General features: G+C 63.5%; 44 protein-coding genes (2 of these 44 cut by a window edge). 14 read left to right on the top strand and 30 right to left on the bottom strand.

Annotated elements, in window-relative coordinates:
* The 5 genes in view from GOEFS_RS17300 to GOEFS_RS17280 are tightly spaced (at most 13 nt apart) and all read right to left on the bottom strand, a layout consistent with a single transcriptional unit that may run on beyond the window.
* Window positions 1–992, bottom strand: partial view of a SaeA-related protein gene (locus tag GOEFS_RS17300; RefSeq protein ID WP_007319237.1) — the beginning only. 1,414 nt of this gene lie to the left of the window's left edge; 992 of the gene's 2,406 nt are visible here — the first part of the coding sequence; the start codon lies at window positions 990–992; the stop codon falls past the left edge of the window.
* Window positions 993–995: 3 nt separating this feature from the next.
* Window positions 996–3,707 carry a hypothetical protein gene (locus tag GOEFS_RS17295; protein ID WP_007319236.1) on the bottom strand — a complete coding sequence of 904 codons (2,712 nt, stop codon included), beginning with the start codon at window positions 3,705–3,707 and terminating at the stop codon, window positions 996–998.
* On the bottom strand, window positions 3,707–7,387 hold the full coding sequence (locus tag GOEFS_RS17290) for a tubulin-like doman-containing protein (protein ID WP_007319235.1): 3,681 nt from the start codon (window positions 7,385–7,387) through the stop codon (window positions 3,707–3,709). Before GOEFS_RS17290 ends, GOEFS_RS17295 begins: the two co-directional genes overlap by 1 nt.
* 13 nt (window positions 7,388–7,400) lie before the next feature.
* Window positions 7,401–10,163, bottom strand: a complete 2,763-nt coding sequence (locus GOEFS_RS17285; protein WP_007319234.1) for a vWA domain-containing protein — start codon at window positions 10,161–10,163, stop codon at window positions 7,401–7,403.
* Window positions 10,160–10,561: a hypothetical protein gene (locus GOEFS_RS17280; protein ID WP_007319233.1), complete on the bottom strand. Its 402-nt coding sequence runs from the start codon at window positions 10,559–10,561 to the stop codon at window positions 10,160–10,162. Before GOEFS_RS17280 ends, GOEFS_RS17285 begins: the two co-directional genes overlap by 4 nt.
* 181 nt (window positions 10,562–10,742) lie before the next feature.
* Between GOEFS_RS17280 and GOEFS_RS17275 the strand changes: the two genes are divergently transcribed.
* The 3 genes from GOEFS_RS17275 to GOEFS_RS17265 all read left to right on the top strand — a co-directional run bounded on the left by GOEFS_RS17275 (window position 10,743) and on the right by GOEFS_RS17265 (window position 12,872).
* The gene (locus GOEFS_RS17275) at window positions 10,743–11,126 is read left to right on the top strand and encodes a phage holin family protein (protein ID WP_007319232.1); all 384 of its coding nucleotides are present in this window, start codon (window positions 10,743–10,745) and stop codon (window positions 11,124–11,126) included.
* Between the two features lie 52 nt (window positions 11,127–11,178).
* Complete coding sequence (locus GOEFS_RS17270; protein ID WP_007319231.1) at window positions 11,179–11,940, top strand: SIMPL domain-containing protein; 762 nt, start codon at window positions 11,179–11,181, stop codon at window positions 11,938–11,940.
* A 134-nt stretch (window positions 11,941–12,074) separates the two neighbouring features.
* A complete protein-coding gene (locus tag GOEFS_RS17265; RefSeq protein WP_007319230.1) occupies window positions 12,075–12,872 on the top strand; it encodes an ArsR/SmtB family transcription factor in 798 nt (265 codons plus the stop codon).
* A gap of 2 nt (window positions 12,873–12,874) precedes the next feature.
* On the opposite strand, the gene GOEFS_RS17260 is transcribed toward GOEFS_RS17265, so the two are convergent.
* Window positions 12,875–13,723: an LLM class F420-dependent oxidoreductase gene (locus GOEFS_RS17260; RefSeq protein WP_040525368.1), complete on the bottom strand. Its 849-nt coding sequence runs from the start codon at window positions 13,721–13,723 to the stop codon at window positions 12,875–12,877.
* Between the two features lie 56 nt (window positions 13,724–13,779).
* Here GOEFS_RS17260 and dtd point away from each other — a divergent pair, with 56 nt between their 5' ends.
* Window positions 13,780–14,238, top strand: a complete 459-nt coding sequence (dtd, locus tag GOEFS_RS17255; RefSeq protein ID WP_007319228.1) for a D-aminoacyl-tRNA deacylase — start codon at window positions 13,780–13,782, stop codon at window positions 14,236–14,238.
* Here the strand turns inward: dtd and GOEFS_RS17250 are convergent, their stop codons facing one another.
* From GOEFS_RS17250 to rpsH, 10 genes are all read right to left on the bottom strand, one after another.
* Window positions 14,239–15,030 (bottom strand): TetR/AcrR family transcriptional regulator, encoded by a 792-nt coding sequence (locus GOEFS_RS17250; protein WP_007319227.1) that lies wholly within the window; start codon window positions 15,028–15,030, stop codon window positions 14,239–14,241.
* A complete protein-coding gene (map, locus tag GOEFS_RS17245) occupies window positions 15,027–15,821 on the bottom strand; it encodes a type I methionyl aminopeptidase (RefSeq protein ID WP_007319226.1) in 795 nt (264 codons plus the stop codon). The genes GOEFS_RS17250 and map overlap by 4 nt, the downstream gene beginning before the upstream one ends.
* A gap of 14 nt (window positions 15,822–15,835) precedes the next feature.
* Complete coding sequence (locus GOEFS_RS17240; RefSeq protein ID WP_007319225.1) at window positions 15,836–16,387, bottom strand: adenylate kinase; 552 nt, start codon at window positions 16,385–16,387, stop codon at window positions 15,836–15,838.
* Window positions 16,384–17,718: a preprotein translocase subunit SecY gene (gene secY / locus GOEFS_RS17235; protein ID WP_007319224.1), complete on the bottom strand. Its 1,335-nt coding sequence runs from the start codon at window positions 17,716–17,718 to the stop codon at window positions 16,384–16,386. Before secY ends, GOEFS_RS17240 begins: the two co-directional genes overlap by 4 nt.
* 249 nt (window positions 17,719–17,967) lie before the next feature.
* Window positions 17,968–18,408 (bottom strand): 50S ribosomal protein L15, encoded by a 441-nt coding sequence (gene rplO, locus GOEFS_RS17230; protein ID WP_007319223.1) that lies wholly within the window; start codon window positions 18,406–18,408, stop codon window positions 17,968–17,970.
* 3 nt (window positions 18,409–18,411) lie between these two features.
* Window positions 18,412–18,591 (bottom strand): 50S ribosomal protein L30, encoded by a 180-nt coding sequence (rpmD, locus tag GOEFS_RS17225; protein ID WP_007319222.1) that lies wholly within the window; start codon window positions 18,589–18,591, stop codon window positions 18,412–18,414.
* Window positions 18,591–19,247, bottom strand: a complete 657-nt coding sequence (gene rpsE / locus GOEFS_RS17220; protein WP_007319221.1) for a 30S ribosomal protein S5 — start codon at window positions 19,245–19,247, stop codon at window positions 18,591–18,593. Before rpsE ends, rpmD begins: the two co-directional genes overlap by 1 nt.
* 46 nt (window positions 19,248–19,293) lie before the next feature.
* On the bottom strand, window positions 19,294–19,695 hold the full coding sequence (gene rplR / locus GOEFS_RS17215; RefSeq protein WP_007319220.1) for a 50S ribosomal protein L18: 402 nt from the start codon (window positions 19,693–19,695) through the stop codon (window positions 19,294–19,296).
* Between the two features lie 3 nt (window positions 19,696–19,698).
* Window positions 19,699–20,235 carry a 50S ribosomal protein L6 gene (gene rplF / locus GOEFS_RS17210; RefSeq protein ID WP_007319219.1) on the bottom strand — a complete coding sequence of 179 codons (537 nt, stop codon included), beginning with the start codon at window positions 20,233–20,235 and terminating at the stop codon, window positions 19,699–19,701.
* A gap of 13 nt (window positions 20,236–20,248) precedes the next feature.
* The gene (gene rpsH / locus GOEFS_RS17205) at window positions 20,249–20,647 is read right to left on the bottom strand and encodes a 30S ribosomal protein S8 (protein WP_007319218.1); all 399 of its coding nucleotides are present in this window, start codon (window positions 20,645–20,647) and stop codon (window positions 20,249–20,251) included.
* 543 nt (window positions 20,648–21,190) lie between these two features.
* On the opposite strand from rpsH, the gene GOEFS_RS17195 reads away from it, so the two are divergent.
* Complete coding sequence (locus GOEFS_RS17195) at window positions 21,191–22,033, top strand: mycofactocin-coupled SDR family oxidoreductase (RefSeq protein ID WP_007319217.1); 843 nt, start codon at window positions 21,191–21,193, stop codon at window positions 22,031–22,033.
* 9 nt (window positions 22,034–22,042) lie between these two features.
* On the opposite strand, the gene GOEFS_RS17190 is transcribed toward GOEFS_RS17195, so the two are convergent.
* Window positions 22,043–22,726, bottom strand: coding sequence for a trimeric intracellular cation channel family protein (locus GOEFS_RS17190; RefSeq protein WP_007319216.1), 684 nt, complete (start codon window positions 22,724–22,726; stop codon window positions 22,043–22,045).
* Window positions 22,726–23,394 (bottom strand): EthD domain-containing protein, encoded by a 669-nt coding sequence (locus tag GOEFS_RS17185; RefSeq protein WP_007319215.1) that lies wholly within the window; start codon window positions 23,392–23,394, stop codon window positions 22,726–22,728. Before GOEFS_RS17185 ends, GOEFS_RS17190 begins: the two co-directional genes overlap by 1 nt.
* A 42-nt stretch (window positions 23,395–23,436) precedes the next feature.
* On the opposite strand from GOEFS_RS17185, the gene GOEFS_RS17180 reads away from it, so the two are divergent.
* Complete coding sequence (locus GOEFS_RS17180; protein ID WP_040525364.1) at window positions 23,437–24,207, top strand: DUF2127 domain-containing protein; 771 nt, start codon at window positions 23,437–23,439, stop codon at window positions 24,205–24,207.
* Window positions 24,208–24,257: 50 nt separating this feature from the next.
* On the opposite strand, the gene GOEFS_RS17175 is transcribed toward GOEFS_RS17180, so the two are convergent.
* The 3 genes from GOEFS_RS17175 to GOEFS_RS17165 form a co-directional block, all read right to left on the bottom strand.
* Window positions 24,258–26,135, bottom strand: a complete 1,878-nt coding sequence (locus GOEFS_RS17175) for an ATP-binding cassette domain-containing protein (RefSeq protein ID WP_007319213.1) — start codon at window positions 26,133–26,135, stop codon at window positions 24,258–24,260.
* A 21-nt stretch (window positions 26,136–26,156) separates the two neighbouring features.
* Entirely contained in the window at window positions 26,157–27,416 is a 1,260-nt protein-coding gene (locus GOEFS_RS17170) for a type III polyketide synthase (protein WP_007319212.1), read from the bottom strand.
* 121 nt (window positions 27,417–27,537) lie between these two features.
* Window positions 27,538–29,115 carry a fatty acid desaturase gene (locus GOEFS_RS17165; protein WP_007319211.1) on the bottom strand — a complete coding sequence of 526 codons (1,578 nt, stop codon included), beginning with the start codon at window positions 29,113–29,115 and terminating at the stop codon, window positions 27,538–27,540.
* A 231-nt stretch (window positions 29,116–29,346) separates the two neighbouring features.
* Between GOEFS_RS17165 and GOEFS_RS17160 the strand changes: the two genes are divergently transcribed.
* From GOEFS_RS17160 to GOEFS_RS17130, 7 genes are all read left to right on the top strand, one after another.
* Window positions 29,347–30,111, top strand: coding sequence for an LppX_LprAFG lipoprotein (locus tag GOEFS_RS17160; RefSeq protein WP_007319210.1), 765 nt, complete (start codon window positions 29,347–29,349; stop codon window positions 30,109–30,111).
* A 383-nt stretch (window positions 30,112–30,494) separates the two neighbouring features.
* Complete coding sequence (locus tag GOEFS_RS17155; protein WP_007319209.1) at window positions 30,495–44,015, top strand: non-ribosomal peptide synthetase; 13,521 nt, start codon at window positions 30,495–30,497, stop codon at window positions 44,013–44,015.
* A 1-nt stretch (window position 44,016) separates the two neighbouring features.
* Window positions 44,017–44,292 carry an MbtH family protein gene (locus GOEFS_RS17150; protein WP_007319208.1) on the top strand — a complete coding sequence of 92 codons (276 nt, stop codon included), beginning with the start codon at window positions 44,017–44,019 and terminating at the stop codon, window positions 44,290–44,292.
* The gene (locus GOEFS_RS17145) at window positions 44,270–45,283 is read left to right on the top strand and encodes an ATP-binding cassette domain-containing protein (protein ID WP_007319207.1); all 1,014 of its coding nucleotides are present in this window, start codon (window positions 44,270–44,272) and stop codon (window positions 45,281–45,283) included. The genes GOEFS_RS17150 and GOEFS_RS17145 overlap by 23 nt, the downstream gene beginning before the upstream one ends.
* Window positions 45,273–46,055, top strand: a complete 783-nt coding sequence (locus GOEFS_RS17140) for an ABC transporter permease (protein ID WP_007319206.1) — start codon at window positions 45,273–45,275, stop codon at window positions 46,053–46,055. The genes GOEFS_RS17145 and GOEFS_RS17140 overlap by 11 nt, the downstream gene beginning before the upstream one ends.
* Before the next feature lie 107 nt (window positions 46,056–46,162).
* Complete coding sequence (locus tag GOEFS_RS17135) at window positions 46,163–46,729, top strand: sigma-70 family RNA polymerase sigma factor (protein ID WP_007319205.1); 567 nt, start codon at window positions 46,163–46,165, stop codon at window positions 46,727–46,729.
* Complete coding sequence (locus GOEFS_RS17130; RefSeq protein WP_007319204.1) at window positions 46,726–47,484, top strand: anti-sigma factor; 759 nt, start codon at window positions 46,726–46,728, stop codon at window positions 47,482–47,484. The genes GOEFS_RS17135 and GOEFS_RS17130 overlap by 4 nt, the downstream gene beginning before the upstream one ends.
* Here the strand turns inward: GOEFS_RS17130 and GOEFS_RS17125 are convergent.
* The 5 genes from GOEFS_RS17125 to GOEFS_RS17105 all read right to left on the bottom strand — a co-directional run bounded on the left by GOEFS_RS17125 (window position 47,465) and on the right by GOEFS_RS17105 (window position 54,354).
* Entirely contained in the window at window positions 47,465–49,450 is a 1,986-nt protein-coding gene (locus tag GOEFS_RS17125; protein ID WP_007319203.1) for an ATP-binding protein, read from the bottom strand. The two genes, GOEFS_RS17130 and GOEFS_RS17125, sit on opposite strands and share 20 nt — an antisense overlap.
* Window positions 49,450–49,764, bottom strand: coding sequence for a hypothetical protein (locus GOEFS_RS17120; protein WP_050949947.1), 315 nt, complete (start codon window positions 49,762–49,764; stop codon window positions 49,450–49,452). Before GOEFS_RS17120 ends, GOEFS_RS17125 begins: the two co-directional genes overlap by 1 nt.
* Before the next feature lie 62 nt (window positions 49,765–49,826).
* The gene (locus GOEFS_RS17115) at window positions 49,827–50,816 is read right to left on the bottom strand and encodes an XdhC family protein (protein WP_007319201.1); all 990 of its coding nucleotides are present in this window, start codon (window positions 50,814–50,816) and stop codon (window positions 49,827–49,829) included.
* Entirely contained in the window at window positions 50,813–53,557 is a 2,745-nt protein-coding gene (locus GOEFS_RS17110; protein ID WP_007319200.1) for a molybdopterin-dependent oxidoreductase, read from the bottom strand. Before GOEFS_RS17110 ends, GOEFS_RS17115 begins: the two co-directional genes overlap by 4 nt.
* A complete protein-coding gene (locus tag GOEFS_RS17105; protein ID WP_007319199.1) occupies window positions 53,554–54,354 on the bottom strand; it encodes an FAD binding domain-containing protein in 801 nt (266 codons plus the stop codon). The genes GOEFS_RS17110 and GOEFS_RS17105 overlap by 4 nt, the downstream gene beginning before the upstream one ends.
* A gap of 59 nt (window positions 54,355–54,413) precedes the next feature.
* Between GOEFS_RS17105 and GOEFS_RS17100 the strand changes: the two genes are divergently transcribed.
* Window positions 54,414–55,811 carry a guanine deaminase gene (locus tag GOEFS_RS17100; RefSeq protein WP_007319198.1) on the top strand — a complete coding sequence of 466 codons (1,398 nt, stop codon included), beginning with the start codon at window positions 54,414–54,416 and terminating at the stop codon, window positions 55,809–55,811.
* Here GOEFS_RS17100 and pucL read toward each other — a convergent pair.
* The 4 genes in view from pucL to uraD (GOEFS_RS17080) are tightly spaced (at most 50 nt apart) and all read right to left on the bottom strand, a layout consistent with a single transcriptional unit that may run on beyond the window.
* Window positions 55,808–56,716: a factor-independent urate hydroxylase gene (gene pucL / locus GOEFS_RS17095; RefSeq protein WP_007319197.1), complete on the bottom strand. Its 909-nt coding sequence runs from the start codon at window positions 56,714–56,716 to the stop codon at window positions 55,808–55,810. The two genes, GOEFS_RS17100 and pucL, sit on opposite strands and share 4 nt — an antisense overlap.
* Window positions 56,717–56,728: 12 nt before the next feature.
* Window positions 56,729–57,052: a hydroxyisourate hydrolase gene (uraH, locus tag GOEFS_RS17090; RefSeq protein WP_007319196.1), complete on the bottom strand. Its 324-nt coding sequence runs from the start codon at window positions 57,050–57,052 to the stop codon at window positions 56,729–56,731.
* Complete coding sequence (gene uraD / locus GOEFS_RS17085) at window positions 57,049–57,579, bottom strand: 2-oxo-4-hydroxy-4-carboxy-5-ureidoimidazoline decarboxylase (protein ID WP_007319195.1); 531 nt, start codon at window positions 57,577–57,579, stop codon at window positions 57,049–57,051. Before uraD (GOEFS_RS17085) ends, uraH begins: the two co-directional genes overlap by 4 nt.
* A 50-nt stretch (window positions 57,580–57,629) precedes the next feature.
* A protein-coding gene (uraD, locus tag GOEFS_RS17080) for a 2-oxo-4-hydroxy-4-carboxy-5-ureidoimidazoline decarboxylase (RefSeq protein ID WP_007319194.1) crosses the window boundary here: on the bottom strand, window positions 57,630–57,671 show its final stretch. It continues 1,935 nt past the right edge of the window; only the last 42 of its 1,977 coding nucleotides appear in the window; its start codon lies off the right edge, out of view; it ends in the stop codon at window positions 57,630–57,632.

Genomic DNA, 57,671 nt, shown 5'->3' with positions numbered 1-57,671 from the left:
ACTTGATAGGCACGTACCGCCGACACCATGAATCGCTGATCCGCGCAGGCATGCGCGGTCGTCACCGTGACCAGGTCGCCGGCCTCCGGTTTGTACGGCGGCTGATCGTCGGCCGAGACGACGCGGTAGATCACCGTCTGTCCCGGAGAAACCGGCCACGGGTCCCAACTAAGGGATACGCCGCCGGTCGTGGCGGCTATGCCGATGCCACCGGGGGTCACCTCGGCGGGCGAGAAGTCGTAGGCGACGAAGTCGGCGTGTGTCAGGTCGAGCCGATCGGCGTCGACGGTGCTAGTCGGCGACGAGGGCGTGGTGCCGCTGAGTACCACCGGCTGCGGCGATCCGGATTTCGGTGGATCTGGTTGCGGCGGTTGGGCTTCCGACGGTTGGGCTTCCGGGGATTGCTGCGTCACCACGCCAAGGTCGGCGAAGACACGGGCCAAATCCGCGGCCAGCCCGGCGGCCGAACCGGGGAGTTTCATCCGAATCTGGTCTTCGGTGGTCTGGCGGTATTTCACCAGATTGCGCAGTGTGACGTCTTTGATCGCGTCCGCGCCTTCGGCACCCTCGGCGATCAACCGGCCACGCCACTCGATCAATGCGGCGACCACGGCCGCTCGGTCGTCCGGGGCAGCCACACTGGGCTTCGTGGTCGGTTGCGCTTCATCGGGCTGCTTTTGCGGTGTGGTCACGGCTGTGGTCGCCGCATGGCGTGCGGGCGGCGGGATTCGGATTGGCGTATGCAGCGCATCGGGCAGTTGGGCGGCGGCCACCGCTGGGCGGACGCCGAGTCTGACCTGCCGCAGTAGGTGATCGATTGTCGGTGCCCATACCTCGGCCACCTCGGAAATCGGCCCGGATGCCCAGGTGTCGGGCGCGCGGGAAATAGTCACCAACTGGTCGGCAGCCGGCACTGGTCGATCAGACTGCGCCTGCTCCCGCTGCGCCCAGAGTGTCAGCGCGGCGAGTAGATCCTCGGCGGTTGCGGCCATCGATCAGAACCCAAACCCGTTGCCCAGATCGGGAGCCCGGAACGGATCGACATCGCCGCGATCTGAGGTCACGCCGCCCGGGCCCGCGGCATTCGGGGCACTGGCTTCGCTGGTCCAGGTCGGCGTGGTCTCGTTCCAACCGATGTCGGTACGGGTATCGGCGTTGGCCAACGCGTCGAGTGGCATCGCGTCGCTGAGTTGAGTGGCAACACAAACACGGCCGAGCCCGGTGAGTGCGCGACTGCGCACGTCGACGGCAACGTTGGCAGCCGAGTTAGTCACCGCGAAGTCGGTGAGCATCGTCCGGTCGAACGTGCCCGACGGTTGCACGTCGCGGTCGAGGTTGACCAGGAATTCCGGCAACGGCACCACCGGTCCGCCGGCCACTTTCACCGACCCGACCAGTCTGGGCACCAACTCCGACATCGACCCGCCAAGGCTCGCGACGGCACGTTGCCAGACCAGTTCAGCTCCGGTGGAGGTGACCGCTCCGCGGAAGAGATCAGTCGACCAACGATCCAGCGACGAGCCGGTCCCCCGGCCCCGGTCTGCCCACACCGGCGACATTTCCGCACCGCCGCCGGCAGCACGACTTCCCGGGATCGGCGGAATCGATGACAGCACCAAGTTGTCCCAGGACGAACTCAGCCAGCCGAGGTGAAACAGTTCGCGCCGCAGATAGCCGGCCGCATTGGTGACGTCGTCGGGCGACGGCTGCGCCGAACCCACGCCGGTCGACATCGGCAGCCCCCAATCGATCTGCAACGACTGCGTCTGCTGGAAATGATCCGGGCCGAGCGGCGCGGACAGGAAACTGCCCAACACCCGACTCCAGGAGAGGAACTGTCCATACGCCTGCGACAGGCGGCGCAGGTCACGTAGCGCGGATCGGAGATTCTGTTTGTCGACCTCGAATTCGCCTATTACCGAACGCCGTTGATGGAGCATGGCAAACATATGGCGTTGAGTTCGGATGAACATCACTGCGCACGAGCCGAACCAGACCGCGAACAGCAGGACGATGACAATGAGCGCGACCCACCAGGTCACGACATTCTCCACCACCAAGTAGACCGATAGCGCGGTGACAAGCAGCAACGCCACCAAGGTCGCCTGGATGATGCGGGCCAATTTCATATTCGAGTCGCGTGGCTCGGGTGGCTGCTGTGCGTTGCGCAGTCGTTCCAGAAGTTGCTGTACCTCGCCATAGCAATTGCCGAAGGCACCGGCCAATCGGCTGCCGACCGCGACACCGAAACTGCGCGAGGTCCGTCGCTCCCACTCGTTGAGGTCGGTTAGCACCGCCCGCGCCGAAAGTCCTTGATCGGAGGTGCGTTCGTGGTCGGACAATCGTTGGCGCAAGTCACGGATGCCCAGCGGATCGGTGGCATCGACGCCGTCGCTTTGCACCGCCGCCGCGATAACACCGGGAATCGCGGTGAATCGGCTTGCCGGGCCCGGAACTAGGTCGTCGGCGGTGCCGATGATCGCACGGGCTGGCCCCACTTGGATCGGCGGCAGATCCGACGTACGCGTACCCGCGTCGGCGAGGGTTAGCGCGGCGCGCGTGTAGTCCTGCCAGAGACCCGACAGGTCGGCGCCGCCGTCGTGGATATTCTCCGTTTGGTCCAGGGCGCCCGACAGTTGGCCCGACGCCGCGCCGATGTCGGCCCAACCGGCGTATTCGCCGTTGGCGGTACGACCACGCACCACCACTTCGTATGCGGCTGGTGCGCCTTCGAACACCGCCCGCTGGACCCCCAGCGCGATACTGTCCGAAACTCCCTCGGCCACCGTCCGGTACCAGGCACCCGGTGCGTTCTTGATCGACGCCCAGAGGAAACCGAAGAACATCTTCAACACTTGCCACGCGCCCACTCGCTCCGGCGGGGCGGCGTCGTAGGGCAAGCGCGGTCCGCGTAACACCCCGGAATGCTTGCGCCACAACGAATCCGCCATCGTGGCGGTGGCCAGGCCGACGTCGTTGACATAAATGACCTGCGAGCGTTGATCGCTGGGTAACGGAAGGGTGCCGTCCTGGGTCAACACCTCGGCGCGGAGTGCGCCCTCGACCGCGCCGGTCTCCAGCTTGCGGTAGAACGACCGGGCCAGCCGGACGACCTGACCGGGCAACACCGGCGCGGCGTCAAGTGGTGTATGCGCGACGTCATTCCACAGACCGGTGAGTCCGGCGATGACCGGCGCCGCGTAGCGACCGGCGTCAGCATCGGACGGGTTGGGCGGCAGTTGCACCCTGCCGAAGTCGGGACTGCGGGCATCCTCGGGTGAGAGCACGATATTGTGCCAGCCGTCGATCGCGAGAGACGTTGTGTCACCGGCGATTCCGCCGGACCGTGCCAGCAGAATACGGACCCGCACCACCTGCCGGGCGCCGGTGGTAGAGGCGAGGACTTCGGCCGCGCGAGTGGTCGCCGCGATCGACAGTTGACCGACTCCCCGGTCCGACACAGACGGCACCGGCACCAGGGTGCAGACCCGAAGCACCGTCGTCACCCGCGAGGACACCAGTGCGGCCAGCGCGACATCCGTCGCCCGCCCGCCCTCAACCAGCACGACCGACTCGACCGACTTCTCCGCTTCGGGCCCGATCCAGGCGAACGGACCGACCAATCCGGCTGCCGACAGGTCCGACAGTGCGGCGTACACCCCGTCAGCGACACCGGACGGCGCGAGGAATACGGTCAGCGACGTCATCAGAAGTTCCCGCCCTTCGGCGCTTCGAAAGTCGAATCCATTTGCGGCACTTCGTAACTCGGACCAGAATTGTCTATCGGCGCTTGCGGCCCGTTCGCCGAAACGGTCGGCGGTCGATGCGCCGCCGCGCGAGCGGCATCGATCATCTCAATCAATTGTGTTGCGGCCCAATACACGTCTGGGGCCAAGTCACGGAACAGCGGTGTCTTGGAAGCCTGTTGGCGCACCGACACGACGGAGAAGATGCCGCCGCCGACGGCTCCCGCACTACCCGGGCCGGCACCCTCGCCCGGCTTCATGTAGTGATGGCCGACAAAGCCCCGGTACTCCTCCAGATAGCCGCGTAACCGCTCCGCTCGATGGTCAATGGTGACCTCGGGGCCGGTTTCGGTGATCACCGATGCCACACCGGTCCGGGTCTCTCCGTCACGCAACCAGTTAGCCATGACGAGTGACGCGGCGATCAGATCGAGTCCGGATGCCTCGTTTTCCTTACCGGTGTCATAGATTCGGCGTAACGCCCGATAGGGCTTCATCGACGCCATCGCCGGTGGTTGGTGCGATTGCGCCATTGCCAGCAAGACCGACTCCAGCACAGCTGGCAACCAGTCGTAATCGGCGAGAAATTCCGACGGCGGCGTGAGCAGTGGATTGGGGAACGCGATCCATTGCCGCGCTTCGTCATCCCAGACATGCGCGGCTTGTGTGAAGGGCGCTTCGGGCACCTGGATTCGGCCGACCGCACGACCGAGAACCCAGCCGGCCACCATCGCCCGACGTTCGGTCTGGTGCATCGGCAGGCTCGCTTCCAGCGGACGTGAGCGGCGCATCGTCCAGAACGCCTTACGCTGGCCTGCCGACGCCGCGAGCCATTGCCGCGACGCGGGTTCGACCACCGAATCGTAAGCGAGCGGGGAATAGTTGGGGTATGACCCAAAAATATCGATCCGCTTGATCTTCGCCTCGTCGGTCAGTGCATTGCGCAATGCGTCCGCACTCTTGCGGTCCACCCGAGACTGTTGTGCCAGTGCGGCTTCCATCTCCGGCGCGACGCTCAGACCTTGGAAGGGCACCGCGGAGAACTTGTATCGGTACACCATTTCCGAAACGCCGTGGATGGCTTGCATCGCGTTCTCGTTGACACTGGCCAACGGGCGGGCCAGGTTGATCGCCTCTCGGAATCGCAACGCGATGTCGGTACGACGCTGCGCCAGTTCGGATTCGGGGACATCGGTGCCGCCGGCATAGGCTCCGCCTCCCCCACTTCCCGCGCCGATCACGTACTCCCGCAACGACACCGAGCAGAACCGATCGAAGGACTCACCGGGCCGCGCGATGAATCTCCGTGCGCGGTCGAGCAATTCGGCCGGGCGGACGTGGACGTCGTAGGTCGCGCGTGTGGTGATCAGGCCATCACCGGTATCCGGATGACGCGGGAACCCACGCGAGAGCCACGTGGTGGTGCGTTCGACGACCGCACGTTCCTCGGCGGGGGCACGCAGACCGGCGACCGTCGACCATTCGCCGGTGATGACATGTGCCGACGCCCGCGCCACTCCCTCACCGAAATAGCGCGGGTCAGGGTTGACCGCGCCAACCGACATGGGTAGGTCTAGTTCGTAACGCTGTTTGAAATCCGCTGAGCGAGTGAGCATTACCTCGTTATCGGCCTCGGCGAACCGCTCGGCGACCAAATCGTCACGATCGGCGGGCCAGGCCGCGTATTCGGTTGTCTGCAGCAGGGCCAACCCAACTTCGCGCCGGGTCGACGACGCCGCCTGGCGCAGGATGGTTTGCGACTCGTTGAGCGCATCGACCAATGGTTCGAAGATCTCGTTGATCATCGCACCGACCGCGATGGAAACGTGGTGCGATAACGCCGCGTAGATCTGACGTTCAACGGTTTCGCGCGCACCGTCGAGGACCGTCTCGGCGGGCTGCGCCGGATTCGCGAGGGTGCCCTTGAGTGACGACAGCGCCATCTGCACATGTCCGGGAAGTTCGGCGATATCACGCGGGCCGAAGTTGGAAAGGTCTTGGGTCGCAGGCAGAATCACGTCCTGCAAGGTCCGCGCGACGCGTTTGACCAGACCGGTGGCGTAGGGCAGTCCCTGTGTCGCGATGGCCCGAGACGTCGCCAATTCGAGAGCTTCGGCGAAGTTCAGATGCCAGTGATAGGCCACCCCGTAGGCAGCGTTATTCGCACCCTCGATCAGCGTCTGCCGCCGCTCGCCCAGCACCTGGTGAACGCGGGCAACCCACTGCTCACCGTTGACTCCCGGCGTCTGATCCAAATAGGGACGCACCGCGGAGTTAAGGATAGTCACCGCGTGGTTGGCAACCAGATTGCCCGGCAATACCGTCGACGCCAGCCACGGGCCGATACCCGCCGAGACTCCCACCGGCCCACCCTGCGGATCGGGCCGGGCCGAAAGGTCGTTTACCACCGGAAGTCCCAGTGCCCCACAGATATTGGCCCATTGGTTATCGAGGATGGCGTTAACCTGCTCCTCGTCTGATGCCTCATTACCGCGCTGCAGGTGCCCGTGTAAGAGCTTATCCACCGACGAGCGCGCCAGGCGTTGGGCGGCGTATTCGGCATAGCGATCGCGGCCCATCGACAGGCTCGCGAAACCGAAAGTACCCCAAGGGATGTTGTTCCATTGCTGGTTACCCCAACCGAGATATTCCAGTGAGCCCTGGTCGCCGACCGCGTTGGTCAGATCCCATTCTACGAACTGCTGGGTCGCCGGTCCCGACAGCACCAAGCCGGACAGACCACGACCCAGCCCGCGGTAGACAGCGCCGGGAGTACCGTCGCCGAACACCGTGCGTTGAGCGCCGACGTACCGTCCGACCGGAAATACGCGCGCGAACGGAATACGTTCGCCCTGACCATTTTCGTGGCCGAGGGCACGCAGCAGGGCAACATCGGTCGCGCGCGCCGAGCCGGTTTGACTGGCAACGATCTCACCGAGCATCGCGAGCGCGTTGGCGCGGGTGCCGGTCACCGCGGAATCGGGCAACGACTCGAAGATATCCGGCGTCACCATGAACACACCCATCAATTTGGGGTCGACGCCCGACACCAGCGTGAGTATGCGGCACACATCGAGTGCCATCGATGCGCCCGCACCACCTGCCATCGACGACACCACCAGCACGATCGGCTGATCCTCGGCGTTGTACGAGCCGGCACCGGGGATCGACAACGACCGCATCTCGGTATCGGTGGAGTTGAGATACAGCTCGTCCCACGCCTGTTGCAGAGCTTTGCGCACCGTCGTGAGCCGACTCAAGGTGATCATCCGGCCGAGGGCGCGATACTGCCCCGCGCCGGTGGACAGCGGCGTGTAGACAGTCTCCGGCTCGCGTGGCGCCCAGGTCGCGATGGTGTCGAGCGCGGAATTGGCGGCGAGCCGTTGGCTGAGCGCGTTGTCGAGCACCTTGTAGCTATCGCTCTCCGGACCGGTACCCACGTAGACGCCACCCTGATCGCGGACACTGCCGACGCCTTCGACCGGTGAAGGCGACGTCGGGACGTCGAGGTGCACGAACTGCCAGCCAGCCGGCAAACGATTGATCCCATGCGCGGCGAGGTCGGATCGGAGTTGATCCATCATGTAGGCGAGCGTGGCACCACCGGAACCACCGCAACCGACAATCAGAAATCGTTTCATAGATGCTGTGTCCTCACTGATATGGGTTTCGTGGGTACTGACCGCCCTGGGGTGGCCCCTGATACGGCCCGTGCGGCGGACGCTGCGGCGGGCCGAATGGGTTACCCGTGGTCGGCGGTCCGGCAAATGGGTTGGTCAGCGGCGGCGGGGGTTGCCCACCCCCGAACGGATTGGACTGCCCACCATCGGGCCCGGACGTTCCTGGCGGATTCGGCTGTGCGCCAGCAGCTTTCGTTCGAAGTTCACCGAGGATACGCGGTAGCGTCGAGGCTATTTCGGCATCGATTCGGTTGCGAACCGCTGGCGTCGCATCGGCTCCGGCAAGCACCACAACGGTGGCCGCGTTGGCCGGACCGTTGGGATCATGCAGGACAAACCACGAATTATGCACCGCGAGAGGCAGTTTCGCGTCGGGCGTCTTGCCGTGTGTAGCGCCGGTCTTGCCGGCCGCACCGGCCGAGCCCGGTGCCGTGGCGACGACGAAGCCGGTGCCGAACGGCGCCAACCCGATCCGCGCACGCAGTCGCACGCCACCACCGAGGTCGAGGTCGCGGGCCGGTTTGTCCAGACCCGGCACCATGCGGACCAGATCGGTGTCCCGCAGGGCGAACGGCGCACCGTCGCGTAGGACAGCATTGCCGTTCACCTGGACCCGAATCTGTTCCGAGCGCAACGCTTTTGCCGGAATCCGGGCCGTGAACCACTTGACCAGATAGAGCAACAGCAGCGGAATCAGGGGACCAAGGATGAGCGCGGCGATAAAGACGCCGACGGTGAGCGGGACGTCGAGATTCTTTTGCAGCGACGCGGTGAACGGCACGCGCACCTCAACCGGCGGTGCCGATCCGTCGGTGGGCGCCACCATGATCGACACCGTGCCGTTCAGTGTGCCGTTGGCGTCGTTGGGCACCGTCAGCGTCAACGGCAATTCACCGCTGCGCCCCTCGGCGACGGTGACACAGTTGGCCTTCGCGTTGGCGCTGGCATCGACGGTCGGTGTTCCGGCACCGTCGGGCGAGCCGAGGATCGTCGGCGACGACGACGCGTTGCGCCACACGCAGCCGGGGCCGGTGATCTTCACCGCCGCGGTTTTGCTGCCGGCCGCTTCGACCGTTCCGAAGTCGATCGACGATGACAACTGCGGGTAACCGACCGGCGCCGCTATGGTCACCGGAAGATCGACATTCTGCGGCGACAACACGGTGCCGGGCACCAACGTGCCGTTGGATTCCCGTGCCGGCGCGGTAGTGACTTTCAGGGTCATCCGCAAAGTGGCGTTGCCCGGCGCCACCCCGGCGAGGCTGAAGGTCTGCTTGTCGGTGATATGTGCCTTATCCAGGTCGGATGTGGTGATCGAGATGGTCTTGCCCGCCGCGGTGACCAATTGGGCCGACAGCGCCGCTTTCCCGGGGATATCGGCAGCATCGATGGTTGTCCCGTTGGTCTGCTTCACCGCGAAAGTCATATCGACCGAGGTGTCGCCGCTGTGCAGCTTGGTCGTGTTCTGAGCAGGCCAGGCAGGCAATAGGTCGCCGGTGATATGGATACTCGACCGGGTCTTAGCCGCAGCGTCGCCGTCGGGTGCGATGTAGACCAGCGCCCACACACCCCGCCAGCCGGCCGCGTCGCGGTTGGTCATGCGGACCGAGACGGTCTTGCTGGACGGATCACGATAGGTGATCTTCACGCCGTTGACGTCGGCGCTGCCGGGCGAACCGGACACCATCCGAGTCTGACTTCCGTTGGGCGCGACCAAAACTGGCACCAGACCGGTCCGATCGGCCGAGGCCAAAATGGCCACGCTGCCAACCGAACGGTCGAGGACGAACTTGTGCTTACCCTTTTCGCAGACGGTTCGCGCGCATGCACCGGCCGTCTTAGGGATCGGCGGTTGACCTGGAGTGCTCAACCTGTCGAACGCGAAGAGCAGGTCGTCGATATCCGAGACCGGATAGAACCCGCCGGGCACGGGCGACGTAATGTCACCGCATTTGCCGGTGGAGGTGGTCTGGCCGGTAGCGATCGACTTCATCAGGTCGAAGGTGCTGGCGCTGGCGCCCGCGCTGTCGAGCCCGATGCCAATGGTGATAACCCCCGACGATCGCAATTGATCGGCAACACCACCGGATCGGCAGATGCTTTCCTTGGCGGCGGCGGAGACCTTAGCGGCGTCGTCGGGTCCGTTGAGTTCGACTCCCGGCGCGTATTCCTTGGTCTTATCCTCGGTTCGGTTGTGCACGTTGAAATCCAGCGCACCGTCGGTGAACCAGGCGACCATCTGACACCCCGAAGCTCCGTTGGCGGGTTTGCGCTTCGCCAGTGTCTTCTGAGCACCGGTCAACGCGGCCCAGTAGTCGGTGTCCTGCCCCGAGTTCTGGTTTTGCAGGCTGCCCAGAGTGTCGGTGATAGAAGTGACCGTCGACGAGCTGAGCTGCTGCCAGTCGTTGAGTTCTCGATAGTTCGCGGCGAACGAGGACACCGCGACATCGAGTTTGGCTCCGGTGTCAGCGGCGAAAGTCTGCAATTGTTCGGCAAGATACTTCGAGGCGGTGACCCGCGCGGCCTGTGGGTCGGACTCACGCAAACTGAACGACTCGTCCATCAAGAACAACACCTGACCGGATTTATTCGCGGCCAAACAGGCGCCGAACCGGTCGACGCCCTCATCGCCGGTAGCGGCGTTCGCGGTGGGTAGCAGTGGCATCGAAGCCAATGCGACCACCGCGAGAACTGCGAGCAGTGCGGAGACCCTGCGTGCGACGTGCGTGATTGTCATAGACGTCCGATCCACAGGGCGACGCCGACCGACGCCACGACGATGCCGGCCACGATCAACACCGCCGCGATCGCGTACACAAGTCCGACCCAGCCCGGACGCGTATAGACCGGCTCGGCTTGCCGCCTGGTATCAGCGGCCACGAAGAATCCCAACAGGATGATCGCCAGTGGCCCCGCCAGTGCCCATCCGACCAGCGCTACCGCGTCTTCTCTGAATACTCCGACGATCGCGATCACCAATCCGACCAGCGCGACACCGGCCGCGGCGATCAGTAATCCACTGGGTGGTCGGGCAACCGCGAATGGTTGCCCCGGCGCGCCGGACGATGGCCCGAGTGGCGAACCAAACGGCGGACCGGAACTGCTTGACTGTCCAAAGGGATTGCCCGATGACATAGCCGACATGCTGTCATGCACCCCTGACATCTGTGTTGTGGTACTGCTCGATTCATCCAACCGCACGACCGCCCGGCACGCCAGTACCATTTGCCCCCAAATACACCCTCGGAACGACCCCTACCGCACCCTGGTTCGCGACTGCGCCGTCCACACGTCCGTTCATGGCAGTATCTCCGATATGGGTCCCTTTCTGATTCGCACTATCTTCACCGGGTTCGCCCTGTGGATCACGTCGCTCATCGTTCCCGGAATCGACTTCGTCGGCGCGGACAATAATTGGCAGCAGGCCGGCATCATCTTCTTCGTCGCGCTGATCTTCGGCCTGGTCAACGCGGTAATCAAACCGGTAGTGCAGATCATCGCGATACCGCTGTACGTGTTGACCGTCGGCCTCATTCACATCGTCATCAATGCGTTCATGCTGGAAATCACCGCGTGGATCACCGACAACACCACCCATTGGGGACTGCACGTCGACGACTTCTTCTGGTCGGCGATCTTCGGTGCGCTCGTCATCTCCATCGTCAGCTGGACGTTGTCCATCCTGACGTCCAAGGAATAGCCATTTGCATATAGTGAACTCCTCTGCTCACTGAACTCCGAAAGGTTCACCGATGACCGCTTTTGTCGCTTCGACCGCCCGCACACGCTGGACCCGACGATTGACCGCGACAGTCGGCGCACTGGTACTCGTCGGAGGAATTGCCGCCTGCGGCAGTGACACTGAGGTCGACCAGGCCCGCAGCATCACCGTTGTCGGCAACGGCAAAGTGACCGGAACCCCCGATACCCTCAAAGCCGACGTCGGGATTGAGGCAGACGGCAACGATGTGTCGTCGGCTCTGAATGAAGCGAGTGAGAAGGTCCGCAAAGTCACCGACGCCGTCGTCGCCGCTGGCGTCGAGCGTAAAGATGTGTCGACGCAGAATGTGTCGTTAAGCCCGCAATACGCGGCGCCGGTTCCCGGCGGTACATCGCAAATCTCTGGCTATCAGGCGTCGAATTCGCTGCGTATCACCATCCGCGACCTGAAGAAGGCGTCGGCCATCCTTGCCGCCGCTGCCAATGCGGGCGGCGACAACACCCGCATTTCGAATGTTTCCTTCTCCATCGACGACGATTCCGACCTCATGCGTCAGGCCCGCGAAGCCGCTTTCAAAGATGCGCGATCACGCGCTGGGCAATATGCCGAACTCGCCGACGATTCGCTCGGTAAGGTCCTAACGATTTCCGAGGCAACGTCGGGGCAGGACCAGTCGGCCAAGAATCTGGACACGTCCTACCGCTCCGAAGGCTTGGCCGCGGCGCCGGTGCCGGTTGAACCCGGACAGCAGACGCTGACCTTCACCGTCACGGTCAAATACCAGCTGGACTAACACTCGGTCCCACTGGAAATGTCCCCGTAGTGCGAGCGGGCGCTATATCGCCGTCTGCTCGCCTCACGGGGACATTTCCAGTTGGCTCACTCATCCGGTTGCAATAGGCAGGTAAATGCCTGCATAATTGCCAGGTGCATTCCGATCCAGACTCAGCCACACAGGCCGTCTTCCGGGCGCTCGCCGACCCGACCCGACGGCTACTGCTTGATCGGTTGCGCCAACGCAACGGCCAGACGCTGACCGAGTTGTCCACCGGCCTCGGCGGCGACCGAGGGATGACGCGGCAAACCGCGACCCAGCATCTGGGTGTACTCGAAGCTGCCAACTTGATCAGCACGGTGCGGCATGGCCGGGAGAAATTGCACTACCTCAATCCCGTTCCGCTACACGAAATTCAGGAACGGTGGATCGACAAATTCGAACACCCGCGACTGCGGGCGCTAGCTGCCATCAAACAACGAGCCGAGGAGAACGGTATGTCCCAACCGACTTTCGTCTACACCACCTACATCAACAGCACTCCGGAGAAGGTCTGGCAGGCCATCACCGACCCCGAACTCAGCGCTCAATACTGGGGGCATTCGAATGTGTCTGACTGGCAACCGAATTCACGTTGGGAACATCAACGGGCCGACGGTTCCGGTATCGCCGACGTTGTCGGCACCGTGCTCGAATCCGATCCGCCGCGCAAGCTGGTAACCACCTGGACCGAGCCCAGCGCCGACGCCGACACGCCATCGTCGACGGTCACATTCCTCATTCAGCCCTACCAAGACATCGTCCGACTCACCGTCACACATGCCGACCTGGCGACTCCCGCCGAGTACGCCCAGACGAGCGGCGGGTGGTCGGCCGTGCTGTCAAACCTCAAGTCCTTCTTGGAGACTGGCGCCCCGCTACCGACCGCGCCGTGGACCCAGCCCGAGTAATCTCAGTCGGCGAGAATCGCCGCCAACTCGACGGTCGGATCCTTCGATCCCAACACCTGAATGGCGACGTGGTCGGCGCCAGCTACCAGGTGATCTTCAATCTGTCGGTGAACCGACGCCGCGTCACCATGTGCGACGAGGGCGTCGATCAGCCGGTCGCTTCCGCCATCGGCGATGTCGGCGTCGGTGAAGCCCAGCCGCTTGAGATTACTGACGTAGTTGCGCAGGTGAAGATAGGGCTGATCGACCGGCGGCCGGCCGATCGCACGAGCAGCGACTGGGTCGGCGTCAACCACGACCTTGTGCTCGGGGGCCAACAACACTCCGTTACCGACCGTCTCGCGTGCGATCTTCGTATGCGACGACGGCGTCAGATACGGATGCGCGCCCAGCGAACGGTCGGCCGACAGCCGCAACATCCGCGGGCCGAGTGCGGCCAGCAGCCGACGATGCGCCGGTACCCCGACTTTGTCGAGTACATCGAGATAACGACTGACCGAGTCATAGGGAGACGAGTAGTCGGCATTGGCCTCCGGATGCCCGGCCCCGATGCCGAGGAAGAAGCGGCCCGGGAAGTCCGCTTCCAACTCAATCCACTCTTCGCCGATGGCCTGCGCGTCGGTGTTCCAGATGTTGACGATGCCGGTCGCGACGGTGATCGTCGACGTCGCGGCGAGAACATCGCGGATGGGCTTGAGGTGTTTGGGCGATCCACCGAGCCAAATGGTGCCCAGCCCCTGTTCCTCCATCCGGGCCACCTGGTCGGCGGGGAACTGCTTGAACCACCCCCAGGCGCCGTAGGTGCCGAATCGTTTGATCGCTTCCACGCGGAGTTCTGCATCTGGGCTCATAGTCGTAGCCAACCGCGCTGGCTGCGCGACTATTCCGCTCTGGCATCGTTGGTTCCATGCGCGCAGTTCTCCAGCGAGTCAGTCAGGCATCGGTCAGCGTCGACGGCGACGTCGTCGGAAGACTCGAATTGCCCCCTCCCGCACAGGGTTTGGTCGCCCTCGTCGGCGTAACCCACGACGACACCGTTGACGACGCCACCTGGCTCGCCGACAAGATCTGGCAGCTACGCATCCTCGACGGCCCCGACGGCGGCCAGGCGTCCGCGGCAGATCTCGGTGCACCCATCCTCGTCATCAGCCAGTTCACGCTCTACGCCAACACCGCGAAGGGACGTCGGCCATCGTGGAACGCCGCGGCACCGGGGCCGATAGCACAGCCGCTTGTCGACGCCGTCGTCGCTGGACTGCGCGAATCGGGCGCAACCGTGGCGACCGGCACCTTCGGTGCACATATGGAGGTGGAACTCGTCAACGACGGTCCGGTGACGATCGTGCTCGATACGCCGTCGCGCTAACTACTCCGGCGTCCACCCCGGAATGGGCTCGACCATGAATTCGATGACGCCCAACAAAGTTAGGGCCGCGAGATGCCAGTCAACCGGCTCGCCGTCGATGCCCGGGTAGCTGACCGGCGTTGCCACTACATCGGGTGTGGTGAAACCGCGGCGCGTCATTCCTTCGACAACTGACGCGGATGCGATCGCGAGTTGCAGTTCGGAAATTCCTTCGCGCACGCGAAAACCCATAACGGGCAAGAACATTCGATAGAACTGCGCGACTCTCTCGGGGTAGTAGACCTCCGAGTCGACGAGCGCCTTAGCGATCTTCTCGCGCTGCGCGTCCTCGAATGTTGGCAGTGCCGCGACCAGCGCGGTAACCGTCCGATACGTCGGAGATTCGTTGAGCGCCTGGAAGTTTCGCTCCCCCGCGATTCGAATCGCCTCGGCGAGAACCGCGTGACGGCCGCCCCGGGTAGTGAGTCGTTCAACGTTGTCGTCGACAACCTTGATCGCCAGCTGCAAGGTCTCGACGTCGAAGGCCAGGGCCTGCGCGGGGCCCGGCTCGACTAACGCGATCAGCAGTTCGACGTAGAAGTCTTCCTTGGTGTCCCACTCGCGATACACCGAACTGCGCGGTACACCCGCGAGCCGGATAATTTCTTCCATGTTCAGATGAGACACACCGACGGTGAGCCCGTCGTCGCCGAGCATCTCCAGGGCGGCGTCCAACATACGCCGACGCAGCTCGTCGACGGTAATCTGTCGCCGTTTGACCGACGCTTCGCGTACGTCGGAGTCGTCGGTCAAGGTCGTGGGGTCAGAATTCGGGGCCCGTCGGCGGTCACCGCGACCGTGTGCTCCCAGTGCGCCGCACGGGAGCCGTCGTCGGTGACGACGGTCCAGTTGTCGTCGAGTTCGGATGTCTCAGTGGTACCGAGCGTGAGCATTGGCTCGATGGCCAGCGTCGAGCCGATTACCAATCGCGGGCCGCGGTTGGGCTCGCCCTCATTCGGCAGGAACGGCTCCATGTGCATTTCCCGGCCGATGCCATGCCCGCCGTATCCGGCGACGATTCCGAATGGCCGACCGAACTTCTTTTCCGCGTCGCGGGTGGCGACTTCTATCGCGTGTGAGACGTCGGTGAGCCGCCCGCCGTCGACCATGGCGGCGATGCCTGCCTCCATGGCCAGCCGCGTGGCCTCATTCAGGTCAGTGTCGGCCACCGACAATTCGCCGACGCCGAAACTCCATGCCGAGTCACCGTGCCAGCCGTCGAGGATCGCACCGCAGTCGATGGACACCAGATCACCGGTCGCCAGCTTTACGTCGGATCGCGGAATACCATGCACCACAACGTCGTTCACCGACGAACAGATCGAACCGGGAAAGCCGTGATAGCCCTTGAACGACGGGACGGCGCCCGCCGAGCGGATCACTTCTTCGGCGATCGCATCGAGATCGAGTGTGCTCACGCCGGGCTTCGCGGCATCGCGCACCGCGACCAACGCGGTCCCGACGATGGCTCCCGCGGCAGCCATCGCATCGACCTCACCGGCTGAGCGGAACGGCACTCGCTTGTTGCGGCCCAAGAAGCCCATCGAATCCCCGCCGGCTACTTGCTGACGCCGAGCGAACCTAGCACGCGCTGATGGACCTCGTCGACGGCTCCAATGGCATCGATGGTGGTCACTTCGTCGCCGTAATACTCCAGCAGCGGAGCGGTTTCGGTCGCGTAGACCGACAGGCGGTTGCGGATTACTTCTTCGCTGTCGTCGGCGCGACCGCGGGCCAGCATGCGCTCCACCACGACGTCGGAGTCGACGACGAAGGACAACACGGCGTCGAGCGCGGTGTCGAGGTCGGCGAGGATTTCCTTGAGCGCGTCGGCCTGTTCGGTCGAGCGCGGGAATCCGTCGAGGATGAATCCCTTACCGGCATCGGGCTCGGCGAGCCGGGCGCGCACCATGTCGACGGTGATCTGCGAGGGCACCAGGTTTCCGGCGTCGAGGTAGCGTTTCGCTTCCACGCCGACCGGCGTGCCCTGTGAGATGTTGGCGCGAAACAAATCTCCGGTGGAGATATGCGGGATACCGAGGGACTCCGACAGCAGCTCTGCTTGAGTGCCTTTGCCGGCCCCGGGGGGACCCAGGATAACGAGTCTCACTTAAGAAATCCTTCGTACTTACGCTGCATCAACTGGCTATTGACTTGCTTAACGGAATCGAGTGCGACGACCACCATAATCAGCACGGCGGTACCGCCGAACGGCATGTTCTGGACATTTCCGCTGCCGATTTCCAGGAATAGGTTAGGCAGCACAGCGATAATACCGAGGTAGATCGAGCCCGGAAGCGTGATACGCGAAAGTACGTAGCCAAGGTAGTCGGCGGTCGGCTGGCCAGGGCGGATGCCCGGGATGAAGCCGCCATATTTCTTCATGTCGTCGGCGCGTTCCTCGGGGTTGAAGGTAACCGCGACATAGAAGTAGGTGAAGAAGATAATCATCGCGAAGTACACGACGATATAGACCCAGTTACCCGGATCGGTGAGGTAATTGCTGATGAACTTCTGCCAACCCGACTGCTCACCGTCGGAGGAATTGGAAGTCAGTTGCAGGATCAATTGCGGCAGGTACAACAGCGACGACGCGAAGATCACCGGGATCACGCCGGCTTGGTTAACCTTCAGCGGCAGATAGGTCGACGAGCCGCCGTACATCTTGCGGCCTACCATCCGCTTGGCGTATTGCACCGGAATTCGACGCTGCCCCTGCTCGATGAAGACAACGCCGGCAAGGATGACAAGAGCAGCGACCAGCACCAGGACGAACCGCAAGGTACCCGACTGCAGAATGGTGTGGCCTTCGGCCGGCAGACGAGCCGCGATGCCGGCGAAGATGAGCAGCGACATGCCGTTGCCGATGCCACGTTCGGTGATCAGCTCACCGAACCACATAACCAGGCAGGCACCCGCAACCATCACCACGACGATGATCGCCAACGAGGTGATCGAATGGTCGGAGACGATCTCGGTCGGGTTGCAGTTCTCGCCCTCGCCGCCTCGCAGAAGCTGGCCCTGCGCGGCAAGTGCCACGATTCCGGTGGCCTGCAGAATCGCGAGACCAACCGTCAGATACCGCGTGTACTGCGTCATCTTGGCCTGACCGGACTGGCCTTCCTTACGCAGCTGCTCGAAGCGCGGGATGACCACGGTCAGCAACTGCACGATGATGCTGGCGGTGATGTAGGGCATGATGCCGATCGCGAACACCGACAGCTGCAATAGCGCGCCACCGGAGAACATATTGATCAGCGAGTAGATGTCAGCCGAGCTGCCCTTGCTGGCCTCGGCCAGACATGCGTCCACGACGCGATAGTCAACGCCAGGAGACGGCAAAGTCGCGCCAAGGCGATACAGCACCAAGATGCCGATGACGAAGAGGATCTTCTTCCTCAGATCGGGCGTGCGAAAGGCCGCGATGAGGGGCGAGAGCACTAATTCCTCCTAGGCTGCGTCGGCGTCGCGTCTGGGATTGACGCTTCACCGCCGACGGCTGACAACAAGTTCTTCTCGAGACGAGACTGCTCACCGACTAACTAGCGGGCAGTACCCCGTCCCCCGCTAGGTCTAGCGGCAACGCTTGAAACTCTAACAGCAGACGAAAAAGCAAACCGTCGGGCGACTGACATACGACCCTGACCTGCGACGCAGGCCGTGTCCGCGCAGTCGCCCGACGGCGCCCAACTACAGTTCGGTGACGCTGCCGCCGGCTGCGGAGATTTTCTCCTTGGCCGAACCGGTGAACTTGTTGGCGGTGATATTCAGTGCCACCGACAGTTCTCCGTCGCCCAGAACCTTGACGAGACGGTTCTTGCGGACAGCACCCTTGGCGACGAGGTCGTCGACGCCGATGGTGCCGCCAGCCGGGAACAGCTCGGCGAGATCGCCGACGTTGACGACCTGGTACTCGACCCGGTTGCGGTTGGTGAAGCCCTTCAGCTTCGGCAGGCGCATGTGAATCGGCATCTGCCCGCCCTCGAAGCGAGCAGGCACATTCTTACGCGCCTTGGTGCCCTTGGTGCCGCGACCGGCGGTCTTACCCTTGGAACCCTCACCGCGACCCACTCGGGTCTTCTCGGTCTTCGACCCCGGAGCGGGGCGAAGGTGGTGAAGTTTGATGGTCATTGCTTAAACCTCTTCGACTGTCACGAGGTGGCGCACCACGTTGATGAGGCCGCGGTTGGCCGGGGTGTCCTCGCGGGTGACCGACTTGCGGATGCCCTTGAGGCCAAGGGTCCGCAGGCTGTCACGCTGGTTGCTCTTGGTACCGATGGTGCCCTTGATCTGGGTGATCTTCAGCTCTGCCATCATTTAGCTCCCTGACTCAGCGCGCGTGCGCGCAACATGCCCGCAGGTGCGACATCTTCGATCGGCAGCCCGCGACGTGCGGCGACCTCTTCGGGGCGCTGCAACTGCTTGAGTGCTGCCACGGTGGCGTGGACGACGTTGATCGCGTTATCCGAACCGAGGCTCTTGGCGAGGACGTCGTGGACACCCGCGCACTCCAGCACGGCACGCACCGCGCCACCGGCGATCACACCGGTACCGGGGCTGGCCGGACGCAGCATCACGACGCCGGCCGCTGCCTCACCCTGAACCGGGTGGGTCACGGTGCCGCCGATGAGCGGAACGCGGAAGAAGTTCTTGCGAGCCTCTTCGACGCCCTTCTGGATCGCCGCGGGAACTTCCTTGGCCTTGCCGTATCCGACGCCGACCAAGCCCTGGCCGTCGCCGACGACCACGAGGGCGGTGAAGGAGAACCGACGTCCACCCTTGACGACCTTCGACACGCGGTTGATCGCTACGACGCGCTCAAGCTGGTTGCGATCCTGATCGCGACCATTGTTGCGGTCATCGCGACGACCGCGACCGCCGCCGCGACGGTCATTGCCGCCGCCGGCATTGCTGTTGTTGTTGTTATCTCCGGCGGGTCCGTTCCCGCCGTCACGCTGACGTCCGGGCATCAGAGGACTCCTCCGGTCTTGGTGGTGAAAATTGCGAACATGCTCATTAGAAGTCGAGCCCTCCCTCGCGGGCGGCATCGGCCAGCGCCGCGATACGACCGTGGTAGTCGTGACCGCCGCGGTCGAAGACCACGGTGGTGACGCCTGCGGCCTTGGCGCGGGCTGCGATCAGCTCGCCGACCTTCTTCGACTGTTCGGTCTTGTCACCACCGGCTGCGCGGACATCGGCCTCGATGGACGACGCGGCGGCCAGTGTCTTGCCGACCAGGTCATCGACGAGCTGCACGTGGATGTGACGGCTGCTGCGATTGACGACCAGACGCGGACGCTCGGCAGTGCCGGCGACCTTCTTGCGAAGGCGGAAGTGACGACGGCTGTTGGAGACACGACGTCGGGTCGAGGCATCCTTACCGACGGGCTTACGTCGAGTTGTTGTTGTTTCAGACATGTTTTACTTACCCGTCTTTCCGACCTTGCGACGGATCTGCTCACCTTCGTAGCGAATGCCCTTGCCCTTGTACGGGTCAGGACGACGCAGGCGGCGGATATTCGCCGAGATCTGGCCGACTTGCTGCTTGTCAATACCCGACACCGAGAACTTGGTAGGCGACTCGACGGCAAAGCTGATGCCTTCGGGGGCCTCGATCGGCACGGGGTGGCTGTAACCGAGGGCGAACTCCAGGTTGTTGCCCTTGGCCTGCACGCGGTAACCGACACCGAAGATTTCCATCTTGGTGGTGTAACCCTGGGTGACGCCGACAACGAGGTTGTTGATCAGCGAGCGGTTGAGCCCGTGCAGGGCGCGGTTACGACGCTCGTCGTTGGGACGAGTGACGACGATGCTTTTCTCTTCCACGGCAACGGCGATGGGCTCGCTGACGGTCAGGCTCAGTTCCCCCTTGGGGCCCTTCACCTTGACGTCCTGGCCGTCGACGGCAACGTCGACGCCGGCCGGGATTTCGATGGGATTCTTACCAATACGCGACATATCTACGCTTCCCCTACCAGACGTAAGCGAGGACTTCGCCGCCCACGCCCTGGTTGGCTGCCTGACGGTCGGTGAGCAGGCCGGAGGACGTGGAGATGATCGCCACGCCCAGGCCACCCAGCACCTTGGGCAGGTTGGTGGACTTTGCATATACCCGCAGGCCGGGCTTGGACACGCGACGCAGACCAGCGATGCTGCGCTCACGGCTCGGGCCGTACTTGAGGGAGACGACGAGGTTCTTGCCGACTTCGGCATCCTCGGTCCGGTAATCGGTGATGTAGCCCTCGCGCTTGAGGATCTCGGCGATGTTGGCCTTGATCTTCGACGCGGGGAGTTTCACCTCGTCGTGATACGCCGAGTTGGCGTTGCGCAGACGTGTCAAGAAGTCTGCGATCGGATCAGTCATGGTCATGGTTGACCGTCAACCTTTCTCGTGGCGGTTCCCATACAGCGGTGTCCTCGGAACTCTCGTCCCGATTCTCCGGTGGGCCTTCTACGAAGTGGATAGTTGTTCATAAGGTTCTCGCCGCCGATGCCGTTGGCTTTTCGCCGGCACCGGAGACTATTCAGTTGTGAGCAGCCGGAGCCATGAGGGCACAGGCAACCGCTCTAGTGTAGAGAACTTGCTGTTAGATCCCAAATCGTCGGCCGCCGACTCCGATCGGTCGCCCTTCCGATCGTCGAGTGACGGAACGCCCCCCGATCGCCGAGTGACGGAACGCCCCGTCCGATCGTCGAGTGACGAAACGCCCCGTCCGATCGTCGAGTGACGAAATGCCCCGTCCGATCGTCGAGTGACGGAACGCCCCGTCCGATCGTCGAGTGACGAAACGAGCTTGCGAGTTTCGTTGTATCGAGACGCCCGCCGGCCGAAATGCCAACCGGCTTGGACACCCCGTGCCAGACTGAACACGTTCTAGTTTTTCTGAACGACCGCTCGACGACAGGGAGAATAATGGGCAAGCTCACCGGCCAGGTCGCCTTCATCACCGGAGCGGCGCGCGGACAAGGGCGTGCACATGCGGTCAAACTCGCATCCGAGGGCGCCGACATCATCGCTGTCGACCGCTGTGCCGACGTCGCCACCGCCGGTTACGACATGGCGACCGAAGCGGACCTCGCGCAGACCGTCGCACTCGTCGAAGCCACCGGCCGGGAAATCTCCGCATCGGTAGCCGATGTCCGCGACCTCACCGCGCTGAAAGCATCCGTCGACGCCGGCGTCGAACGGTTCGGCCGCCTGGACATCGCGGTCGCCAACGCCGGTATCGCCGCCGCACCCACACTCTCCTGGGATCTCAGCCCGGAGGCATTCCGCGAGATGATGGATATCAATGTCACCGGCGTGTGGCAGACCACCAAGGTCGCGATCCCACACATCATGGCTGGCAACCGCGGCGGCTCAGTGATCTTGGTGTCATCGATGGCGGGGTTACGCGGCATCCCCGGCATCGTGCACTACTCCAGCGCCAAACACGCTGTCGCCGGCATGGCGAAATCCATCGCAAATGAGTTGGGCTGGGCCAATATTCGCGTCAATTCGATCCATCCCGGCAACGTCCGCACGACGATGATCGACAACGAACCGATGGTCCGCGGCTTTCGCCCCGATCTGGAGAACCCTGTCCTCGAGGACACCGCCGATGTCATGGGCAAACTCAACCTGCTCCCGACGCCGTGGGTTGAGGCCGAGGTGATCGCCGACGCCGTCCTGTACCTCGTCGCCGATACCGGTCGCGGCATTACCGGCGCGGCCCTGCCGATAGACCTCGGCGCCAGCGCCAAATTCGGCGGCTGAACCCGCGAATCACTCCGTTTCGTCATGCCGCGCGTAGTGCGGCCGGGGACCGTTCCAGCCGTACCGCAAAGCGAGCAGCCGGAACGCGATTGTTACTGCGGCACAAAGCAATCCAGCCCATGCGTTATACACGCCGAAGTACAGCAGGACGGCCGTCACTACCGCACCCACCATCGCCGGGATCGCGTACAACGACTCGTCGGGACGCAGCACTCCAGGCACCTGGCCGCTGAGCACGTCGCGGATCACGCCGCCGCCGATCGCGGTCGTCACACCAAGCAGCGCCGACGTCGGCGCTCCCAGCCCGGCGTCGTAAGCCACGACAGTGCCTGTGACGCAAAACAATCCGAGCCCCACCGCATCGGTCAGCAACAACGGCCAGCGCGTGAGCCGATTGCCGGGATGCCGCACGAAGATAACCAACGCCGTCACCGTCGCCGCGATTAGGAAGATCAAGTCGGTGAATGCCGTTGGCGGCGTATGCCCGATGAGGACGTCGCGCATGATTCCGCCACCCAGCGCCGTGGCACTCGCCAGCACGACGATGCCCACTATGTCGAGATTGCGGCGTACCGCGGCCAACGCACCCGATGCCGCGAACGCGACGGTACCGATCAACTCACCGTAGTGGTGCACCCAGGTCGCCGCCGACTCGAAGTCCGCAGCGATGACCAAATCCGTTGTGCCGCTCATTATCCGAGCACAAAGTCATACCGCGAGGTCGGCACCAGATCCAAGTTTCGATCAGCACCGATCCGCGCGACGCTCGCCATCATCGCGGTCACTCGCGCGTTCAATTCGCGCTTGTCGCCCCCGCTCCCGTAGAACGCGTGAATATCGTCAACCGCCGCGCTCGGAAACAGCTCCTCGACAATAGCGTCGACTCCGAAAGCATTGTCCGTCAACGGTTTCGACACCACATTCTGGTAGTAGCCGAAGGTTGCCTGCGTGTCGATGGCGACCTGGGTGTGGTCATCGAGCCACCGCTGACGCCACTGGTCGTAGGTGAGTTCAACCGGATGACGCAAGAAGGCGATATTCGCCAGGGCGTCGATGCGGACATCGGTCGGCAACGTGGGATCAAGCGGCGCGCGGCGCGTCACTTCCCACGCCGCGACCGTTCCCGCGACTGTGCCAAGGGCATCGACGATGTCACGCGCCTCTCCACCCGCGACTGACACAACCGCCTCGATCGGCCGCTCGTAATGAGTGATCCGCATAGCGTTCGCGACCGCTTCGTCGGAGATGTTGACCTGCAGTCGCGTCGCGCCGAGCCGCGTCAACGAGTCACGAAGTTCACGTCCCAATACGGCGTCGACATCCCAGAGTGCCGCGATCACATGTGTCGCCTGTTCGTTCACGATTTCATGGTATGACCTCGGCGCTCGGTTACTGTGATCGACATGGATTGGTCCCTGCGCGCATGCGCCTGGCATGGTCACGAGACTTATGCCCCAACAGAAGACGACCTCCGCGCGCGGCTCACCACCGACACGCCGGTAGGCCCCGCATGGCGCTGTTTGCGCTGCGGCACATTTGTACTCGGCGACCCGGCGGGCAGCGGCCCTGCGGAAGACGCGCCCGAAGTGCCCCGCGGAGCCATGTTGCGCGATCGGGTGATCATGCGACTGCTCGCGGCGGAGCGAGCGGTTCGTGGGCTATTTCTGCTCGCAGCAGCGTTCGTCGTCTTCAAGTTCCGCACCAGTCAGGGGTCGGTACGCGAGAAATTCGACGCCGAACTTCCTCTGCTTCGCCCCCTAGCCGACCAAATCGGTTGGAACATAGATGATTCCAAGCTGGTCACGTATATCGAGAAGTCTTTCACGCTGTCGACCACAACCCTCACGGTGGTCGCGGCGCTCATCCTCGCCTATGCGGTCTCGCAGTTCATCGAGGCGACCGGACTTTGGCTGATGAAGCGCTGGGGCGAATACTTCGCCGTAGTCGTGACAAGCTTATTCATCCCGCTGGAAATCTACGAGATCGTCGAAAAGGTTACCGCACTTCGCATTTGCCTCCTGCTCGTCAACGTCGCGGCGGTGGTGTGGCTGATCTGGAGTAAACATCTCTTCGGGGTGCGCGGCGGCGTCGCGGCCTACGAAGCGATTCACCATTCCGAGAGTTTGCTGACGGTTGAGCGAGCTGCGCTGGGCGCCGGAAAATCGTCCGAATAGGTGCCCGGCAAGGGCAATATGCCCTCAGCGAGTGAGTATTCGGACGATTTTCACGGGACGGGCGCGCCCGACGACTCCACGACCTGCCCGACCTCGAGTTTGATCAGTCGGTCAGCGATGTCGAAGTAGCGGTCGTCGTGAGTGATGACGATGACTGTCTTGCCACGGGCCGCGAGGTCGGCGAGTATCTCGCGGTAGAAGGTGTCCCGGAACTGCGGCTCCTGGTCGGCTGCCCATTCGTCGAAGAGATAAATCGGCCGATCTTCCAGCAGCGCGGTCACCAACGCCAGCCGCTTACGTTGCCCCTGCGACAGTGACACCGTCGACAGATGTCCGTCGCGCACGGTCACCTTGTCGTCAATACGCAACATCCGTAGGTAACGCCGGACTTCATCGTCGAGGTCGGGGCCGTCGAATCCCAGATAGTCGTCGAACAGGTGAAAATCGGTGAAGATGGCGGCGGTGTTCTGCCGGAACCATTCGATGTTCTGGTGATCGATGCGCTCTCCATTGAGGGTCAACGAACCTGCTTGCGGCACATACAATCCCGTGATCAGCTTGGCGAGCGTCGACTTGCCGCTGCCGTTGCCGCCGACGATGAAGGTGATCGCGCCCGGTTCGAAAACCGCATCGACCGGACCGAGATGAAATCCATGACCCGGCGGCGGGCCACCAAGATGCGGTCCCCCTGGCCCCCGACCATCGGGCGGCGGTGGCCCCTGGCGTCCGGGCGGCGGACCACCGGGTCGCCGACCTCGGCCGGGGCGCTGCGGCAGCCGACCGTCCGGCACACCTTCAACGCGACCGCCATCGGAACCGTTGACATCGGGGTGCGCGTTGGTCAGCGGCGGCGGACCCATCGGCGGTTGGGATTCCATCGCGCCAGGCGGAGGCGGCGGTCCGAGTGGTCCCTGCTCGGTCAGGTACGTGTAGCCGATCCCCGCCAGTTCCAGCCGTGCTGTTTCGACGGCGGGCCGTTCCACATAGGGCAGCGCCTGCTCATCGTGCAGCGCTTCCATCGACAGTTCCAACGACTGGATCTTCTTGAGCGCGACGTCGCCGCGCAGAAGATCGGGAATGCGGTGCATGAAGTTCTGCATCGGCATCGCGAGGAATGTCGTGACGATGACGTAGCCGATCAACGTCTGCTGAGGTAGGTCCAGCGCGACCGCGACACCAAAGAGGATCGCGGCCATGGTGGCTAACTGCAATACCTGACCGAGTCCCTGACCGACAGCGAATTTCGTTCCCGCATCAATATTTTCGCGACGCAGGTGCGCTGCGGTGCCGAGGAGCTTGTCGTCCATGAAGGCACGCCGACGACCACGGTGCAGTTTGAGTTCTTTGATTCCAACGCTGACCGAGTGGAACGAGTTGATCAAGTTGTCTTCATGTTCGCGGACCGAACGGAACAGTGCGCGAACGTATTTCAGCACTGATTCGACGCAACCAATGGCTATCAGCGTCGATCCCACGGTGATCGCGAAAAGCGGCCCGGACAAGATTGCCAGGAATACCAAACATCCGGCGATCGTGGCGATGTCGACACACATACTCGGAATCGCGCTGACCGCCATCGACAGCGAACGAACGTCCTCGGTCAGCGTTGCCAAAAGTCGGTGTGTACCAAGACGTTCCAGATGTTCCAATGGCGCCGAAACCACGCCGGTACTCAGTTTGGCTCGCAGTCGATAGATGGCATCTTGCGCGAGGCGGATCAGCAATATCTGCGATGCCAGTCCGGCCGCTATCACCACGGCGATGGTGAGTGCGAACTTCTGCCACGAACCCGACTCCCCCTCGGGCCCGACGACGGCGTTGATCTGCGTCACCAAGAACGCGTTGGCGGCGCCGCCGATCAGACCCATGACGACGGCAGCGAAGATGCCGATCCAAGAGACGGCGAACAGGAAGCGAATGAGCTTCATAGTGGAAACCTTTCGCGCCCGCTAACCGCGGATGATGTCGAAGAGCATGCCCTCGAGCGTGACGCCCGGGGCGAAGGAGAAGGCGACGCCGGTGGACACCGGCCCAGTACCCGAATCACGCTGAGCCGCCATCTGTTCGAGTACGAAGATCAGCGAGACGCTGAGCATGTTGCCGTATTCGGCAAGCACATCCCAGCTCGGTGCGGCGCGTTCGGCAGAAATACCGAGCGAGCGTGCGGAGGACTCGATGATCGCGGGGCCACCGGGATGAATCGCCCACAGTTCGACGTCGTCGCGGGTCATCCCCTGGGCGCCCAACTCTGCGTCGATGGCCGGCGCGACGCCGTCGACGATGTACTGCGGCAGCGCTTCCGCGAGCTCGCACGTGATGCCATTGTCGTTGACACCCAACACGATTCCGTCCTCGGCATCGTCGAGGAGATGACTGAAGGTCGATCGGATGACAACCCGACCGGCCGGGAGCGGATGACCGACTTCGCTCGCGCCGACGACGACGGCGCCACATCCGTCACCGAAGAGGCTGTGGGTTATCACGTCGACGACGTTGTCGCCGAAAGCCGCATTGACCGAACTCAGCTCCAGGCAGATCACCAGAGCTTTGCGATCGGGATTGGCTCGCACATAGTCGGTCGCGGTGCGGATTCCGTTGATCCCGGCGGCGCAGCCCATGAAGTTCACCACGACACGGTTGACGGTCGGCGCGAGGCCCAACTGCTTGATAACCGCGACGTCGACGCCCGGGGCGATGAACCCTGTGCTGGTGACGAACACGACCAGACCGATGTCGGTGGCCGGCTCTGCCACACCGCTGATCGCACGTCGGGCGACGTCGAGGGCGAGCGGGACGGCCAGCTCGAAGAAATGGTTCATACGTTCGCGGATCGTCGCGGGCCGGCGGCTGTAGCTCAGGAACTCCGGATCGAGCGGATCGAGCGCGAGATGCCGAGTGTTGATCCGAGTCTTGGCGTAGACGCGCGGGATGCGCGCCTGCTGTGCCGGGTCGTCAAAGAGTGCGGCGACTCGATCGGCGGCATCGGCTTGCGAATAGATGTTCTCCGGTGCGCCGGTGGCGATCGACTCGATGACCGCCACGGTTGTTGGCGGCGCCGGGAGCGAAGCGAGCGGGCCGGGTTCGGTCTGCGCCGGGAGCGAAGCGAGCGGGCCGGGTTCGGTCTGCGCCGGGAGCGAAGCGAGCGGGCCGGGTGTTTCATTGTGCCCGGTTTGCCCGAATGCGATATTCGGTCCAGTATGCAGCGCCATCGCGTCGTCCTCTCTCACACGTACAGTCCTATCCCATCATGGCCGATCGGCTTCCGATAGTGATAGCGATGTCGATTCGACGAATGAATTCCGGTGTCGGCTGAACAAATGAATACGGCGTTCACACTGTGCCAATCCCGGTGAATCCCTTGATCGTGTAGTCACCGCAGGTCTTCAGCGCCGACGGTGAGAAGTGCTCCCGGAAGAATCCCCACTTATTTTCCTGAGCGGGCCGTGATTTCGCCACGAGGTAGACATTCACCTGTTTGGGTAGACGATCGGTGAAGAAGCTCTTGGCCGGCAGCCATTCGACACCGAACTTCGCTGATTCTTCGCGTACAACATTCTCGGTCGCGATATTCGCGAAGCCACTACGTTGATAGGGCACCACATGGTGTACCCGGTGCGAACTGAGTCCGGCCGAGAGAAAGCAGTCGACGTAGCGGTTTCCGACGACTTTGAGGTCGTAGGCTTGTTCAACCTGGTTGACCGCCCAGTCGTCGGTGTCGGACTCGACTTCCGCTGTCTCCAAGTCGAAGTCATGGCTGGCCACGACGAGGAATGTGGAAATCCACAGTGTGGCGACGAACTGAAGCGCCCAAGCCCAGAAGTCGCCCGCGACTATGAATACGACCATTTCGCCGAGTAGCAGAAAGCGCATTCCGAAGGCTCCGATGAAATGCGGCAGGCCACCCTTCCAGGACCCGTACATGTCGGCGATACCCACCTGCCGAGTGAGTTTGCAAATTTCCAGCATTCGGATGATCATGCCGGTGATCGTGTGTCCGAATTTGTGTACGGTATGGATTGGAATACGCCAGAGCCGCGGCAAGTCCATCATAAATGTGAAGACATTTTTCTTGATGTCGACTTCGCTTTGCGTATGCGGGTGATGGAGCAATGCGTGGCCGTCGGCGGTAACGAAGGACAACGCCACGTAGTTCATGTCGAAGGCGTTGACGAAGATTTTGTTCCAACCCTTTTGTGCCCGATGGATGGCATAGTGCCCGACACCGGCGAGTGAGCTACGTAACAAAACCATCAGTAACACGAATAGTGGCAGCGGCATCCAGGAGGTGTCGAATAGTCGCAGGCCCTGAACCGCGAGATAGGCAACGAAGAGGCTGATCGCGACGACGTCGAAGATGCGATCCATTCGCTTAACTTTGCGAACCATTTCCGGTGCGGCCAGCCGGGTTTTCACCGCATGCAGCAAATCGTCTTTGCGGCTGAAGTCGTACTGCGGCGTATCGCGCCAGCTGTCGAATCCTTCCTTGAACAGGAAGTCCGGGGCGTTCGCCTTGGGGTGGATATCCTCGATTACCGCGTCGCGATCGAGTGCGTACCGCTTCAGCATTCGAGCAATCCGCTCGGGATCCTTGTGGTAGGACCCGATGATCGACGTGATGTCTCGATTCTTGGTGCGGCCGATGAAGAATTCGCCGCCCGGATGCTTTGAGATCCAATCGGTCAAATCGTATGCGCGCCCGTCGTACACCCATACATTCGACAGTTGGGGGCCACCTCCCGGTCCCGGCTTGCGGTCGAGGTCAGGATCGGGGCGCTCACTGACAGCCGCATCACCGACTGCCGCATCGGCCTGCGCAGCCTCCGCGGTTCCGGTCAATTCGGGCACGTGGGCAGTTCCAGACACCTCGGGCGTTTGCGGCGCCTGCGCGATTGCGTCATCCGTTGTCATTATTCGATTTCCTCCGTGCTCGGCGAGAGTCGACCGACGACCTCGCTGCACCTATCATCAACTACCGACTGCCGACGTTCATTCGGTCGAATTAGCTTCATACACAGGCATCATTCAGTTGAAGTAACTATCCACAGACTGCCCAAGCTTAGGACATCACCACTGGATTCTCGGGTAGTGTACCGACGCGTGACACCTGTTGAATCATCAATCAGCTCTCGACTCAAGCGCATGGCGGTTCCGGCCGTCGCGGCTGCGGCTGTTGCCGTAGCGGTTTTGACCGGCTGCTCCACAGCCGACAATTCCGACTCGAAAGGCGCGCCGAGTTCGGCACCGCCCACCCAGGACACCACGCGCTCGGGCACGCCCCCGTCGGTGTCGACCACCGACGCCAAGGCATTGCTCGATCAGGCGTCGAAGACTACGCAGCTCACCGACGCGGTCCACCTCAAACTCAGCGTCGATCCCAAGGTTCAGGGCCTGCCGGTGCAGGAACTCGACGGCACGGTTGTCACCAAGCCTTCACCCGCGGCCAAGGGGACCGGTTCTTTCCGCGTCAAGGAGGAATACAAGAAGGTCGACTTCGTCATCGTCGGCGGCAAGCTGTACACAATGGAGGCCGGCGGGAGCTGGAAGGACGCCGGCGATATCACCGGTGGCGGCCAGAAGTCTTACGATCCGTCGGTCGTGCTGGATCAGGAGAAGGGCATCGGCAACGTTCTTGCCAAGTTCATTGACCCGAAGATCGCCGGCACCGAGACCAAGAACGGCGTGAAGGCGATCAAGGTCACCGGCAAGCTCAACGCCAGCGATTTCGACGCCATCTTCCCGACTCGCGGCCAGGGCAAGCTGGAAGGCGAGCACCCGGCAACGGTCTGGATCGCGCAGGACGCACCGAACAACCTCGTTCAGCTGACCATCACCACCGACAACGGCGACATCTCTCTCACCACTGACAAGTGGCAGGAGAAGGTAGACATCACCAAGCCGGTGTAGATTCACAGGTCCCGTAGGCCCCGTCGCAACTCTCGAAAGGGTTGCGACGGGGCCTCTTTAGTGTCGGCACTCGCCAGGGGCGCTCGCGCCATTCCTTAGTGAAATTAACCATTAGCTATATCGCGGTGGACATTAACGATAATCACCAAATTTGTTCCGATAACGCGATTAGTGAGTATTCACGATGAGATTCGGCATGCAGAATTACCTACTCTGGTCTGCGCATATTCGACATTTACCTGGTCAATCCGGTATCGATACGACACCACTCGACGGCGAAACCGGACATCACAATAAATCCAATCTTTTCTTCGTTTTAGACCCATCCGCACTCCCTCGATGCCCGAAGCACTTGTGTAACGGCAGAACACGAGGAGGATCGCGTGACCATCGAACAAGCCGTCCCCAATACCTGCGCACTTCGCCTGACCGCCGCGCAACGAGGTATCTACTACGCACAGCAGATCGATCCCGACGTGCCGATGTCGGTCTCGGCCTTCGTCGAGTTTCACGGCGAGGTCGATGCGAATCTGCTTGACCACGCGGTACGCGACACCGGGATCGAGACCGAAGCCGCGCTCCTGAGGCTGGTTCACCAATCCGACGACGATGTCGAACCGATGGTCGTCGTCGACCAGGAGCGACAGATCCGATTGGGCCGCAAGGACTTCTCCGGATATGACGATCCCCGTGCAGCGGCGCTGACCTGGATAGACGACCACCGATCCCGGACGATCGATTTGTTCACCGATCCCCTTCTGGTGACGTACCTATTGAATCTTGGTGACGGCCATAGCATTTGGTACTGCTGGGGCCACCACTTCGCTTTCGACGGCTACGCGGCGATGTACATGATGGTGCGAGTCGCCCAGCGCTACACAGCTTTTGCCGCCGATGAGCCGGTACCCGCCGCCGACATCGCCGGCATGGAGCAGATCGCAACGATCGACAGCGACTACCGCGCCTCGACCCGGTTCGACGACGATCGCGAACACTGGACCAGTCAATTCGCCGACGATCCGTTGGTCACGTCATTCTCAACCCACTCAGACGTCGCGGCACCGGTCGCCACCATCTGCTCGGCACCGCTGCCCGATCACGTGGTCGACAGTGTGCGTTCGATGGCCGAAGGCCTCAGCGTTCGGCCGGCATCGGTCATTACCGCGGCCGTCGCGCTGTATCTCGCGCGCTATAACAACGCCGACGAAGCGATGTTGAGTTTGCCGGTGGCGGTACGAGATACGCAGATCCTGCGCACCTCGGCCGGGCTCACCTCGAATGTCATTCCGATCCGCAGTCGCATCGACCACGACCACCCGCAGCAGCTCGGCGACCTCGTACGCGAGGTGAACGGCGAAATCAAGGAGGCGTTGCGGCATCAGCGTTTTCGGCACGAAGACATCACCCGCGACGTCCTCGGCGCGGCGAACGGACGTCGCGGCTTCTTCGGGCCGATGGTCAACGTGATGCTGTTCTTCGAGCACATCGACTTCGGCGACCTGCACGGCGCGCTCAACATTCTCTCAACCGGTCCGGTCGAGGATGCGTCGGTCAATGTCTACGACTGCATGGTCGGCGGTATGCGGTTGGATTTGGAAGCCAATCCGAACGTCTACGACCGCGCCGACGTGGAAACCCATCACCGCCGGCTGATCGATTTCCTCACGCGTTTCGTGGTGTCGGAAACAACCAGCAGCGCCACCGACCTGAGCATGCTGTCGGGGGACGAGGCCATCCGGATTACCGAAAATTGTGCGGGCGAGAGCATCGAACTCGGCGCTACCACCCTGACCGACCTACTCCGCAGTGCAGCCGTACGGTTCACCGATCGCCCGGCTGTAGTAGATCCACAGGGCAACACCCTGACCTATCACCAATTCGACGCTCGCACCACCGAGGTCGCAGATGCGTTGTCCGCGCGCGGAATCGGTCCGGAATCTGTTGTGGGCGTGCTGCTTGACCGCGGCATCGACCAGGTGACGGCTTTGCATGCGATCATTCGCGCCGGAGCAATCTTTGTTCCGCTCGATCCGGCCGAGCCCGACGAACGGCGGAAGCATATCCTGTCGACCGCCCAACCGTCACTGGTGATCACCTCCGGCGACGATCACCACATCGATTTCCCGACAACAACTATCGGCGACCTGCGCACCGAAACCGCGGCCGGGCCCGCAGCCCCGCACCCAGACAATGGCGCCTATCTGCTATTCACTTCGGGTTCGACCGGTGCCCCCAAGGGGGTGCTCATCAGCCATCGGGCGATTGTCAACCGACTGCTCTGGATGCAACACACCTATCCCCTTACACCGTCGGACCGCGTCCTACAGAAGACGCCGGCGACCTTCGACGTCTCAGTGTGGGAATACTTCTGGCCGCTGATTACCGGCGCGGCACTCGTCATCGCCCGGCCCGGTGGGCATCGCGATCCGTGGTATCTGCGCGCGCTGATCGCCGACCAACGAATAACCACAACACATTTCGTTCCGTCGATGCTGTCCGCGTTCGCCGACGTCCTGGGCGACGATCCCGACACGCCCGCGGCGTTAGAACCGCTTCGCAGGATCTTCACCAGCGGCGAGGCGCTCACTCCACGGACCGTCGCGGCCACCACCGAAATCACCCATTCACCCGTGCACAATCTCTACGGACCAACCGAAGCCGCGATTGACGTCACCTTCCACAATGATTGCGCGGCAACCGATTCCACTATTCCTATCGGCCGTCCGGTATGGAACACCCAGACCCAGGTGCTCGACCGTCGGCTGTCTCCGATCCCCGACGGCGCGGTCGGCGACCTGTATCTCGGCGGGATTCAACTGGCCCGCGGCTACCAGAACTGGCCGGGCCGCACCGCCGAACGTTTCGTCGCAGACCCGTTCGGCAGTGGTGAACGCCTTTATCGCACCGGCGATTTGGTGCGACGACGCCCCGACGGCACCCTGGAATACCTGGGCCGCAGCGATGATCAGGTGAAGATCCGCGGGCAACGCGTAGAACTCGGCGAGATCGAAGCGGCGTTGTCGACGCTGGCCGGCGTACGCGCGAGCGGCGTGGTGATTCGCGACGACCTACTCGCCGACGACGTCATGGTCGGATATGTCACCGGCAGCGGGCTGGAGGGGCGAGATCTGCGAACCGAGTTGGCGGCACTGGTACCCGACCATATGATCCCGACTGTCGTGATGGTCTGCGAATCACTGCCGACAACCTCGAGCGGCAAACTCAACCGCCGGGCACTACCGACCCCCAACCTCACGAGCAGCGAATATCGTTCCCCAACAACGCAACTCGAAGCACTGGTCCATGACACGGTCGCCGCGGTACTCGGCGTCCCGACGGTCTCGATGACCTCGAATCTCTTCGACCTGGGCGGAAACTCGCTCTCGGCAACACGAGTCGCGGCACGGCTGTCGGCGGCGACCGGCGCTCAACTCGGCCTCCGTGCCATCTTCGATGCCGGCGACGTCAGCGGCATCGCCGAAGCGCTGCGTGCCCTCGACATCTCCGAGCATGTCGATCACACACCGGCACCCGTCCATGTCCAGATCGACGGCCCGGTTCCGTTGTCCCCCGCCCAGCACCGAATCTGGCTGGCAACCAAACTCGACCCCGCCGCGGCCGCGACCTACAACATGCCGTTCACCGTTCGGCTCATCGGCGCACTCGATGTCGACGCCTTGCGGGCGGCGCTACGCGACGTAGTCGCGCGCCACGAACCGCTGCGAACGACGGTGGTCGACGATGCCGGCCGCCCGTACCAGCGGGTGAGCGCCGTCGACGACATCCAGTTCGACGTCGAGCTGATTACCTCGGCACCAGCCGATCCGGCGAGCGTCCGTGACTACGCCGCACTGGCTTTCGATCTCTCCACTGATTTGCCGATCAGAGCTCGACTCATTCAGCATGGGGAACAAGACCACACTCTCGCGGTGGTCATTCACCACCTCGCGGCCGACGGTTGGTCGTTGGCGCCATTCGCCAGTGACTTCGCCGACGCGTACCGCGCCCGCCGGGCCGGGCAGGAGCCGGGGCCGGCCACGCTCCCGGTTACCTATCAGCAAGTCAGCGCCGATCGCGCCGCGTGGCTCGACGATCCGCACTCCTCCGCTGCCGGCCAGGTCGGCTTCTGGGCCAACACTCTCGCCGACGCGCCGGTCGACTCCGATCTGCCATACGACCGCGCGCCGTCGGGCCGTACCGATCGCCGTGGAGCAACTGTCCGCGCTCAGATCGACCGAGCGACTCGTAAACGCTTGGCCGAGCTAGCTACCGAGCAGGGCGTGACGATGTTCATGGTGCTGCACGCGGCAGTGGCCACACTGCTACGCGGCATGGCGGGTTCCGATGACATCGTCATCGGCACACCGGTATCGGGACGCGGCGATGGCGATCTGGACGAGTTGGTCGGAATGTTCGTCAACACACTGGTACTGCGAACGCCGGTCGACAAGCATTCGTCATTCGCCGACCTTCTCGCGGTAGTGCGTACCAACGACCTCGCGGCATTCGACCATGCCGATGTCCCCTTCGACCGCTTGGTCACCGAACTCAATCCGCCCCGGAGCAGCAGCGGGCAACCATATTTCGACGTGTCGGTCGCGATCGAGGACACACCGCGCGTCGAACTCGAGTTCGCCGGTCTGACCGCGACGGCGGCGCGCGTGGATACCCAGACCAGCAAATTCGACCTGGAGTTCACCTTCACCGACCGCGAGGGCGCTGGAGAACTCGCCGTCGAAATCACTTACGCCGCAGAACTTTTCAACCGCGAGACGATGACTGGCATGGCGTCGCGGCTGACTCGACTGTTACGCCGGGTCGCCGCCGACCCGCAGACGAGCGTCGGCGACACCTGCGTGCTGGACCCGTCCGAACGTTTCGACCTGGTGCCGGCCACCGGAACCGGGCCGAGGCCGGCCGAACATCTCTCACGGCTACTGGCCGGCGCGGTGACCACCGAACCCGACCAGGTAGCGGTTGCCGACACGGTGAACGGCCAAGCACTCACCTACCGCGAACTCGACGCGGCGTCGAATCGGTTGGCCCGCATACTGATCGAGGCGGGCGCCGGCCCCGAAGATTTCGTCGCCCTGTCCTTGCCACGCGGCATCGACTGGGTGGTGGCGGTGTGGGCGGTCGTACGGTCAGGTGCTGCCTGGGTTCCGATAGATCCGGACTACCCGCCGGCGCGCACCTCGTTCATGTTGGCAGATTCGGGTGCACGGCTCCTTGTTACCGCTGGCCTCAACAAGACCGGCCAGCCACCGGCGGCGGTCGATGGCGTCACCATCATCGACCTCGACGACCCGGCGACCCGGACTGACTGGGATACTCGCCCTGGCGACCGGATCTCCGACGATGACCGGCATTCTCCGGTTGAGGTGGACCAACCGGCGTATCTCATCTACACCTCGGGTACGACCGGCGTACCCAAGGGTGTCATCGTCAGTCATCGCGGCCTCGCCGACTTTGCGGCGGAACAGGTTTCGCGGTTGGGACTCACTCCGCAGAGTCGCACGCTGCACCTCGCCTCACCCAGTTTCGATGCCTCGGTGCTGGAAGCACTGATGGCGGTGAGCGCGGCGGCATCGATGCATATCGTGCCACCCGGCATTGTCGGCGGTCGCGAACTCTCCGAGCTCATGGCCACGGCGCGGGTAACCCACGCCTTCCTCACGCCGTCGTTGCTGCACACCATGTCCCCCGACGATCTTCCCGACCTCGACACACTGGTGATCGGCGGTGAGCATCCCAATGCCGAATCGGTCCGGCGGTGGTCGGGCGACAAACACCTGTTCAACGCCTACGGCCCAACCGAGGCGACCGTGGTAGCGACTATGTCGCAGGACATTTCGCCAGCCGACAGTGTGACCATCGGGCGTCCCATCCGCGGCGTAGCCGCACTCGTCCTTGATGAACGGCTGCGGCCGGTCGCACCGGGCACCACGGGTGAGCTGTATCTGTGCGGAACCCACCTCGCGCGGGGCTACCACGGTGTCCACCCACTGACATCTAAACGATTTGTCGCCAATCCGTACGCGGAACCGGGCGAACGTATGTATCGCACCGGCGATCTGGTTCGCTGGCGGTCCGATCACACACTCGAGTTTCGAGGACGCGCCGACCATCAGACCAAGGTGCGCGGGCACCGGATAGAACTCGGCGAAATCGACGCCGCGCTTGTCGCCGCTGACAAGGTGAACGAGGCAGTCACCGTCGTCGCCGGTGAAGGTGACTCGGCCCGCCTCGTCGCCTATGTGGCTGGGGCGCAACTGAATTCCGATGACGCCCACATGTTGCGCGACCAGCTCGCCCATCAACTCCCGAAACATATGGTCCCCTCGGCCGTCGTCGCGCTGGACAAGATTCCCACTACCCCGATCGGCAAGGTAGATCTGCGCGCCTTACCCACCCCGCAGGCTCCCACCGCCGATCACGAACCGCTGCGAACCGATTCCGAGCGCGCGGTCGCCGCGACCGTCGCGCGGCTACTCGGACTCGACGTCGCCACCATCGGCCGCGAGCACGACTTCTTCGAACTCGGTGGGAACTCGCTGCTGGCAACACAATTGGCCGCCGAGTTGGAGCAGCGAGCCGCTACCCGTATCGCCGTTCGCGCGCTCTTCGACGACCCTCGCATCTGTGCGATCGCAACCCTCGCCACCCTCACACCGACCGAGTCGGACGGGCCCGCCCCGGTGCCGTTAATTCATGATCCCGACGCGGAGGTGAAGCCCGGACCCGCTCAGCAACAGCTGTGGTTCCTCAACCAATTCGACGGCTCGGAGACCGACGACGTCGCGGCGGGTGCATACAACATCGCCTTCGCCCTCGAATTACGCGGCGACCTCGACACCCGAGCATTGGCCGGGGCGCTGACCCACGTCGTCGCACGGCACGAACCACTGCGAACGACATACCCGGCCCACGACGGGCAACCAACGCTGCGGGTACAGCCAACCGAGCAGGTACGTGTGTCCCTGGCTCCGCAAACAGTCGACGAGTCGACCTGGATCGCACGCTCACGCGAATTTGCCTCTGCCGCATTCGATTTGACCGTCGATACGCCACTGCGCGCAGTACTGCACCGGATCTCTGATAGCACCTGCGCCGATGTCGTGCATCGACTCACCGTCGTGATTCACCATATCGCCGCCGATGGCGCCTCCCTGGCACCGCTAGCCCACGACATCGCCGGCGCCTATGCGGATCTACATGCCCAGCGCACCCCTGAGCAGGCAGCGCTCCCCATTTCCTACCGGGACTACCTACGGTGGCAGGCTCGGTCCCTGGGGTACGACGACACACCGCACCCCGAGGGGGCCGAGGCCCCACGTCGCATTGACGAACTCACGCAGTGGTGGCGCGACGAACTGGCGGGTATCGATAGCGGCCCGATCCTGACGTCGGATGCCGGTGCGATGGGATCGGCAGACAGTACGGCCGGAGTGGTCGAGGTGGAGTTCGACGACGCGCTACGCACCGCCCTGCATGCCCAAACCGGCTCCGACACCACCGAATTCATGACCGTCCACGCGATCCTGGCCACCCTGCTACACCGGATGCACGCCGATCCGCAAACCCATATCGGCTCGGGCACAAGCGATCTGACTATCGGAACGCCGGTTGCCGGTCGGGCCGATTCTCGACTGGCCGGTCTGGTCGGCATGTTTGTCAACTCGGTTCCGCTACGCACTGCCGTCCGGAGCGATATGACCTTCAGCGATCTGCTCGCGCAGGTCCGTCGAACCGATCTCGACGCGCTGTCGCATTCGGATATGCCGTTTGAGCAACTCGTCGCAGCGGTGAAACCGCCCCGCACCGGACGGCACCCGCTCTTCCAGATCGCGTTGACTTTCGACGACGTGCCGCTCGCTGCAACCGAGGCGGCCATCCCTGCCTTCGACGGGCTGGCGGTGTCGGCGATGGAAGTCGAGACTGGTGGCGTCCGCTTCGACCTCGAGATCCGTATTCGAAACGGCATCGCTCGATTCACCTACGACACAGCCGTTTTCAGTCACGATCGAGTAGTCGACCTGGCTCATCGATTCAGCGCGTTGGCTCACCGGGTGGCCGACGACCCGACATGCGCCGTCGGCGACTATTCGCTCGCCTTGCCGACCGATGCCGCAGCCGAATCCACCGCGGGGTCCCCGGCCGTCACACCCCGCCACCTCGCCGAGTTGATCGAGCACGCGGTGAACGACCGACCATCGGCATGCGCGCTCGACGACGGCATTTCCACGCTCACCTACCGGGCGGCCGATGAATCGGCGAACCGGTGGGCGAACACGCTTATCTCCTTCGGCATCGGCTTCGACGACGTCGTCGCGGTTGCCCTCGACCGCTCGATCGAATCGGTCATCGCCGTGTGGGCAGTCGCGAAGGCCGGTGCGACCGTACTGCCGATCGACCCGCGCTACCCCGCACAGCGCGTTGAGCACATGATCTCCGACTCAGGTGCGCTGCTGGGCATCACCTCCGACAGCCACTTCGACGCCGTGCCCCATGAGATCTGGTGGCTAACGACCGACGACCTCTGCGCCGGCCACAGCGAACCGCCGCGCATCGGCCGCCACACCGACGGTCGCGCGTACATCATTTACACGTCAGGAACCACTGGGACACCCAAGGGTGTGTCGGTGACGCATCGTGGCCTGGCGGCCTTCGCCGCCTCGCAGACCGTGCGTTACGGCGTCGGCCCCGATAGCCGGACGTTACATTTCGCCTCGCCGAGTTTCGACGCCGCGATGCTGGAGCTACTGCTGGCGGTCGACAGCGGCGCCACCATGGTCATCGCTCCACCGACTATCTACGGCGGCGACGAACTCGTCGATTTCCTTGCCGCACAAGAGATTAGCCACGCATTCGTGACCCCGGCGGCATTGGCACCGGCACAGCCGCGCGAATTGCCACACCTGCGCTGCCTCGCCGTCGGCGGCGAATCCTTCGGTAGCGACCTGGTCGACCGGTGGCGGACCGGCGATCGCCGCTTCCTCAACTGCTACGGACCGACCGAGACAACCATCGTGGCAACAATGTCCGAGCTGTCGCCGGGCGAGCCAGTCACCATCGGCACGCCGGTCGCAGACAGCACCGCGTTGATACTCGACAGCCGGCTTCGTGTCCTCCCGCCGCATACGCCCGGTGATCTCTATCTGATCGGAGCCGGTCTGGCGAACGGTTACCACGGCAAGCCCGGCCTGACCGCCGGTCGATTCGTCGCGGCTCCACTCGGGGTGACATCGATTGGCGGAGCGCGCATGTACCGCACCGGCGACGTCGCATCGATGGATACCGCAGGGGTCCTGACCTATCGCGGCCGAAGCGATCGCCAGGTCAAGGTGCGTGGATTCCGCATCGAACTCGACGAAGTGGACTCGGCACTGGCCGCACACCCGAGTGTTGGGACCGCAGTGACCGTAATCGACGGCATCGGCGATTCGGCACGACTGGCTTCCTATGTCACCGCCGGCGAGGATGAGCCGCCGACACAACACACGCTGGTCGACTACCTCACCCAGCGGTTGCCCCGTCAGATGATTCCGTCGACAATCACCGTGCTGGACAAGATTCCGACGACGGTGAACGGCAAGGTCGATCGTGCCGCACTCCCCGCACCCGGTCCAGCCTCGGCCTCATCGATGCCGGTCCGCGACGCGAGAACGGCCGCCGAGCGGCTCGTCGTCGGAATTCTGAGCGACACCCTCCAGCGGCCGATCGGCATCGACGACGACTTCTTCGACGCAGGCGGTACCTCACTGCAGGCAACTACCGTGGTCAGCCGGATCAACGCGGTCCATCGCGGCACTCCGCTGCGCGTTCGCGACGTATTCGACAATCCTGTCGTCGGGGTGCTGGCCGGGCTGCTCGATGTGGACGAGACCGGCGCCGATGAACAATTGCCCGACGCGCCAGCCCCGGACAGTCGCCCGCGTCCGCAACGAATCCCGTTGGCCCCCATGCAGAAGCGACTGTGGTCGCTGTATCGAAGTGCGCCGGACTCGGTCGACTACGCGATACCGCTGCGACTGAATCTGACCGGCGACCTCGACCTCGCCGCACTCCGCGGCGCACTTGTCGACATCGTCGCGCGACATGCCGTACTGCGGACGATCTATCCGGAAACGCATGATGGTCCGATCGGTGTCGTCGGCGATGACGCTGATTCGGTGATCGGGTCACTGTGCCCGACCACCGATGACCCGGACACGGTCATCAAGGCGCTCACCCAGCAGCCGTTCGACCTGAGCGTCGATGCACCGATACGCGCCGCAGTAACTTCGATGGGAACCACGCACTCACTGATCCTGGTCATCCATCACATCGCCGCCGATGGTGCCTCGCTGCCGATCCTCGTCGCCGACCTGATCGACGCGTATACCGAGCGCAGCGCCGGTCGCACCGCCCGATGGGAACCGGCGGCAGTGGATTATCGCGACTATGCGGTGGCAGCCGCGCTTGACGAGGATGGCGAACAGGACGACCTGCGGTACTGGACCGACCAGTTGACCGGCGCGCCGGCGCAGTCCAGTCCGATCGCCGATCGGACTGTCGCCGACCGCACCGGTGGCGGCAATGTCACCATCGCGGTCGACACCGAACTCCGCGACGCGATCGTCGAGGCGGCACGCCGGAACTCGACATCGGTGTTCACCGTTTTACATTGCGCGACAACGATTCTTCTCAACCGCCTCGGTGTGGGAAATGACATCGTCGTCGGCACCCCGGTAGCCAATCGATCGGTACCGGGCGGCGACTTCCGCGACGTTGTCGGCATGTTCGTCAACACGGTGGCCCTGCGCACCTCCATTGATCCGGCCGACACCGCCCAGACACTCCTCGGCACGATCCGCGATGCCGACCTGGACGCCTGGGACCACCTCGACGCACCATTCGATGACGTCATCGGTGCCATTAATCCGCCTCGGCTACCCGGCCGGCACCCGCTATTCCAAGTCGCGTTGTCGGTACACGACTACGCCGATTCGATCTCCGGTGAACAACTGCAGATCGCGGACGGGCTGGTCGGCGAAGTCGCCGAAATAGACTCTCCAACAGCCAAATTCGACCTCCAATTCACCGCAACGGGTATGAGCGCCGACGCGCCTCATCCCGCGCTGTCGCTGACCTACGCGCGCAATCGGTACCTGCCCGACACCGCTGAGCAATTCGGTATCCGGCTATTGCGTGTGGTCCGCGCGCTCACTACCGACCCGCATCGCGCCGTCGGCGATATCCGGGTCACCGACCCACTCGAGGTGGCCGCACTATGCCCGGTGTCCGGTCCACCGGCCGTCGCGCCACGTACTTTTGCCGACCTCCTCGACGAGGCTGTCCGTCGAAACCCGTTGGGAGTGGCGGCTATCGGCGAACACCCGGCCAGTGGCACTACCTCCCTCACCTACCGTCAGCTCGATGACCGCAGCAACCGCCTCGCTCGTCTATTGTTGGCGCGCGGGGTCGCTACGGGCCCCGAATCGGTCGTCGCGATGGCGATTCCGCGTTCCATCGATGCTCTGGTGGCGATCTGGGCGATTATTCGCACCGGGTGTGCCTACCTGCCGGTTGATCCAACCTATCCCGCGGAGCGGATCGCTCACATGATCAGCGATTCGGGCGTCGGCACCATGGTCACCACAAGTGACCATGCCTCCGACGTACCCGCCGGGATAACGTCGCTTGTACTCGACGATCCCGCTGTGACACACGAGCTTTCGGAGCAGCCGTCGGCACCTGTCTCCGATCTCGAACGCGGTCGGCCGATACTGGACGATCAGCTCGCGTATGTCATCTACACCTCGGGTTCCACCGGCACTCCCAAGGGCGTTTTGGTTCCCAATCGCGGCCTGGCCGCGGTCCACGACGCACTCGCTGAGACCATGCGGCCGACCGCCGACTCACGTGTATTACATTTCGCGTCGCCGAGTTTCGACGCGTCGGTACTGGAATTCCTCCTCGCCGCCGCAGGAACCTCGACACTCGTCATCGCACCGACAACCATTTACGGTGGCGATGATCTGGCCTCGTTCCTCAACCGCCATCACGTATCCCACGCGTTCATCACCCCTGCCGCAGTCGCCAGTATGTCGCCGGCCGACGTACCGGAACTGACCACGCTGGCCGTTGGAGGTGAGGCCGTCTCACCTGAGCTGGTACGCCGCTGGGCGGTCGGGCGGGACATCCGAAATGTATACGGCCCCACCGAGACCACGATCATTACTACCGAGTCCGAGTCGCTGGCTCCCGACACCGAGGTGACCATCGGCGGTCCACACCGCGGCGTCGGTGCCGTAGTGCTCGACGGGCGACTCCATCCGGTGCCCGCCGGGGTCGTCGGCGACCTATACCTGCTCGGCGATCAACTGACCCGCGGCTATCACGGCCGCGCGCAGTTGACCGCCACTCGATATGTCTGCGCGCCAATGGTTCTCGGCGAGCGGTATGCCGGACAGCGCATGTACTGCACCGGTGATCGGGTTCGGTGGACTGCCGATGGCACCCTTGGTTATGCCGGTCGCGCGGACAATCAGGTACAGGTGCGCGGGTTCCGGGTGGAACTGAGCGAGATCGACAACACGCTGAGTTCCCAGCCGCTGGTGCGTTCAGCGGTGACCGTCACCGACACGACGTCGGGGTCAACGGTCCTGCACAGTTACGTGACCGCCGATCAGGACGAGGTCGAGATCGATACCGCGGCACTCCGACGCGCTGTGGCGCGCGTGCTGCCTCGCCATATGGTGCCGGCAACGATCACCGAATTGACCGCACTGCCAATGAATGCCGTCGGCAAACTCGACCGCACCGCGCTGCCCGCGCCACGGGTGGCGACCAGCCGTCCGGCGGCGTCGGCTACCGAGGCCGCGGTCGCGGATGTCTTCGCCGATGTCCTGGGCGTCACATCGGTTGGTGCCGAGGACAACTTCTTCGACATCGGCGGCGATTCACTGCTGGCGACCACGGTGGTGACCCGCCTGAAAGCGCTGGGCCGGGACGTGTCGGTACCCGATGTCTTCGCCGCGCCCACCGCGGCTGAGCTGGCTGCCGCGCTCGACGAACCCGCCGCCGCGGGATCATCCGCGCTGGGGCCGCTGCTCACGCTGCGTGCGGGTACAGAGCCTGTCTCCCAAGACAATCCACCGCTGATTGTCGTTCACCCGGCCATCGGCCTGGCCTGGAGCTTCACCAGTCTGCTGCCACATGTCGATCCCGCCCGCACCGTCTATGGCCTGCAAAATCCGGCCCTGAGCGGCGCTGCGCCGGCGCGTGACATCGGCGAACTCGCGAAGGATTACGTCGACCGGATCCGCACCGCCGTACCGCACGGCCCATACCACCTTCTGGGATGGTCCCTGGGCGGACTGATCGCGCAGGAGATGGCGGTACGGCTGCAACGCGACGGCGAAACCGTCGACAAGCTGATCCTTCTCGACTCCTATGTACTGGCCGATCACCCGGACCTGCACCAGGCCGAATCGATACGAGAACTGTTGGGAGAATTAGGTTTTGACACCTCGGAAATGAACGGGGAGCCGGATCTGGCTACCGTCGCCGACGTCGTGCGTGCGGGTGGCGGACCCCTGGCCGACCTCTCCGCCGCTGACCTGGCGTCGATTCACTCGGCCTTCTCCGCGGCCGGTCCGCTGGCCGCCAGCTGGCAACCGCGAACGTTTGTCGGCGACGCGATCTTCGTCAGCGCCTCCGCGGACTCCTCTCACGGCTCGGCGGCCCGCCTCGATTGGATCGACCGAATTACCGGACACATCCGCGACGTGGCCGCCGACTGCAGTCACGCTCGAATGTTGCTGCCGGAGAACGTCGTACAGTTCGCGCACATCGTCGCGACCGCCGCTCCACAAGCTGATCGACCGGCCTACATCGCCCATCACCGAAAGGAACAGTGATATGACCAATCCGTTCGACAACACCGACGGAACCTTCCTCGTCCTCGTCAACCACGAAGGGCAACACTCACTTTGGCCCGATTTCGCGCCGGTGCCCGACGGTTGGACCCGAGCCTTCGGGCCCGACGGACACGATGCCTGCCTGGAGTATGTGGAAGAACACTGGCGTGACATGCGACCGGCCAGTCTCGTCGCGGCGATGACGCGAGCCGCCGCCGATCGCAACCGTCAACGGACATCGGAAGAGGGAGCCAATGGGACGGCACAGAATGGCTGAGTCGTCTCGTGAACCCGCGCTGACATTGCGGGGAGTGAGTAAGACATATCGTTCGGGGCTTTTCGGCCGCGGAACGCAGCACCACGCGGTGCGTGACCTCGACCTCGAGGTCCCTGCCGGTTCGGTACACGCCCTGCTCGGCCCTAACGGCGCGGGCAAGACCACCAGCGTCGCAATGGTCGCGACACTTCTGGAACCCGACGCCGGGCAGATCCAGGTTGGCGGCATCGACGCACGCAAGGAACCCGCACGGGTCCGCGACATTATTGGCGTATCTGGCCAATACGCCGCGGTTGATGGCAATCTGACCGGATTCGAGAACCTGCGGATGGTCGCTCAGCTGTACGGCCACTCACGCCGGGAGGCGAGTTCGCGCGCCCGGCAGATGATCGATGAGCTCGATCTGACTACGGCTGCCGATCGACCTATGCGTACCTACTCGGGCGGTATGCGCCGACGATTGGACCTCGCCGGAGCGGTCATCAACCGACCGACCCTCGTCATTCTCGACGAGCCGACCACCGGTCTCGATCCACGTGGACGACGTCAGATTTGGGAAGTGATCGATCAGCTCGTACAAGCGGGCACAACAGTTCTGCTGACTACCCAGTACCTGGAGGAGGCCGACGAACTCGCCGACGAGATCACTCTCATCGACGGCGGCGTGGTGCAGGCGCGCGGCACGCCGCAGTCGCTCAAGTCGCGATTCGGACAGTCCGGTCTCCGGATCGAAGTCGCGCCCACCTCGCCGGACGCCGAGATTTCCGCCGCACTTATGCAAGTGGGTGCCGGTGAGCCGCGACAACTCGACGACCGGAACTGGGAGGTCCCGATAGACGCCGGTACGCGCAGCGCGGTGGCCGCCGTGCAGGTATTACAGGACCGCGGCGTCGAATGTATCGACGCCGTCGTCACCGCGCCGACGCTGGACGCGGTCTTCCTCGCACTGACCGGATCGGACACTCAACGGGAGGTCGTCGATGTTCTCTGACACCGCGGTATTGATCGAACGCAACCTACTCACCGTGCGCCGCATCCCAACTCTGTTGGTGAGCGCGACAATTCAGCCATTGATGTTCGTTTTTCTGTTCGCGTATGTCTTCGGTGCCACACTCGGCGGCGGACAGTACCGAGAGTTTCTGATGGCTGGAATCTTCACCCAGACCGCACTCTTCAACGCCGCGTTCACCACCGTCGGATTGGCGAACGACATGTCCGACGGTATCGTCAATCGCCTACGCTCACTTCCGATGTCGCGCCTGGCGGTGATCACCGGACGTGTTAGTTCGGATATGTTGCTCGGCGTGATCGGACTTGCCGTCATGGTCGCCTGCGGTTACGCCATCGGCTGGCGAATTCGAGGCTCGCTGGGCGACGCCGTGATCGCCTTCGCCTTGCTGTTGTTCTTCGCACTCGCGATGGCCTGGGTCGGAGCCGTCACCGGCTTGGCAGCCAAGAATGTCGAAGTCGCGCAAAGTGTCGGCTTCCTGTGGATGTTCCCGGTGACTTTCCTGTCTAGCGCGTTCATCTCCGCCGCGAGCCTGCCCGGCCCACTACGGGCAATCGCCGAATGGAATCCGGTTACCGCGGTCGCGACCGCCTGCCGCGATCTCTTCGGCAATGCCGCGCCGCCCGACTTCCCCGCGGCCAGCGGCTGGCCCGCCGACCACGCCTTCGGTTACGCGGTGATCTGGTGCGTCGCCATCTTGGTGATATGCGTGCCGGTTTCGCTCGTTTTGTACCAAAGGTCAGCGCGTCGGTGACAAACGGGTTTACTAAGACGACGAAGGTGGTATTCACGGCATACGGGTCGGCCGACGGCCGTCCGTACCGGTCCAGGTACGGCGGCCAGATTCGCAGAGGAGCGTTAATGAGCACACTGGACCAGGATCACGATCTTTCGATTCTGCTGACCCGCGCCGCGGACGGTGATCGCGCCGCATTCGCCCGATTCTACGATCTGACAAATTCCCGTATTTACGGCCTTGCGCTGCGGGTATTGCATGATCGCAGCCATGCCGAAGAGGTCGTACAGGAGGCGTATCTGCAGTACTGGCAGCTCGCGCACGAATACGACACCAATCGCGGATCGGTCATCAGTTGGATGATGACCATCGCCCATCGGCGGGCTGTCGACCGTATACGTGCCGAGGAATTGGGACGTCGGCGAGGTGAGCAGTATGTCGCGGCAAACGCGCCGATAGCGGAGCCGCCAACCCTCGACTTAGTGCTGCAGAATGAGGAGTCGATGACCCTACGCGACTGCCTTGGACGATTGACCGATCTGCAACGCAGCAGCATCGAGTTGTCATACTTCAGCGGTATGAGCTATCCCGAGGTAGCAGCGCATACCGCCACTCCACTTCCCACCATCAAATCGCGCATCCGCGACGGGTTGCGAAGACTGCGCCATTGCGTCAGGAGCGACGGTAGATGAGCGACGAAAACTGGCTAGACGATCATGTCGAGTTGTATGCGATCGACAGTCTCCCGAGCGACGAACGCGCTCGCGCACAAGAGGAACTGGCGAATCTGCCGGCGGCGCGGCGCGAGGCCTACAACGCCCAGATCGTCGAGACTCAGGAGACGATGGCCGACTACGCGAGCCGATTCGCGGTCGCCGCCCCCGACGACGTGCGTGAGCGGGTACTCGCCGATTACGCCGAGCGACTGCGGAGCCGTCAGTCGGAAGAGAGCGGTTCGGCCTCGGTAACGCCCATCGGCTCGGCTCGGCGCCGGCAGCGTTTGGTCGCATTGGTCGCCGCCGCCGCGGTGGTCATCGCGGCAGCCATCGGCGCGGGCGTATTCATCGGCCGCGCAACAGCTCCCAGCACCCAGACGGTGCAGGCCGATGCCGTCGCATCGGTGCTGTCGGCATCGGACGCCACCTTGGCACGCGGACAACTGAACGACGAACGCGGCACGCTGATCGTCGTCACGTCGCAGGAACAGAACCAAGCCGTGGCGGTCATACGCGGGACCACCAATCCGGTACCCACCGATCGCAGCCTGCAACTTTGGCTCGTCGGTAAGTCGGCGTCGCCGGTCTCGGCCGGGATCGTCAATTCGGGATCAGCGCCGCCACTATTGATCGACCAGCTCGACAATACGACGACGCTTGCCGTGACACTTGAGCCGCGCGGTGGTTCACCCGCGCCGTCGACGCCGCTGCTTACCCAGGTTCCCCTGTAGATCCGGGTCCTGAGGTAGTGCCGGGTCCCGACGCGAAGAGATGTGCGGCCGCCGACGCCGATAACCCACCGGTTGTCGCCGCGTCGGCCAGACGGTTGGCGATCGACCGTCCGCCGGGTCGCGAGCTGGGCCGCACCGCGGGCGTCGGCGCTATGACTTCTGTTGCCGCAGAGGTTATCCCCGCGAGAAAGCCAACCTGCTGGGCCGGCTTGCGCGATACGATCCACTCCGCCAGAAACTCTGATCGTTCGGCCCGCATCGCGGCAAGAGCCATCAACACCTTGACGTCATCAGCCGTCCAATTAACCAGCGCCGCACCGCGATTGCGGAGGTCGTGCAACATCTTCACGGTCTTCGCGCCGGTTGGCCACGGGTCCCGGCGCAGGAGCACCAATGACCGCGACGAGACATCGACACTCACCGCCGAGGCGATGCCCGCCTTGTCGAGCCTGGACTGAACAGCCCGGAAATGTGACGCCGCGATCGCGCGGAATGCCCAGAACTGTTCGGCGTCGGTCAGCGGGTCGATCGTACGTCGCAGTCGGGCATGCAGGGCAGGGTTGCGGCCCGGCCTGGCATCCTGTTGATACATGTCGCCGCCGGCGCTCAGTGCGTCGATCCAGGTTGCCAACCCGGCTGCGAGCAAGGGTGGCACCACGGCGTCTTCGCGCCGATGATCGAAGGCATCCCGAGGGTCCGCCGCGGACACCAGTTCGGCGAACCGCCGGTCCAATTGGCCGAGTTGATCGATCTGCAACGGGTCGAAATTCGATTGCCGCACTTCGATATCGGCCTGTGCCGACGCCGCCGAGAATTCGGTGAGCTCACCGAAGTCACCGGTCCGCAGAACCGTGCTGACATAACGATCGACAGTTCGCATCACATCACGCGGCGTGAAGTCGATCGATGACGCCAGGCCCTCCTCGGTGACCGGCCACGTCGGGTAGGGCGGACTGAAATCGGCATTGGCGTAGAACTGTGCGAACCGTTTGGTGAGCAGCGCACGAGTGAACTCGGCCGATGACGGACGCTGGAGGCGTGCGGGCGTCCGGTAGCGGTCGATGACCGACTGCGGCGTGTGCGCCTCGAGATAGTCCCACGCCGCCGAGACGCAGGACACCACCGATGTGGTCCGACTCATGGTCTCGCGCAACGTCATCAACCCGTGCGCGACCCGATTGACCGCGCGTTCGTCAGCTTCGTCGTCGGCGTGATTGGTGGCGATCAACGTATCGATCTGGTCCACGGCGACGACCGCGGCATCATCCATAGCGATGATGCGTGAGATGTTCTCGACGATTTCTTGGTAACCAAGCCTCGCGTTCTGGATACCCCAGGCGGCGAAATCTTCGGAGTCGTCGACATCGGCCAGCAGCAGGGCGGTACCGATATCCTGCTGCTCGAAGTCGTCTGACTCGGTCAGCGCCAATGCGCGCAGAACATGCTGAGAACGGCGGCGGTGCCGGGGATGCTGCCGGTAGACACCAGTTACGAACGCGTCCAATGACTTTCGAGTGAGGGGCGCACCACCGGCTATCGCGGCGAGGTCATCGGCTGCCAGTCCAGCGGCGGTAGCGAGCCGGTCGAGTAGTTGTGCGAGTTGCGAGGCGTGCGTCGGCGTCGGTCGCGTCAGATCCTCCAACAACGCGACGAGAACCGATCGCCAAAAGTCTTCTCCGTCAAGAAGTTTGATCAGAAAGAAGTAGCCGCCCACGGCTTGGACCCGCTCGCGGATCTGGCCGAGCAGATGGGTTTTGCCCGAGCCGGCCGGTCCGCGGATCGCGACGCCCAGCGGACTCGCGCCCGAACTACGGCGGGCGTCGTCGAAAGCACGCAAGACCTCTGCGAGCGCGGCGTCGTGCAAACCTGGAACATGTAGTGGCGCCTGCGGTTCCCAGACATCATCGGGGGTGACCGCCCAATCGAGCCGGATGGATTCCAGTGCACTACGCGTAATGTCGTCCATCAGACCTCCTCGACCGCGAACAGATGACATTGTTGCGCTCCCACCACTACAGCTGCCGCTCGGTCGTCATCGGTCAGCAGACGACGATTCTCCTGCGGTACCAGACTGACGCCCGGTTGGCGTTGAAAGACAACAAGTTCGGCGTCGAGGGTGGCGCGGTCAACGTCGGACAAAGTGCCGCGGAGCTGGGCGACGGTGACCCATGCGCCGGGCCGCGCCGCGAGCGAGTAATAGGCCGAGACGATCCGCGACCGTAGTGCCGGGTCGGTTCGATCGCCGGGGTCCACCATGATCGCCGCGCCCTCCTGTGTCACTCTCCCATTTGGCCAGCTTCAATGATGTCACGACCTCCAAGCGGGCCCTGTGCGGGGCCAACTCACACCGTCTGGTGAATCGGCCCCGACCGTTCCTCCAGCGCGGCGCCCGTTGCCCCGCCGGTCACCGCGATGACCTGCGCCAGGATCGACACCGCCGTCTGCGCCGGTGTGGCGGCATTGAGGTCAAGGCCAAGCGGGCTGTGCAGTCGAGCAAGCGCCGCTTCGGAGACACCGGACTCTCGCAGCCGGTCCAGACGCTCTTCGCTGGTCTTCCGTGAGCCGAGGGCACCCACGAAGCCCGCTCGAGACTCCAGCGCCAGTCGCAGAGTCGGGACGTCGAAGCGCGAATCATGCGACATCACGCAGATCACCGTGTGCTCGTCCACTCGATCGGCCTCGAGCTCACCTGTCAGATACCGCTGCGGCCAATCGACAACAGTCTGCGCACCCGGGAACCGATCGGCGGTCGCGAATGCCGCCCGCGCATCAACGATAGTCACCCGATAGTCGAGGTGAATCGCCATCTGGCACAACGAGTCCACATAGGGGTTCGCGCCCACAATGATCATCCTGGGCGCTGCTGCGAATCGCTGCACAAAGCGATGCGCGTCACTCGCCGTATCCGCCGTACCCAATTGCCAGCTCGGTCGGGGGCCGATTTCGGTCACCCAGGACGCTTGTTTTCCGGTGGCAATAGCGTCGTGTAGCCGAGTCAGCAGCGGTATCGCGGCATCATCGACCGGCTCGATGAAAACTTCGATCTCACCGCCGCAGGTCAGCCCCGGCCCAAGCCCCAACGGGTCGTCCCGATCAGCCCCGAACCGAATCCGCTCGGCCACTCCGTCGCCGATCACACCGACCGCGCGGGCCGCAACGTCGGCGTCGATGCATCCGCCGGACAAACAGCCGATCACGTCCCCCGACGCGGTAACCACCATCGCGCTGCCCGGCGGGCATGGACTCGATCCTCGCACATCGATAACCCGGGCGAGCGCCACTCGTTCGACGGCAGCCGCGGACATCAACCGCGACAACACGGTTCGGATCATCGTCGTACCTCGTTCCGCATCGCCGTCTCCGCCCATACTCGCGCGGGAGTCATCGGCAGTTGATACATCCGCGCGCTCACGGCATCGGCGATGGCATTCGCCAGAGCGGGAGCAACCGGGTTATAGGGTGATTCACTCATCGATTTCGCTCCGAACGGACCCAGTTCGTCATGAGTTTGCGCGAAACACACTTGCGTCTCGGGCAGATCCGCCACCTGCGGTATGTGATAGTTCCGCAACGTATCGGTCTGGACAACTCCGTCGGTGACCACCATCTCTTCATAGAGTGCGGACCCGATAGCCTGCGCCACACCGCCTTCCACCTGTCCTCGGCACTGCTGGGGGTTCATCACGTACCCGGCGTCGGCAGTCTGCACCGACTGCACGATTCGCACCTCTCCGGTGTCCGGATGTACCGCGACCCGAAACGCCGCGACATTGAACGCGGCCGAGCGCGGTGTGCCGTCATGTCGTCCGTGGCCGACAAAGTCTCTGCCCGACACCGCGACCAGCTCCGACAGTGGGATCTCCGCGCCGGCCCCGCGCGCCACCCCGGAGTCGAGTTCGATATCCACCGGCGCACATCCAAGCTCCCGCGCGGCGGCATCGACGATCTCGCCGCGCAACGCCTCGGCCGCGCGCATGGTCGCCAATCCGGCGACGACCGTACCGGCCGAGCCGAATGCGCCAGTGTCGAATCCGACGAGATCGGTATCGGCCTGTACGAGCCGTATCTGTGACGGATCACAGCTCAGAACCTGTGCCGCGATCTGGGTATGCACGGTGGAGGTGCCGTTGCCGAACTCTGCCGTGCCAACTTCCACCTGAACCTGGCCGCTGCCGGCGAGTCGCGCCCGTGCGTCGGCGAAATGTCCGCGTGGCGGTACCGTCGCGATCATAGCCATCGCCATCCCCTCGCCCAGCCGCCAGCCAGCGTTGACGAATTCCATTCCAGCACGGGCAGATTGGCTCCGTCCGTCGATCAGTAACCGACGCGCGTCATCGAGACACTGGTCGAGCCCGTGACTACCGAATCGCAGGTCGCCATCCTCGACCTCCCAACTGACGAAAGGTTCCCCGGCACGCAGGGCATTGCGACGCCGGAATTCGAAGGGGTCTATTCGCAGACGCGATGCCAACTCGTCCATCGCGGATTCGATGCCGAATAGCACCTGTCCGAGGCCGTACCCGCGAAATGCGCCCGACGGCAGGTTATTGGTGTAGACCGTCTGGCCATCAACTCGCTTGTTCGCACATCGGTACTGAGCCATAGACTCGTTGCATCCGTGAAACAGCACGCCCACACTGTGATTCGCATATGCGCCGGCATCGGAAAGGACATCGATCGCCAACGCCGTGAGCGTCCCGTCCCCGTCTGCCGCGGCGGTAACCCGGACGCTCATCGGATGCCGACACGGCGCAATAGTGAACTGGTCGCTGCGGCTCAACTCGTACGCCGCCGGCCGCCCGGTCACTAGAACCGCAAGCGCAACAAGATCTTCGGCGAGCATCTCCTGCTTCGCACCGAAACCGCCGCCGACGCGAGGTGCGATGACGCGCACCTGCTCGGCCGTCAGTCCGAAAATATGACAAAGTTCGTCGCGAACCAGGAACGGCACTTGGGTACTCGATCGAATCACCAATCGCCCGGACTCATCTCGCCACCCCACCGCGCCATGTGTTTCAAGATGCACATGCTGAACCCGCGCGGTCTGCCAGACACCGGAGACCACCTCTCCGCCCGACTCCCTCGCCGACGCGATACCAGCCGCCACGTCACCGACCTCACCGTGTACTTCCGCGACGATATTGTCCTGTGGGGCGGCGATACGCGAGTCGGCGCCTTTGTCGCCGTGAACCGCGTGGGCTCCGGGGGCTCGAGCCTGCTCGGCATCGAAAACCGCTGGCAATTCCTCAAATTCGGCACTGATCATAGTCAGCGCCCGCGCCGCTATCTGCGGTGTGTCGGCGACCACGGCCGCCACTCGCTGACCGACGAATCGCAGGATTCGATCGAAGACGAGAGTGTCATCCGGATCGTCGGTGCGGTCCTGATGTCTCGCGGTGGAGAAGGCAACTCCGGGGTCGCTGCGATAGGTGAGGACCGCGCGCACTCCGGGCAGACTCGCGGCCGCCGTGGTGTCGATCCGCCTGATCCGCGCCGACGGCGACGGACTGCCCAAAACCGCTATCGCGCCGGTGTCCGCTGGTTGCTCATCCATCGTGTACCGCTCCGTTCCGGTGACCACCCGGGTAGCGGCCGGGGCCGGAATCGAACGCCCACAGGGTGTTTCAGTATCAACAGAGTTGATATCGACCGGCACCTCGCCACGCACCGCAGCGACGATGGGCCGATACCCGGTGCACCGGCACAGGTTCCCCTTAAGGGCCTGCCTGAGATCGGTCACCTCATTGTCGGCCAATTGTGCTGCGGTGACTATCATTCCGGCAGTGCAGAATCCGCACTGGAATGCGGCATGATCGACAAATCGTTGCGCGACCGGATGCAGATCCCGCGATGTGCCGAGTCCGCTGACCGTTGTGATCTCGGCATCCGCGACGCGCTGTACGGGGACTATGCACGAGTGTCGTGCCGTACCGTCGACGAGTACCGAACACGCGCCGCAATCGCCCGCGTCGCAGCCCTTCTTGACCTCGACGTTGCCGTGCTCACGCAAGTAGGTCCGCAGGCACTGACCGGGCCGGGGCAACTCGTCGACCACTACGCCGTTGACTTTCATGACACCAACTCCCCCATCACCTCAGCGGCCAGACGGGTCGTCACCGCGCGACGCCAATCCGCGCGGCCATGTGCATCGGTGTGGAATTCGTTGTCCGGCAACAACGTAACCGCAGCCATGACCCCACTGACATCCGGCGCCTCGACTACGAGTGGACGCCTGGTAGCGGCCGTCACCGATACGTGCAAGCCGGTGGCACCTCGCCGACCGATGACTAACGCTCCCGAACGGCCCAACGGGGCATAGGCGACTTTGCGCATCGCCGTCTCGGCGGTCAGCGCCGAAGCCGGTAGCCGAATCGCACGCAACACATCACCCGAGTCCAATCGGGTGATACCGATGTCACGAACGAAGTCGCTTACGGCACAGACATACTCACTGCCATCGGCGCGCCAGATCACTGCCATGCCATCCAGCGCCACACAGAGCGAGATCATCGCGCCGGCCGGCAACCCGAGGCAGAGGTTGCCGCCGACAGTCGCCGATCGCCAGATCTTCGACGACGCGAGCAGGGCGCGAGCACACTGCGCGAACAGCGGCGCGGCCCGCCAGGCCGCTGGATAGCGCTGTGTGACAAGCCGTTCGATTGTGCAGGTGGCGGCGATCTCCAAGCCACTGTCGGCGATAGTCAGATCCGGCCAGCCGAGGCCGGCCAGATCCACCAGTCGACGCAGATTCGGCTGCGGTTGCGAAAACAGCCAGGTGCCACCGGCTACCACGGCATCCGACGCGGACAGACCCGTTAGGTCCGCGCGACTGCTCGCGGTGACCCATTCATCGATCATCGGCAGGTCCACGAGTCGCCCCTCCAGTCTTCGTCATGCGAGTTCGGTGATCGTGGCCCACCATTGTCCGCATGGCACACACCCCGACCGTCTATCGCGGTCATATTTTCGACATCGCCGGTGCGCCAAGCGCATCCGGCGCGATTGACGCCCTTCGCTCGATTCCCGACGGTGCGCTTGCCGTCGGACCCGACGGCAAGATCGCGTACTGCGGCAGCGCGGGGACCCTGCCCGACGAATTGGCCGACTGGACCGTAGCCGATCATCGACCGGGCTTTCTGATCCCCGGTTTCGTCGACACCCATATCCACTTTCCACAGACCTACTGCGTCGACTCGTTCGGCGGCGGGCAACTCCTCGAATGGTTGACGCAGTGCATCTTTCCAGCCGAATCCCGTTACGCTGATACTGATTTCGCCGAGCAGGCCGCGATCGAATTCTGCAGCCGCCGACTCGCGAGCGGCACCACCGCGGCGATGGTGTTCGGATCGGCCTTCCCGACCGCACAGGACGCGCTGTTCTCCCAATCTGAAGCGGCCGGTCTGCGAACCATTTCCGGGCGCGGCATACAGACCGTCGGTCCGCAGTCCGCTCACGCTCTGCTGACGACCACCGCCGAGGCGATCGAACTGTGCCGCAAAGAGATCAGCGATTGGCATGGCCGCCACCTGTCCGATGTCGCGCTGGTGCCACGCTTTTCGTTGTCGGTCGACACCGCGACATTGGCGGCGCTCGGCGAGCTGTACAGCGAGGTGCGCGGCGACGGTGTGTACTTTCACAGCCATCTCAACGAAAACGCTCGTCCGGGCACCGGCGAGGTGGATGCGACGCTGACCGCTTACGGCGTGCGTTCCTACCTCGATACCTACGACGGACGCTTTCTGCCCGGTTCCGCTATCGGCGGCCCTACCCTGTTGGGACGCCGCAGCATCCTTGCGCATGCCGTTCATTGTGGTGATGACGAACTGGCCAGAATGGCCGAGACAGGAACTTCTATCGCACACTGCCCCACGTCGCAGTTGTTCCTCGGTTCGGGCACCATGCCGTGGCGTCGCACCCACAATTCGGGTGTCACCGTTGCGCTGGGCACCGACGTCGGGGCGGGCGACGAGTGGTTGCTGTCGAGAGTCGCCAACGACTGTTTCAAAGTGCACATGTCCGAACCGGGCGACGCCGCGGTATCGCTGCACCCGGCCGAGTTGTTGTTCGCGGCCACCCTGGCCGGGGCACGTGCGCTCGACCGGGAGAACACATTCGGGAACTTCGACATCGGTAAGGACGCCGACCTGCTGGTGATCGCCCCCGACAACTCGCCCGCGCTGGCGGCCGCGCTGACCAACGCCGAACGTGCCGAAGATGACGAGTCTGCCACCGCCCAAACGCTTTTCACCTTGCTGATGAGGCTGCGTGAGGAGGCGATCAGTACGGTGATAGTGGCCGGACGGGTCGTCAGCGCGGTGCCGCACTAGGTCAACCAGCCGAGCTGCCCGATCCATGCCGCCGGGGCCGCGGGAACGTCATCGCGGAGTACCGTCGCCTGAATCAGGCCATAGGGTCGATCGTCGGCATGGAAGACTTCGTTGTTGTTCTCCAATCCGAATGGACTCAGGTCGTAGACGAAATGATGTTTGTTCGGCGCAGACAAACGGATCTCGGCGATTTCCGGGTATGCCTCCAATACGGCCTTCCCGATCTCATACAGCGTTTGTTGCAAGGCAAGTGAATGCACCTGTGCGAACTCGGCAACGACGATCGACCGTACGCCGGAATAGACCGCGTTCCAATCGATATCGATGCCGATGTAGCGCCACTTGGCCTGTAGCGATGTCGCCATGACCCGATCACTGGTCGGTTCGAGCACCGTATATTCGTCGACCAGAAAGTCTTTGAACTCCGACCCCGTCGACTTCAGCACGACCAGATCCTTGAGGCCGCTGAGCACCCAGGTCCGCTGGTCCTCGCCCACACCGTCGACGGTGATGTCGGCGGTGCGGATCTCCGCGCCGCTGCGTACCCACGTGTGATCATGCTCGGTGCCGTCGACAACCGCTCGCTCCCAGGCGTATTCGTCGATCTCCAGCCGGGCGGAGTCAACCGGTTCGACATCATCGACGAAGTGCCTGGCCAACGCCAAACCGTAATCCTCGATGGCATCGATTCCGAACTCTTTGGCATACGCGTAGATAGTCTGCTTCTGCGTGTCGGTCGGCAGCACTCGGCGCTGGTCGCCGGCGGTATGCGCCAACGCGAAATCGCCGCGCAGCGACGATCCCACGCGGACGTCCTTGATGGTGTGCCGATCGCTATCCCGATTGATCCGAACTACGCGATTCTCGGCTTTACCGTACTGATTGTCTCCCAGAACAATTGACATGAAGCACTCTCCTCAGCTTCCCCGGTAGGTGGAATAGGCAAATGGACTCAGCAGCAGCGGCACGTGATAGTGACTCTCGCCCCGGACGGTGAAAGCGATATCCACTGACGGATAGAATCCGTCGATTCCATTGGCGGCGAACCATTCTCCGGTCGCGAACGTCACTAGATAGTCAGCAGGCGCGAGTATCTGCTCGAACAGGTCGGTGATCCGACCATCTGAATCAGTCACTCCCACAGCCAGTTCGGATCCATCCGGTCCGTAGAGCACCACCCGGATCCCGACTGCCGGGCCACCGGAGACCGCATCAAGCACATGGGTGCTCAGACCACTCATCGCGTCGTGCCGTCGGCCAGCTGATGAACAGGCGTGAGCGCGCGTTCGAGACGGGCACGATTGATCTTGGCCAATTCCATTCGCATTACCCGTCTTTCCACATCAGGGGGGTTATCTATTCGCTCTCGGAGGATTTGCAACAGTTCGTCCGCGGGACGTCCATTGGCGAACACCAGATAGACATGTCCGAACCTGTCCTCGTACTCCACGTTGTATTTCTTCAATTCGGCAAGGGTCTGCTCGTCCGCACCGCTCACGCCGGCTTGTTCCCGTGTCGATGCCGCGCTGTCTGAGCGTTCGCCAATGCGCGGATGCCCCGCCAGCGCCTCGTCGAGGTCGGCGTCGGTCAGCTCCGCCAAGATCAGATCCGCACGGTTGTAGAGGGCCTGCGCATCGCGGAATGGCCGGCCCGCAGCGACGCGGACTGCCCAAATACGGGACGAGCATGTCTCGTAGAACCAGTGGATCGCCTGCGACTCGCGCAATTCGTTGACGCTCTCAATGCCGCGCCATCCCAGTCGGCGCATGTTGATGCCTCCGTTCTCACTTACCAACGGCCACAGTAGGTTTCGCCTCGCTACGACTGGTCCGGTATGCGGCCGAACCTGGCCGATGTCAG

Origin of the sequence: Gordonia effusa NBRC 100432, assembly GCF_000241305.1 — a bacterium.
GTDB classification, from domain to species: domain Bacteria; phylum Actinomycetota; class Actinomycetes; order Mycobacteriales; family Mycobacteriaceae; genus Gordonia; species Gordonia effusa.
The sequence above is the reverse complement of the archived record's forward strand: the minus strand, read 5'-3'. Positions and strand labels throughout refer to the sequence as shown.

Bases quoted from the DNA above. Each gene is read 5' to 3' on its own strand.
- GOEFS_RS17190 (WP_007319216.1), bottom strand. From the start codon at position 22,726: ATGAGCGGCACAACGGATTTGGTCATCGCTGCGGACTTCGAGTCGGCG.
- GOEFS_RS17170 (WP_007319212.1), bottom strand. From the start codon at position 27,416: ATGGCGCTGCATACTGGACCGAATATCGCATTCGGGCAAACCGGGCAC.
- GOEFS_RS17175 (WP_007319213.1), bottom strand. From the start codon at position 26,135: ATGAAGCTCATTCGCTTCCTGTTCGCCGTCTCTTGGATCGGCATCTTC.
- GOEFS_RS17295 (WP_007319236.1), bottom strand. From the start codon at position 3,707: ATGACGTCGCTGACCGTATTCCTCGCGCCGTCCGGTGTCGCTGACGGG.
- rplR (WP_007319220.1), bottom strand. From the start codon at position 19,695: ATGTCTGAAACAACAACAACTCGACGTAAGCCCGTCGGTAAGGATGCC.
- map (WP_007319226.1), bottom strand. From the start codon at position 15,821: ATGGGCTTCTTGGGCCGCAACAAGCGAGTGCCGTTCCGCTCAGCCGGT.
- dtd (WP_007319228.1), top strand. From the start codon at position 13,780: ATGCGCGCAGTTCTCCAGCGAGTCAGTCAGGCATCGGTCAGCGTCGAC.
- rpmD (WP_007319222.1), bottom strand. From the start codon at position 18,591: ATGGCAGAGCTGAAGATCACCCAGATCAAGGGCACCATCGGTACCAAG.
- GOEFS_RS17180 (WP_040525364.1), top strand. From the start codon at position 23,437: ATGGATTGGTCCCTGCGCGCATGCGCCTGGCATGGTCACGAGACTTAT.
- GOEFS_RS17100 (WP_007319198.1), top strand. From the start codon at position 54,414: ATGGCACACACCCCGACCGTCTATCGCGGTCATATTTTCGACATCGCC.
- uraH (WP_007319196.1), bottom strand. From the start codon at position 57,052: ATGAGTGGTCTGAGCACCCATGTGCTTGATGCGGTCTCCGGTGGCCCG.
- rpsH (WP_007319218.1), bottom strand. From the start codon at position 20,647: ATGACCATGACTGATCCGATCGCAGACTTCTTGACACGTCTGCGCAAC.
- pucL (WP_007319197.1), bottom strand. From the start codon at position 56,716: ATGTCAATTGTTCTGGGAGACAATCAGTACGGTAAAGCCGAGAATCGC.
- GOEFS_RS17165 (WP_007319211.1), bottom strand. From the start codon at position 29,115: ATGACAACGGATGACGCAATCGCGCAGGCGCCGCAAACGCCCGAGGTG.
- GOEFS_RS17290 (WP_007319235.1), bottom strand. From the start codon at position 7,387: ATGAAACGATTTCTGATTGTCGGTTGCGGTGGTTCCGGTGGTGCCACG.
- GOEFS_RS17285 (WP_007319234.1), bottom strand. From the start codon at position 10,163: ATGACAATCACGCACGTCGCACGCAGGGTCTCCGCACTGCTCGCAGTT.
- GOEFS_RS17270 (WP_007319231.1), top strand. From the start codon at position 11,179: ATGACCGCTTTTGTCGCTTCGACCGCCCGCACACGCTGGACCCGACGA.
- GOEFS_RS17145 (WP_007319207.1), top strand. From the start codon at position 44,270: ATGGGACGGCACAGAATGGCTGAGTCGTCTCGTGAACCCGCGCTGACA.
- GOEFS_RS17140 (WP_007319206.1), top strand. From the start codon at position 45,273: ATGTTCTCTGACACCGCGGTATTGATCGAACGCAACCTACTCACCGTG.
- GOEFS_RS17260 (WP_040525368.1), bottom strand. From the start codon at position 13,723: ATGAGCCCAGATGCAGAACTCCGCGTGGAAGCGATCAAACGATTCGGC.
- uraD (WP_007319195.1), bottom strand. From the start codon at position 57,579: ATGCGCCGACTGGGATGGCGCGGCATTGAGAGCGTCAACGAATTGCGC.
- GOEFS_RS17110 (WP_007319200.1), bottom strand. From the start codon at position 53,557: ATGAAAGTCAACGGCGTAGTGGTCGACGAGTTGCCCCGGCCCGGTCAG.
- GOEFS_RS17130 (WP_007319204.1), top strand. From the start codon at position 46,726: ATGAGCGACGAAAACTGGCTAGACGATCATGTCGAGTTGTATGCGATC.
- GOEFS_RS17280 (WP_007319233.1), bottom strand. From the start codon at position 10,561: ATGTCATCGGGCAATCCCTTTGGACAGTCAAGCAGTTCCGGTCCGCCG.
- GOEFS_RS17115 (WP_007319201.1), bottom strand. From the start codon at position 50,816: ATGATCCGAACCGTGTTGTCGCGGTTGATGTCCGCGGCTGCCGTCGAA.
- GOEFS_RS17195 (WP_007319217.1), top strand. From the start codon at position 21,191: ATGGGCAAGCTCACCGGCCAGGTCGCCTTCATCACCGGAGCGGCGCGC.
- rplO (WP_007319223.1), bottom strand. From the start codon at position 18,408: ATGACCATCAAACTTCACCACCTTCGCCCCGCTCCGGGGTCGAAGACC.
- rpsE (WP_007319221.1), bottom strand. From the start codon at position 19,247: ATGCCCGGACGTCAGCGTGACGGCGGGAACGGACCCGCCGGAGATAAC.
- GOEFS_RS17150 (WP_007319208.1), top strand. From the start codon at position 44,017: ATGACCAATCCGTTCGACAACACCGACGGAACCTTCCTCGTCCTCGTC.
- rplF (WP_007319219.1), bottom strand. From the start codon at position 20,235: ATGTCGCGTATTGGTAAGAATCCCATCGAAATCCCGGCCGGCGTCGAC.
- GOEFS_RS17160 (WP_007319210.1), top strand. From the start codon at position 29,347: ATGGCGGTTCCGGCCGTCGCGGCTGCGGCTGTTGCCGTAGCGGTTTTG.
- GOEFS_RS17125 (WP_007319203.1), bottom strand. From the start codon at position 49,450: ATGGACGACATTACGCGTAGTGCACTGGAATCCATCCGGCTCGATTGG.
- GOEFS_RS17135 (WP_007319205.1), top strand. From the start codon at position 46,163: ATGAGCACACTGGACCAGGATCACGATCTTTCGATTCTGCTGACCCGC.
- GOEFS_RS17275 (WP_007319232.1), top strand. From the start codon at position 10,743: ATGGGTCCCTTTCTGATTCGCACTATCTTCACCGGGTTCGCCCTGTGG.